Genomic DNA, 56,728 nt, shown 5'->3' with positions numbered 1-56,728 from the left:
CACGCACGATGGAGTCGGACTGGCGGGTGGTCGAGAGTGCCAGCGGCAGGTTGAATACGTTGTCCGAACCACCCAGCTGGATGCTCTTGTTCTGGTCTTCCACTCGGCTCACCGTGGGCCGTACGTGCAGCGTGACCTGGCCGCTCTCGTCGATCTGCGGCGTGACGTCAAGGGAGATGCCAGAGAAGAACGGCGTCAGGGTGATGTCCAGATCCGGGGCCGTAGTGCCGCCCACCAGGGATGTCGTGGTGGTCGAGACATCGGTCACGAAGAACTCGTCGGTACCGACCTTGATCACCGCCTTCTGGTTGTTCAGCGTCGAGACCCGCGGACTGGACAGCACCCGCACCTCGCCCTGGGTTTCCAGAAGCTGCAGCACACCGCTGAAATCGCCGACCTGCACGGCGGCGCTGAAGACACCCCCGACACTGTTTGGTCCGCTCAGGTTGTCACCCTGCACCCCAAGGCTGAAATCGGCGTTGCCCATGCTGCCCAGCTGCGCCCAGTTGATGCCGGATTGAAAGCCATCGGACAGATTCACTTCCAGAATCTTGGTCTCGAGGATCACTTGGCGCTGCAGGTTGCGCTGCGCCTGGACCAGAAAGCGCTCAACTGCCTGTTGATCCGCACTGGATGCGCGCACCACCAGCAACCCGCTCTGCGGATTCACCACGACCTGATTGCCCTCTTCGCCGCCGATCATCATCTCGATCACGGCGCGCACTTCGCTCCAGAAATCCACGTTGCTGGTGGTCAGCAACTGACTGGCATTGACTGTCGAGGAAGTGCTGCTGGTGGTGGTGCCGGCCGCGCCGACGCCCGTACTGTCGCTGCTGGTAACCTGGCCCGAGCTCACCCGCGTGTCGGTCATGCCCTGGCGCTGGACGTTCAGGTAGTCAAGGTCGTAGGTGCGGGTAATCGCCTCGTTCGGCTGGATCTGGTAGCCGTAGGCCGTGCGGCGGTAATCGTAGCCGTAGCTGTCGCGCACCGCCGCCAGGGTTTCCTCAAGGGTCACGTTGCGCAGACTGAAGGTCACGTTGCCCGTCACGCCGGGGTGCACCAGGAGGTTTTCACCGGCACTGTCCATCAGGCTCAGGAAGAATTCGCGTGCAGGCATGTCACTGACTGCGACATCGAAACGAGGGCCGGCGACCGCCGCGCCATCAGCCGATGCCAATGGCGGAATCAGCCCGGCCTGCACCGCCGCTGGCGGCACGACCTTCTGCTGGCTCTGCTGCAGGCTTTCCTCGAACAGACGGTTGCTCTGTTCGTACAGCCGCTTGTCACCGTCTTCGAAGGTCTGGCAGGCAGACAGCAGGCAGGAGAGGCTCAACACGCCGAGGCGAGACTTGAGGATCGGCTTCATGGCTGGGTACGGCTCGTTTGGATGATGGGGGTACTCAGGCGCAACTCTTGCTGCTGGCCCAGACGATCGATGACAACGGCATGCGGGCGGATTGCCAGGATCCGGACGTCCCCCAGACGGTCACCGACCATCAGGGTCTGGCCATTGATCACGGCGCTGACGCGGTCAGGGCCACGAACAATGGCCTGCAGGCGTAGCACGGTTTGCGCTGCGGATGGCGTATCGCTGAGGACCTGCCCACCGGGTGGCAGAGTCGGGTCCAGGGCGAAAACAGGCGTGGCAACGAAAACCGCAACCAGGCCGAACATGTTGACTGCCAGCTTAAACACCCACCCACCCCGCATCGCGACTCAAGGTATGCAGGTCAAGGATCACCCGCGCCCGATTGGCACCGCCCTCGCCTACCTCGTAATTCAGGCTGTCCCAGTGCAGGCGCCAGCCGCTGGCCTGGATCGCAGTGAGGTAGGCCAGCAGATCGAAATAGCCGCCTTCCAGGGTCAGACGAAGACCGTGGCGGTAGAACACCACCGGCGGTGCCTTCTGCTCTGCGGTCCCAGCGGTCGCCGCTGCCGGAACGGCCAGCGGACCACTGGAACTTTCCAGCGCGACCAGCTTGAGCCTGGCCTGGTTGCGCAGCAGGTCCTGCAGGAGACTTTTCATCTTTGCCGGGGACACCAATGCGCTGGTTTCCAGGTCGATGCGCTGGAGCAGCTGCTCCCGGCTCGCCTGTGCGCTCGCCAGAGCCTGCCGGTAGCTCAGATTGGGATCAGCAGCCAGCCGGGCCTGAATCTCCAGCAAGCTGTTCTGCGCCGAGAGTCGACGAGCATTGGCCTGTTGCTCACGGCTGGTCTCGGCAGCGATACGCAGCCCCAGCGGCTCGGCCACCAGCAGCACGTAGAGCATGCCCAGCAAGGCAAGTCCCACGCCGAAACCCAGCCACTGCTCGCGGGGCGCCAGGCCCCGCCACTGCTGCATGAGCCTATTCATCGGAGTCATCCGGACCTGCCCTCGAAGACAAACGGAACTGCAACAGATCCAAGTCGCTACGCTGGAGGTCGAAGCGGGCAAAGTCGCGTCCGCTGAACGCGCTGCTCTGCCCCAGGCTCTGCAGATAAAGCGGTAGAAGCTCCTGATCCTGCGTAAGCCCCTGCAGCAACAGATCATCGCCGCCGGCCTGCAGCCGGATCCGGGTCAGCCAGAGCCCGCGGGGCGGATGACGGTCGGCCAGGCCCTGCAACAACAGCGAAAAACCATTGCTGCGCTGCGCATCGAGTGCCTTGAGATGATCAGCCAGTCGCTGAAGCTCGCGGTTCTCAGCCTCGCGCTCGGCCAGTTGGCGAGGCAGTTGCGGATCGAGGACAGGTTCATGGAAGTCGGCCTTGACCAGCTCGAGCTGCGCCTCGGCCGCCGCGGCCTGCTGTTCGGCAAGCCTGGCCACCACACTGGCCGAATGCAGCAGCCAGCCCTGCCAGACACAGTGGATAGCCAGGACGCCGCCGAGCAGCGCCAGACCGAGCAGCATCTGGCGCGTATGCGGCCCGCCATGACGGCGGCGGTCAGGCTGGTAAAGGTTGATGTTCTGCATCAGCTCGGATCCTGCCGCAGAGCCGCGCCTACGGCACCAATGCAGAAGGCCTGGCTCGCCTCGGAAAGATCGGCTGCCGGCTGACTGGCAAACAGGTCACGAAGATCCAGCCGCTGCAGGTTGACCGCCAAACCACTGCTGAGGGCCTGGTAGGTGCGCTCGCCATCCTGCTTCATCGGCAACAGCAGCAGGCGGCTGATATAGCCCTTGCCCAGCTGGCTTTCGTAGTAATCGAGCGAGCGCTGGATCTCCAGCGTCAGGCTGGACAGGTCCTGCGCGGCCCGTGCCAGGCCGTGTTCGATACGGCGCGCCATGTACAGATCGGCGCCGTTCTGCACACTGATCAATCCTTCGCTGGTACGCAGGCGCAGCAGGGCCAGGTTGATGGCGTCAGCGCCCGCCTGCATGCCCAGATTGCGAAAGGCCATCTCGGTGACGTCGATGCTGGCCAGTTTCAGCCCGGCCTGCGCAACCAGCTCGCGGATCTCCTTCATGCGGGATTTTTTCAGAACGACGCAATACACCATGTGGGTGCGACCCCGGTAGGCATCGTCGGGCAAGCTGAAACAGTCGGTCACCAGCTCGTCGAGCGGCTCGCTCAGCAGATCCTTGACCCGCCAGCGCATGGCATCACGCAACTCTTCGGCAGGCACCTCTGGCGCCTCAAGGAGGAATATCTGATAGGCCGAAGGGTGCAACAGGTAGTTGACAGGCATGCCGCCCAAGCGATGGCTTGCCACCGCCTGCTTCAACAGCTCGGCCTGTGCTGCCGGCTCGCCTTCAAGATAGTCGCAACGCAGCAACCGCACAGCCTCGCCCTTGGCGCGTTCAACGTGCGCAACAGCGATCCCTAGCGGCCCGGACTCGATGCCCAGCAGACCGCCAGCGGTATTTGCACGACGCTTGAAAAACATCCCCATCGGACAAGGCACTCCTGCCACTACTCGGTGACTCGCACCGTTGAACACGAGCCACTGGACATCGCACGAAACTGATATCAGATCGCCATCTTCCGTCAGCCGCGACTCTAGCAAAATGCAACCGCGAGTCCAAATATTGTCATTGGCCTCGATTTGCGCCGGTTTCGCGTCAAAATCCTGCAACCCGTCTTATCGGCGGCTTTCCGGGTACCGTTAAGCCGCCTGTCCCCGCGGCGCGGACAGCGGCCAGCCGAATTTTCGGGCGGCGGAGAAATGACGCATCTACTCACGGCGATAGCCAGAGCAACTGGCATACCAGATGCGGCGAAAAGCGCGCCTGGGCGCTCGATCGAGCGACAGGCGGTAGCCGCTCAGAAGAGTTGCAGCTGCTCGAACCCGTTGCGCAGGTCGATCAGGCGCACCCCGACGCCAATCAGCCGCACCGGCCGCTTCCCTCGTGCAAAGGCCCCGGCCAGCAGATCGGCATAATCGTCGAGCTCCAGGCCAGCGCCTGCCTGCTCGAGGGTGGTTTGAGTGAAGTCATGAAACTTGAGCTTCACGAATGGCTTGCCGGGGCGGTAACCGGAGTCAAGCCGCGCCATTCTTCCGGCGAGTGCGTCCAACAGCTCGGGCAACCGCTCCAGGCAGGCGGCAAGGTCAGGCAAATCCTGGTCATAGGTGTTTTCCACGCTGACCGATTGCCGGCGGCTCTCTATCTGGACCTGGCGCTCATCGACCCCATGCGCCAGGCCCCACAAGCGCTCGCCAAAGGAGCCGAACTCGCGGACCAGCTCCAGGCGCTTCCAGGTCCGCAGGTCAGCGCAGGTCTGGATACCCATGCGTTTGAGTTTTTCCGCAGTCACCCGACCGACGCCATGGAGCTTGGTCACAGGTAGCGCCAGGACGAAATCGTCCACCTGGTCCGGCGTGATCACAAAAAGGCCGTCGGGCTTGCGCCAATCGCTGGCGATTTTCGCGAGGAACTTGTTCGGCGCCACACCGGCCGAGACGGTAATGCGCAGCTGCTGCCAGACCCGGCGACGAATGTCCTGGGCGATGCGTGTCGCACTGCCGGAAAAGTGCTCGCAGCCGCTCACGTCGAGATACGCCTCATCCAGCGACAAGGGTTCGATCAGGTCGGTGTAGGTGCGAAAGATGCCATGGATCTCCCGCGACGCTTCCCGATAGGCATCCATGCGCGGCCGAAGGATCAGCAGATCGGGGCAGAGCTTCAGGGCGTGACCGGACGCCATCGCCGAACGCACCCCATAGGCGCGGGCTTCATAGTTGCAGGTCGCGATGACACCGCGCCGATCAGCCAGCCCGCCTACCGCAATCGGCCGGTTGGCAAGGCTTGGATCGTCGCGCATCTCGATTGCGGCGTAAAAGCAGTCGCAATCGACATGGATGATTTTTCGTGGCGAATTAACGGTCGGAAACTCTTGGCAGAAGAACCTCCACCCCTGGCAACAGACACTGAAGACCGGAGCGGGACGCGCCACATTATGGACGATCCGCGGCGCACCGTGGATATGGTGAGGATGGATGGACAGACGAGGCCTGCACCGGGAAAACCAGGCGCCAGTCAGCTAACCGGGCCGCTACGCCTTCATGCCTGAACGTGACCCGACCAGAGGCAACCAGACGCAGACGCCGGCGCAGAGGCGCTCGTGACAAAGCGAGGATTGCTCATCAACGGAACCCAGAACAATCCCCCGGCCACCGGGTCGCAACTAGAGAGGTAGAGAAGCGAACCCTCGAACCAGCCGGAGGATCAACAATGAAAACTCTTATTGCAACTGCTCTATTGACCAGCTTTTTCGCCACCGGCGCGATAGCCAATCAGGAGTCCATGCAGGACGACAACCATGGCACCACAAGCTCGACCCAGGGCAGCGCCATGAGCGAGAACCATCAGCGCGCCAACACGGCAAACATCAACCAGAGCGACAAGTCGCTCGACCAGAAGATGGAGAACGAAGTACAGAACGACTGGCGCGAGGATGCCGAGGAACGCCGTGAGGCTGACGTCAGCAAGCCGGAACAGCGTTGAGCCAAATGCAGCTGTCAAAGCTCGAGGGGGTAAGGCTGAACCAGTGCCTTGCCGTACCCCCCGATGAATTCCGCGGGCATCCGCCTGGGCTTGCCGTCCGAGAGGCCAATACAGACGAACGTGGTCTGGGCACGCAGTAAGGTCGTCCCGTCGGCCGGCCTGACCAGCTGGAAGTTTCGTTTCATCTTCAATCGCTGATCGGAGTCGACGATCCAGGTGCCCAGCTGCAGCCGGTCTCCCAGGTACGCCGCGGCCAGGTAGTCGATCTCGTGCCGCAACACAGCCATTGCGCGATCGAGACGGCGGTAGTCGTCGAGCCCCAACCCCAGGCTCTGGGAATGTCGCCAGGCGCTGCTTTCCAGCCAGGTGACGTAAACCGCATTGTTGGCGTGCCCGAGCTCATCGATGTGCTCGGCCTGTACCTCGAAGTCGATGACGAACGCGTCGGTCCTGTCCCAGATCATGTAAAGCTCCGCTGTACTGCGTGCCGCCCCATTGCGGCGCTGCTTATTGGAGGCCAGACGCTTCGGGATGTCACGCAGGCGTTTGTCGTCTATGACGGACCATTCAGCGCCCAGGTCGTTTCAGGCTGATGACGACTCGGCATCATTCATCAGCGGATCGAATCGCGTGCAAAACAAAAAGGGCCATTTCGTGAGAAATGACCCCTCGGCGCCCAAAACGGGCAAAAAAATGGCGTCCCCTAGGGGACTCGAACCCCTGTTACCGCCGTGAAAGGGCGGTGTCCTAGGCCACTAGACGAAGGGGACGAAACCTTCGATGAACAGACCGCAGTACCTCTACGACCTGTCGTGGATTGGTGGAGCTAGACGGGATCGAACCGTCGACCTCTTGCATGCCATGCAAGCGCTCTCCCAGCTGAGCTATAGCCCCGGATTTAATGTCTCCCGACTCGCACCGCTTTCGCGTCACGACTTAATAATGGCGTCCCCTAGGGGACTCGAACCCCTGTTACCGCCGTGAAAGGGCGGTGTCCTAGGCCACTAGACGAAGGGGACGCAAAGCCCTTCAAAGGCAACCGGCCTGAACCGGTGTGGCAATCGAGATTGGTGGAGCTAGACGGGATCGAACCGTCGACCTCTTGCATGCCATGCAAGCGCTCTCCCAGCTGAGCTATAGCCCCATCTCGAGGACGGGGCGCATATTAGGTGCGGCCTCTCGGAGTGTCAACGATATTTTTGCCTGACCCAGAAGATTTTCGACATCAGAACAAATACTTACCGGCGACGAGTGGCAAGCGGCGGACAACTGCTGCGCAGCGCCGGCCGCAGTCCATGTAGCAAGCGCGGATCAGATCATCGCTGCGTACAGCTTTTCCCACTCCTTTACTTCCTTCTTCGACGCGCCACCCAGCAGCTCCAACGCCTGCCGCAGACGGAAGCGGGTCAGGTCAGGACCGATGATCTCCATCGCGTCGAGTACCGACACCGAACTGGCCTGGCCGGTGATCGAGGCGAACATTAGGGGCATGACGTCGCGCAGTTTCAATTCCAGATGAGCCGCGACGGCCTGGATACTGTCGGTGATGCGCTCCTTGTCCCACTGCCGCAAGGCTTCGAGCTTCCATAGGGTCAGCTGCAGCACCTGGCGCACCTGAGTGGCGTCGAGCTTTTTGTGCTCGAACAGCACCGGGTCAAGATTCAGTGCACCGGAGAAAAAGAAGCCGGCCAGGGGCGCGATCTGGCTGAAAGTCTCTACCCGCTGTTGCACGTGGGGCGCGATCTTCATCATGTATTCGGGGTTGAACGCCCACTTCTGCACCTGCTCGGCGAACTGCTCGACCGACAGCTCGCGCAACCACTGGCCATTGAGCCAGGACAGCTTCTCGACATCGAAGATCGGCCCCCCCAGCGACACGCGGCTGATGTCGAAGTGTTCGATCATTTCCGCCAGGGTGAATTTCTCCCGCTCGTCCGGCATCGACCAGCCCATGCGGCCCAGATAGTTGAGCATTGCCTCGGGCATGAAGCCCATGCGCTCGTAGAAGGTCACCGAGGTCGGATTCTTGCGCTTGGACAGCTTGCTCTTGTCGGGATTGCGCAGCAGCGGCATATAGCAGAGCTGCGGCTGCTCCCAGCCGAAGTATTCGTACAGCTTGATCAGTTTCGGCGCCGACGGCAGCCACTCCTCACCGCGCAGTACATGGGTGATGCCCATCAGGTGGTCGTCGACGACGTTCGCCAGGAAATACGTCGGCAGGCCATCAGCCTTCATCAGCACCTGCATGTCCATGCGATCCCAGCCGATCTCGACCGTACCGCGCAGCATGTCCTGCACCTGACACACGCCCTCAGTAGGCACCTTCATGCGGATCACGTGGGACTCACCCGCCGCGATGCGCTGCTGCGCGGTGTCGGCGGCGATGTGCATGCAATGCCCGTCGTAGCGCGGGGTTTCCTTGTTGGCCATCTGCTCGGCACGCACCTGATCCAGGCGCTCAGCAGAACAGAAGCACGGGAATGCATGACCCTTGGTGACGAGCTCGTCGGAATACTTCTTGTAGATCTCGCCACGTTCGCTCTGCCGATACGGACCATGCGGACCACCCACATCCGGACCCTCGTCCCACTCGATGCCCAGCCAGCGCAACGCGTCATAGATCTGTTGTTCCGACTCGCGCGTAGAGCGCAGCTGGTCGGTGTCCTCGATGCGCAGGATGAATTGGCCGCCGTGCTGGCGCGCAAAGCAGAGGTTGAACAGCGCGATATAGGCAGTGCCGACGTGCGGGTCGCCGGTGGGAGATGGTGCGATGCGGGTGCGAACGGTGGTCATGATGGTCTCGAATCAATGCACAGGAACACACGGCTGCTGGCGCAGTCGGCTGGGCTAGCGCGTGTAAAGGCGCGATGTTAGCAGGCGCGCCTCCACCGGCTCCACAAGGCGGCCATCGGCAACAGGTAATGACTGCACCAAGAAGTCGAGAAAGGCTTTGACTTTCATCGCTTGGAAACGCCGAGACGGATACACGGCATAGACCTCCCCGGTTGGCAGATCGACGTCCGGAAGAAGCTCGACCAGAAGACCGTCACTGATTTCCAGGTCGGTAATCATCGTCGGCAGCGCGGCAACTCCAGCGCCTGCCAATGCCGCTTCGCGGGCAAAGGTAATGTTGTTGCAGGTCAATACCCGGCGGCAGCTGATGTTCCGCTCCAGGATCGGCCAGTAACGAACCGGGTCGCGGGATAGGATGATCGCACGGTGGCCCGCAAGATCATCAACCGTCACCGGCATACCATGTTGCGCCAGGTACGCAGGGCTTGCGCAGAGTCGCCGCCGCGCTTCGAACAGCTTGCGGGCAACCAGCGTGGAATCCTGCGGCTGCCCGACCGAAATGGCGATATCAACACCCTCTTCCACGGGGTCGACCAGTCTGGACGCCAGCTCAACTTCGGCGTTGATGTCGGGGAACAGGCGCATGAAGTCCCCCAGTACCCGACCGAGAATCCATTGGCCGAACTCGATAGGGGCAGTAATCCGCAGCAGCCCCGCCGGCGCCTGCTGCAATTGCATGACGGCCTGCTCGGCCTCCGCAAAATCGAGCATGATCTGACGGCATCGCTCGTAATAGGCCTGACCCACTTCGGTCAACCGCAGCCGACGCGTGGTGCGGTGGATCAGGCGTACACCGAGCCGCTCTTCGAGCTGGACGATACGCCGGCTGACCGTGGATTTCTGCATGCCGAGGCTCGATGCCGCCTGGGTGAAGCTTTGGCATTCCACGACCCGGGTAAAGATCAGCGCGTCATCAAGCCCCATGTACTGTTCCTTATGCGCAACAAACTATAGCGATTGTAACGTCTTATTACTAAACCGGAACGCTGCTACATTGGCCGGCTATTTAACCGGTCCCGAGCGACGACATGTCCGCCACGCTGAAACGCCGCCTGTTCGTATTCATCGCCCTGGTGCTGCTCATCGCAGCCGCCTTCTTTGCCCGGTGGTACTTCGTGAGCCGTCACTACGAGCACACCGACAACGCCTACGTGCAGGGCGAAATCACCCGTGTATCCAGCCAGCTCGCCGCACGCATCGACATGGTCCATGTGCAGGACAACCAGCATGTGAAGCCCGGGGACCTGCTAGTCACCCTGGAGCCGGGCGACTTCCGTCTCGCTCTCGATCAGGCAAGGGCCAACCTCGCCATCCGCGAGGCCGAACTGGCCCAGGCGCGCAGCCGCCTGGCGCAACAAGCCAGCCTCATCGCCTCCAGCCAGGCATCCGTCAGCGCGGCGCAGGCGAATCTCGAGCGCAGCCAGGTTGACCTGTCCCGCGTGGAGGCCCTGCGCAAGCCCGGCTTCGTCTCCGAAGAGCGCGTCACCACCCTGTCCGCGGATGCCAGGGTGGCGCGCTCACAGCGGCAGAAAGCCGAAGCGGACCTCACCGCCCAGCGTCAGCAGATCGATGCTCTGAAGGCTGATGTGAAACGTCTGCAAGCCCAGATCGACAGCGCCAAGGCCGAAATCGAACATGCTGAACTGAACCTCTCTCGCACGGAGATCCGTTCGCCCATCAGCGGCGTTGTCGGTCAGCGCTCCGCGCGCAACGGTCAATATGTACCGGTCGGTGCCTACCTGATGTCGATCGTTCCGGATGAGGAAATCTGGGTCCAGGCCAATTTCAAGGAAACCCAGATCGGCCGCATGCAGGAAGGGCAGACGGCCGAACTGACCTTCGACACCTACCCCGACACGCCCATCGAGGCCCGCGTCCAGAGTCTGTTCCCGGCCTCCGGCGCCCAGTTCAGCCTGCTGCCGCCGGACAATGCCACCGGCAACTTCACCAAGGTGGTACAGCGCATACCGGTCAAGCTGACCTTCGCCAGTGACAACCCACTGAAAGGCCGCATCCACCCCGGCATGTCGGTCGATGTGAAGATCGACCTTCGTGGCCGCTGATGCGCTGATCCGACCGGTTGGCGAACCCAGCCGGCGCGACTGGATAGCGGTAATGAGCGCCATGCTCGGCGCCTTCATGGCGGTGCTGGATATCCAGATCACCAACTCGTCGCTCAAGGACATCCAGGGCGCGTTGTCCGCCACGCTGGAGGAAGGGTCCTGGATTTCCACCTCCTATCTGGTCGCGGAAATCATCATGATTCCGCTGACCGCGTGGCTGGTGCAGTTGCTTTCGGCACGCCGGCTGGCGGTCTGGGTGTCGATCGGTTTTCTGATCTCCTCCCTGCTCTGTTCCTTCGCCTGGAGCCTGGAGAGCATGATCGTCTTTCGCGCCATGCAGGGCTTTACTGGCGGCGCGCTGATTCCGCTGGCCTTCACCCTGACGCTGATCAAGCTGCCGGACCATCACCGCGCCAAGGGCATGGCGCTGTTCGCCATCACGGCGACCTTTGCACCTTCGATCGGGCCGACGCTGGGCGGCTGGCTGACCGAAGGCTGGGGCTGGGAATACATCTTCTACATCAACATTCCGCCCGGCCTGCTGATGATCGCCGGCCTGCTCTATGGCCTGGAGAAAAAGCCACCGCACTGGGAACTGCTGAAGAGCACCGACTATGCCGGAATCGTCACGCTGGCGATGGGGCTCGGCTGCCTGCAGGTCTTTCTCGAGGAAGGCCATCGGAAGGACTGGCTGGAATCCACCCTCATCGTGCAGCTCGGCTCAGTGGCGGCGGTCAGCCTGGTTCTTTTCGTGATCCTTCAGCTGTCGCGCCCGAACCCGCTGATCAACCTGGGCATCCTGCGCGAACGCAACTTCGGTTTGACCAGCATCGCCAGCCTGGGCATGGGTCTTGGGCTCTATGGATCGATCTACCTGCTGCCGCTGTATCTGGCGCAGATCCAGAACTACAACGCATTGCAGATTGGCCAGGTCATCATGTGGATGGGCATTCCGCAGCTGTTCCTGATCCCGCTGGTGCCCAAGCTGATGAAAATCATCCCGCCGAAGCTGCTTTGCGCCGCCGGCTTCGCCCTGTTCGGGCTATCCAGTTTTGCCTCCGGCGCACTCAACCCGGACTTTGCCGGGGACCAGTTCCACCCGATCCAGATCATCCGAGCGCTTGGCCAGCCTATGATCATGGTCACCATCTCGCTGATCGCCACCGCCTATATCCAGCCGCAGGACGCCGGCTCCGCCTCGAGCCTGTTCAATATCCTGCGCAATCTGGGTGGCGCCATCGGCATCGCCCTGCTCGCCACGTTGCTCGACAGCCGGGGCAAGGTCTATTTCGATTATCTGCGCGAGTCCGTGGTACCAGCCAATCCAGCGGTAGCCGAGCGCCTGGCCGTGCTGATTCAGCAACTGGGCAGCGAGCAGGCTGCACTGGGCCGCCTGAGTGAGATCACTCATCAGCAGGCGATGATCATGGCCTACAACGATGCCTTCCATTTCGTGGGCATCGCCCTGGCAGTCAGCATGGTGGCGGTGCTGCTCACCCGGCAGCTACCACAGAACGTGCAAGCAGGCGCGGGAGGCCACTGAGACACAGCGGCGCTCGCTATGCGGCCAGCTTTCAGCTGTTGCTACACTTGTCGCCGCGCCGCGCCTCGTCTTGCCTGCCTCGTCTTGGTTTTCAACGGCCTGCTAAACCTGCAGCAAACGCTCACGCAGCTTGTGGATCTCGTCACGCGTCTGCGCGGCCGCCTCGAACTCAAGATCACGCGCATAGGCGAGCATCTTTTCTTCCAGCTGGCGGATCCGCTTGGTGATTTCACTCGGCGAGCGCAGCTCGTTCTCGTAGCGCGCGGACTCCTCCGCTGCCTTCGCCTCGCCGCGACGTTTCTTGCTGCGCGAACCCGGCACCGTGGCGCCTTCGAGAATATCCTTCACATCCTTGAACACGCCCTGCGGCACGATACCGTTGGCCTCGTTGAAGGCGATCTGCTTGTTGCGCCTGCGTTCGGTCTCGCCGATGGCGCGCTCCATGGAGCCGGTCATGTTGTCCGCGTAGAGAATGGCGCGGCCATTGAGGTTGCGCGCCGCGCGGCCGATGGTCTGGATCAGCGAGCGCTCCGAACGCAGGAAGCCTTCCTTGTCCGCATCGAGGATCGCCACCAGCGAAACCTCTGGCATGTCCAGGCCCTCTCGCAGCAGGTTGATGCCCACCAATACATCGAATACACCCAGGCGCAGGTCGCGGATGATCTCGACGCGCTCGACGGTGTCGATGTCCGAATGGAGGTAACGCACCCGCACGCCGTGGTCGCCGAGGTAGTCGGTCAGATCCTCGGCCATCCGCTTGGTCAGCGTCGTGACCAATACCCGCTCCTCCTTGGCCACCGACTTGGTGATTTCCGAGAGCAGGTCATCGACCTGGGTCAGCGCCGGCCGCACCTCGATCTGCGGGTCGACCAGCCCGGTAGGCCGCACCACCTGCTCGATGACTCGCCCAGCGTGCTCGGCCTCATAGGGCCCCGGCGTCGCCGAGACGAAGATGGTCTGCGGGCTGACCGCCTCCCACTCGTCGAAACGCATGGGACGGTTGTCCAGCGCCGAGGGCAGGCGGAAACCATATTCGACCAGCGTCTCCTTGCGCGAGCGGTCGCCTTTGTACATGGCGCCGACCTGCGGCACGCTGACGTGGGATTCGTCGATCACCAGCAGCGCATCGGCCGGCAGATAGTCGTACAGCGTTGGCGGCGCCTCACCGGACGCGCGCCCCGAGAGGTAGCGCGAGTAGTTTTCGATGCCGTTGCAGTAGCCCAGCTCCATGATCATCTCCAAGTCGAACCGGGTTCTCTGCTCGAGCCGCTGCGCCTCCACCAGCTTGTTATTGGAACGCAGGTAGTCCAGACGATCCTTGAGCTCGATCTTTATCTTCTCGATGGCCTCCAGCAGGGTGTCGCGTGGCGTCACATAGTGGCTCTTGGGGTAGAAGGTGAAGCGCGGCAGCTTGCGAATCACCTCACCGGTCAGCGGATCGAAGGCCGACAGGCTTTCGACCTCGTCGTCGAACAGCTCGATGCGCACCGCTTCCAGATCGGATTCCGCCGGAAAGATGTCGATCACATCGCCGCGCACGCGGAAGGTTGCGCGCGCGAAATCCATGTCGTTGCGGGTGTACTGCAGGCCGGTGAGCCGCCGCAGCAGCTCCCGCTGGTCGAGGCGATCGCCGCGGTCGACGTGCAACACCATTTTCAGGTACGACTGCGGATCACCCAGGCCATAGATGCAGGAGACGGTCGTGACGATGATCGCGTCCGGCCGCTCCAGCAGCGCCTTGGTGGCCGACAGCCGCATCTGCTCGATGTGGTCGTTGATCGAGGCGTCCTTCTCGATGAAGGTGTCGGACGACGGCACGTAGGCTTCCGGCTGGTAGTAGTCGTAATAGGAAACGAAATACTCCACCGCATTGTTCGGAAAGAAGGCCTTGAATTCCCCGTACAGCTGCGCAGCCAGGGTCTTGTTGGGCGCCAGCACCAGCGTTGGCCGCTGCACATGGGCGATGACGTTGGCAATGCTGAACGTCTTGCCAGACCCCGTCACACCAAGCAGGGTCTGGTGCGACAAACCGGCCTCGATGCCCTCGATCATCTGCCTGATGGCTTCAGGCTGGTCTCCGGCAGGCTTGAAGCGCGTGACCAATTCGAACTGCGACATATCGACCTCTTCAGATGGCGAGACGACCCGAAAGCCGAACGGATGAGCCTCCCTGGCACTCTTTTCAAAGCTGCATCGAGCTGTTGCGGCATGGAGCAACGCCCAGCAGAACCCCTTTCAATGCGGCCTACCCCGGCATTATCAAGTGCAGGGTTGCAGCGACCAGACGACGTGAAGCTATCCTGGCGTCAAAACGGGCCGGTTCCGACAGAAAAACCGGCTCAGCATATCGCGACGGGGGGCCAGGGCCGCTATACTCTTGCCCCGTTTGCGCACCGCCCTCAGCGCGAAGCGAGGGTGATGCAATCCAGTCACCTCCTCTCTTCGAGCCTCCCCATCATGAGTTTGTTCTCCGCTGTCGAAATGGCGCCGCGCGATCCGATCCTCGGCCTCAATGAAGCCTTCAATGCCGACACGCGGCTGAACAAGGTGAACCTGGGGGTGGGCGTCTACTACAACGAAGAAGGTCGAATTCCCCTGCTGCGCGCCGTGGCCGCAGCCGAGATGGCGCGCCTGGAGCTGAACGCACCGCGCGGCTATCTGCCCATCGAAGGCATCGCCAGTTATGACATGGCGGTTCAGGGCTTGCTGTTCGGCAGCGACTCGGCACTCGTTGCTGATGGCCGCGTGGTCACTACCCAGGCACTGGGCGGCACAGGCGCCCTGAAAATCGGCGCGGACTTCCTCAAGCGCATGCTGCCCGACGCGGTCGTCGCCATCACCAACCCGAGCTGGGAGAACCACCGTGCCCTGTTCGAGTCCGCCGGCTTCCCGGTGCAGAACTACAGCTATTACGAGGCGACCAGCCACGGGATCGACCGTGCCGGCATGCTCGAGGATCTGAAAAACCTGCCGCCCCGCTCCATCGTCGTGCTGCACGCCTGCTGCCACAACCCGACCGGTGTAGACCTGCAGCCGGAGGACTGGAAGCAGATCCTTGAGGTATTGCGCGCCAACGATCACGTGCCGTTCATCGACATCGCCTATCAGGGCTTTGGCGATAACATCGAAGAAGACGCCGCGGCCGTGCGCCTGTTCGCCGAATCAGGCATGAGCTTCTTTGTCTCCAGCTCTTTCTCCAAGTCATTCTCACTGTATGGCGAGCGCGTCGGTGCGCTGTCCATGGTTACGCAGAGCCGCGACGAATCCGCGCGCGTACTTTCGCAGATCAAGCGAGTGATCCGCACAAACTATTCCAACCCACCGACCCATGGCGCCACTGTGGTCTCCGCCGTGCTCAACAGCCCGGAGCTGCGTGCTATGTGGGAAACCGAGCTGGGCGAGATGCGCACCCGCATTCAGGACATGCGCCTGACCATGGTTCGCCAGCTGGCCGAAAAAGGCGCCAGGCAGGACTTCAGCTTCGTTGCCAAGCAGCGCGGCATGTTCTCCTACTCGGGCCTCACACCAGCTCAGGTAGAGCGCCTGCGTGTCGAATTCGGCGTTTACGCCATCGGTACCGGACGCATCTGCGCAGCAGCACTGAACCATAAGAACCTGAACCACGTTACCGACGCCATCGTCCAGGTACTCTGACTGACCAGGGGTTGACTTCCCCTTAGTTATCATTAGGATACGCACCGCTGTTCCGCGATAGCTCAGTCGGTAGAGCAAATGACTGTTAATCATTGGGTCCCTGGTTCGAGTCCAGGTCGCGGAGCCAAATTTGAAGCCTCGGTTCGCATCGGGGCTTTTTTGTGCCCGATGGACTCTCACCAGGGACCTGTCCCAGGTGACTCGCTTCGCTCACCCCTTCGGGGCCGCGGTGAAGCGCGTTCTGCCAAGCAGTCGAGTCCAGGTCGCGGAGCCAAATTTGAAGCCTCGGTTCACACCGGGGCTTTTTTATGTCTTAAGGACTCTCACCAGGGACCTGTCCCAGGTGATTCGCTTCGCTCACCCCTTCGGGGCCGCGCTGAAGCGCGTTCTGCCAAGCCGTCGAGTCCAGGTCGCGGAGCCAAATTTGAAGCCTCGGTTCGCACCGGGGCTTTTTTGTGCCCGATGGACTCTCACCAGGGACCTGTCCCAGGTGATTCGCTTCGCTCACCCCTTCGGGGCCGCGCTGAAGCGCGTTCTGCTTCCCGGAAATGAAAACGCCCCGCATGAGCGGGGCGTTCGAATGTCACATAGCGCTTATTGTTCAGCAGCTTCTTCAGCAGTCTCAGGCGTGACTGCAGCAGCCGGCGGCGCTGGGTTTTCTTCGTCCTTGATGGCCAGCAACTCCAGGTCGAAGACCAGAACCGAGTTGGCCGGGATCAACGGACTTGGGCTCTGCTCGCCGTAGGCCAGCTCGCTTGGAATGTACAGCTTGTACTTCTCGCCGACATGCATCAGCTGCAAGCCTTCGACCCAACCTGGAATCACACCGCTGACCGGCAGATCGATCGGAGTGCCGCGCTTGATCGAGCTGTCGAAGACCGTTCCGTCCGCCAGCTTGCCTTCATAGTGGACAGTGACGACATCATCAGGACCGGGCTGGGCGCCGTCGGCCTCCTTGATCACTTCGTATTGCAGACCGGATTCAGTGGTCTTCACGCCCTCACGCTTGGCGTTGTCCTCAAGAAACTTCTTACCGGCTGCGACGGCCTCCTTGTTCATCTCGACCATGCGCTCTTCGGCACGGGTCTGGAGATACGAGAACGCTTCCATCAGCTCTTCGTCGGTCAGCTTCTGTTCCTTCTTGCCGATGGCATCATCGATACCTTGTGCCACGGCTGTCGAATCCAGATCAGCCAGACCTTCCTGAGCCAGGCTCTTGCCCATGTTCAGACCGATACCATACGAAGCTTTTTGCGCCGGCGTTTCCAGCTTGGCGCTGGTCTCCGAATCACAGCCCGCCAGGACCAGGCCAACCAGAGCTATGGCAGACGCCAAACGTTGATGTCTCATTCTGTTTCCTTATTACGCTTAATGACGTGAAGCAAAAATAATTGCCGGAGCTTAGCAGTGAGCTTGGGCAGTGGCTACCGAGCACACTGCGGTAATAGGTAAAGACAGTGCAAAGTCCAGAAGTGCCGCACGAAACGCAGAAACAGGCGAAAGTGAAAAACACGAGACGAAAAAAAAAGCGACCCTAAGGTCGCTTTCTTCGATGAACCAAGGCGTTCAGTGGTCCTTGATTTCAAATATGGCGCAGCGGACGGGACTCGAACCCGCGACCCCCGGCGTGACAGGCCGGTATTCTAACCGACTGAACTACCGCTGCGCTAAACCTCGAGTGGTGGGTGATGACGGGATCGAACCGCCGACCCTCTGCTTGTAAGGCAGATGCTCTCCCAGCTGAGCTAATCACCCGTTTGCTCTCGAAGTGGGGCGCATTCTAGAGATGGATCCGGACCTTGGCAACCCCCTTTTGAAAAAAAAATTGAAGAACTTACAAAGACTTAGCAAACCCTCAGTTTATGCCCGCTTTTTGCGGTTTCCTTCGGCATTGAGGATTTCAGGGTTGGCCTGCGTTACCGGGAGGGGAATAATGCGCGCTTTGCTTTTACCGGAGTTCCAATCGTCATGTGGTTTCGCAACCTGCTCGTCTACCGTCTCACTCAGAACGTCCCTTTCGATGTCGAGACACTTGAAACTGCATTGGCCGCCAAGCCCGCCCGCCCCTGCGCCAGCCAGGAGCTGAGCACCTATGGTTTCGTCGCCCCACTGGGCAAAGGTGAAGACGCACCACTGGTGCACGCCAGCCAGGGCTTCCTGCTGATTTCCACACGCAAGGAAGAACGCATCCTGCCCGGTAGCGTGGTCAAGGACGCGCTGAAGGAAAAGGTCGACGAGATCGAAAACGAGCAGATGCGCAAGGTCTACAAGAAGGAGCGCGAACAGCTCAAGGACGACATTATCCAGGCCTTCCTGCCACGTGCATTCATTCGCAAGTCCGGCACCTTCGCTGCCATTGCGCCTGAGCAGGGCCTGATTCTGGTCGATTCCTCCAGCCCCAAGCGCGCCGAAGACCTTCTCTCCACGCTGCGCGAAGCCATTGGTTCGCTACCGGTTCGCCCGCTGACCGTGAAAATTGCCCCTTCGGCCACCATGACCGACTGGGTCAAGACGCAGAAAGCGGCCGACGACTTCTTTGTCCTCGACGAATGCGAGCTGCGCGATACCCACGAAGACGGCGGGGTCGTACGCTGCAAGCGCCAGGACCTGACCAGCGATGAAATCCAGCAGCACCTGGAAGTCGGCAAGCAGGTGACTCAGCTGTCGCTGGGCTGGCAGGACAAGCTGTCCTTCGTGCTGGACGACAAGCTGGTGATCAAGCGCCTGCGTTTCGAAGAACTGTTACAGGACCAGGCCGAACAGGACGGAGGCGACGACGACCTCAGCCAGCAGGACGCCAGCTTCCTGCTGATGATGCTGACCTTCAAGGAATTCCTGCCCGCGCTGTTCGAAGCTCTGGGAGGTGAGGAGATTCCGCAGGGCATCTAAACTGCCCGTGCCGTCAGCCCTGGCTGACGGTTACTCCTTCATAACTACAAGGTAAGCCCGATGCGTGCCCTCGCCGCCTTCAGCCGTTTCGTCGGCAATACGTTCGCCCTCTGGGTGCTGCTGTTCGCCGTTCTTGCCTTTTTCCAGCCCAGCTGGTTCCTGCCTGCCACCGCCTGGATCGTCCCGCTGCTGGGGTTGATCATGTTCGGCATGGGTCTGACCCTGAAAACCGCTGATTTTGCCGAGGTCGCACGTCGCCCCTTATGGGTGGCGCTGGGTGTCGGGGCGCAATTTCTGATCATGCCTGCCCTGGCCTGGCTGCTCTGCCAGCTGCTGGGGCTGCCCGCGGAGATCGCGGTGGGCGTGATCCTGGTCGGCTGCTGCCCGGGCGGTACCGCCTCGAACGTGATCGCCTGGTTCTCCCGGGGTGACGTGGCGCTGTCGGTAGCGATCACCGCCGTCACGACGCTGCTCGCCCCGCTGGTGACACCTGCACTGATCTGGCTGCTGGCTTCGGCCTGGCTACCGGTCAATTTCGGCGCGCTGTTCATGTCGATCGTGCAGATTGTGCTGTTGCCGATCGCCCTCGGCCTGGTCGCCCGCCGTCTGCTGGGCAACCGGGTGCACCAGGTGGTCGATATTCTGCCGCTGGTTTCGGTCGTCAGCATCGTGGTCATCGTTGCCGCCGTGGTTGCCGCCAGCCAGGCGAAGATTGCCGAGTCCGGTCTGCTGATCATGGCAGTCGTGATACTTCACAACAGCCTCGGGCTCGGCATCGGCTATCTTGTCGGTCGCCTGTTCAAGCTGCCGCTGGCGCAGCGCAAGACCCTTTCCATCGAAGTGGGCATGCAGAACTCGGGGCTTGGCGCGGCATTGGCCAGCGCGCATTTTTCACCCCTGGCGGCGGTGCCGAGTGCGCTGTTCAGCGTCTGGCACAACCTTTCCGGTGCGCTGCTTGCGACTCTTTACCGGCGTATGAAGGACAAGGAGCCAGACGCTTTGTGATCGCCACTGGTCCGGGCCTGTTCTGCGGACCAGTCGCTCATGCAATAAAAGCAAAGCGCCGTCTGTGGACGACCTCAGACAAGGCATAACTTCCCGGGGACGGCCCCGCCCAGTCACCGTCCCGTCGAGGTCCACATGTCCTGGTTCGTTCTGTTGATTGCTGGTCTTTTCGAGGTTGGATGGGCCGTTGGCCTCAAATACACCGACGGCTTCAGCCGCCCGCTCCCTACCGTCCTGACCATCCTGGCGATGCTGAGCAGTCTCGGCCTGCTGGGCCTTGCCATGAAGGAGTTGCCGCTGGGGACGGCCTACGCCATCTGGACCGGCATCGGCGCAGTGGGGACGGTAATCGCCGGCATCCTGCTGTTCGGCGAAACGATGAGCCTGCTGCGCGTGGGCAGCGTCGTGCTGATCTGCGCCGGCCTGGTTGGCCTCAAGCTCAGCCACTGACCGCCCTCGAAGGCGTGGATACATGTCGCCCGGGCAAGCCGGGTGCGCGTCGTTCAAACCAAAAACGTTCCGGGACCCTGTGCCCGCCCACCGCGTTCGTGGCCTTTCCGGCACGAATTTTCAAGCGCCGGCTGTCAATCCGCCAGTAATCCGTCTATACACAAGCGGGTCGACATTTATCTGTCACGAGCGAGTTATAGGATCAAGCCAGTTCCAGGGCTGACGTTGCAGTAGCTGCAGCGCCGGGCAGACATCCCGCGCCGCCGTACCAGTCAGGAGCGACACGCATCCACCTTCCATGGAGAGACCTCATGTTCAAGTGCAAGCCCCTCGCAGCCGCCATCGTTGCGATCCTGGCCACCCAAGCCTACGCCGACGACAACAATGCAGAACAGCTTCAGTCCGGTAACGAGAACGTTGTCGAAGTCACTCAGAACGGCGGTCAGGACAACATTTCCTATCAGTCGCAGACTGGCGATATCAACGACGGCATGGTGACGCAGGATCAGGCCACACTGTCCGATGCAGTCCAGACCCAGACCGGCAATCAGAACCTTGCCAATATCGTTCAGAGCTCGACCGAACAGAGCGAAGCGATCCAGCTGCAGACCGGCGACAATCATGATGCGAGCATCGTCCAGGACGACTCCTTTGGCGCCACCGCCCGTCAGTACCAGGATGGCAGCTACAACACCGCGTTTATCGAGCAGACCAGGGCCGACCTGAGCACTGCCGTGACAGACCAAAACGGCAACGAAAACTTCGCCGAATCCATCCAGACCGACACTGAACTGAGCGTTTCGGAACAGCGCCAGGTCGGCGATGACAACCTCTCCCTGGTATGGCAGGAAAATGGCGCACGCAACGAGGGCCTGGTTAATCAGGAAGGCAACGGCAACGACGCCACTGTTTACCAGATGAACGTTTCTGACTCCTTCGCTGATATTGACCAGCGGGGTGATCTGCAGGTCGCGTCCGTCACCCAGGAAGGCGCGGAGCATAACGCTGAGATCCAGTCCAACGGACTGCAGAACGAAGCCTACATCGACCAGAGCGGCTCACTGCAAACCGCGTCGATCTACCAGGACGGCACCGCCAACAGCTCGGATATCTTCCAGGCTGGCGAAAGCAACACCGCCAGCACCGAGCAGACCGGCAACAACAACTACATCACCATCGACCAGCTGGATGGCAGCTTCCAGACTGCTTCGCTGCAGCAAGCCGGCGAGTACAACGAAGCCTATGTCACCCAGGAAGGCACCGATCATCTGATCGACTTCGCCCAGGACGGCTCCGGCAACCTGCTCACCGCCAGCCAGACCGGAAATGGCAACGAGCTGACCGGCTCCAGCTATGGCGACAACAACCGTGTGGACGTGGTGCAGAGCGGCGACCTCAACGTGGCCGACATTCAGCAGATCTACGGCTCGGACAACGAAGTCAGCCTGACGCAAGCCGGTCAGGACAACCTGGCGACCGTCATTCAGGGCGGCGTTGGCAACCAGGCCATGCTGATGCAGAGCGGCATGGGCGATACGGCAATGGTGTCGCAGATGGGCTCGGGCAACATGGCCACCGTGACTCAGCAGTAAGCAGTGCCGGCAGCCGGCCTCGGAGCCGGCTGCCATTCTTACGTCTATCAGCGACTACGGGCCGGATTGCCTACGACTGTCGTCCCCGCCGCCACATCCCGAGTCACCACACTGCCCGCTCCGATCACGGCGTCATCGCCGATGGTTACGCCCGGAAGGATGACCGCGCCACCGCCAATCCAGACGTTCTCCCCGATCACCACCGGACGGCCAAATTCCAGGCCGCTGCGGCGCTCTTCCGCGCTTCGTGGATGGTCCGCCGCGTAGATCTGCGTAGCTGGCCCGATCTGCGTCCCCGCACCGATGCGTACCTCGACCACGTCGAGGATCACGCAGTTGAAGTTGAAAAACACATCGTCGCCGAGGTGAATGTTGTAGCCGTAGTCACAATGAAAGGGTGGCCGTACCACCACGCCTTTGCCCACGCTCCCCAGCAGCTCTTCCAGCAAGGCCCGGCGCACCGCTGGCGCTTCGGCCAGCGCTGCGTTGTAGCGCACCATCCATGCTTTGGCCGCGGCCTGGTCGGCTTGCAGCTCGGGATCGCCCGGACGGTACAACTCGCCAATGAGCATCTTCTGTTTTTCTGTGATCGACATTTTCCTGCCCCCAGCGGCAATGGCTCGGCTCGTCAGAGCTTGGACCGGTCAGCTAGCAGATTGCTCGGGACGGCTGAAAGATAGGGGGCCCGCTTACAAAGGGCGCTCGGCTGTAGGCCCAGCCGCACCGCGTAGCCACAGGCGAAAGCGCGATACGAACTCGGGCACTGAATAGAAGATCCAGCTGGCCACCAGGACGTTGAGCACCGCCACCGCGAGGAAAAGTTGCGGAATGGAAAGGCCGGCAACCGTGAGAAACAGGATCGAAACGATTGCCGAGACAACCATGAACAACGCGTTCAGGATGTTGTTCGCCGCCACCACGCGGGAACGCTCCTGCGGCGGGGTACGCGACTGGATCAGTGCATACAGGGGCACTATATAGAGCCCGCCGAAGGTTCCGAGGCCGAGAATATCCATCAGTACCCACCAGGCATCTGGCTCAGCCAGCAACGCAGGCCAATCGCGTGTTTCGGCGGCACTCGGCACGCCACCGGCATGCCACCAGAGCAAGACACCGAACAGGGTCAGCCCAAGCGAGCCAAACGGCACCAGCCCCAGCTCAAGCCGATGCCGGGAGAGCCGCTCACAGAGCATGGAGCCCAGCGCAATGCCCACCGAGAACACCGCGAGAATCAGCGTCACCAAACCCTCGTCGCCCTGCAGCAGATCACGAGAGAACGCCGGGATCTGGGTCAGATAGACCGCGCCGAGAAACCAGAACCAGGAATTGCCGATCATGGCCCGCGACACGGCGCGCTGCTGGCCGAGCCCCAGGCGCAGGATGCCCAGCGACTGACGCAGCAGATTCCAGTCCAGCTTCAGATCGGGCAATGCCGCGGCCGAAAGCGGAATCGAGCGACTGGCAACGAAGCCGATCGCGGCAAGCAGCACCACGGCCAGCGACACCAGTACCGAATAGCTGGCATGGCCCATGAGCACCCCCGCTGCGATGGTACCGCCAAGAATCGCCAGAAAGGTGCCCATCTCCACCAGGGCGTTGCCGCCCACCAGTTCATCGCTGCGCAATTGTTGCGGCAGGATCGAATACTTGACCGGGCCGAACAATGCCGACTGGGTGCCCATGCAGAACAGCACAATCAGCAGCAACGGCAAGTTGCCGGCCAGCATCCCGAGGGCGCCCACCAGCATGATCAGGATTTCTGCGAACTTGACCCGACGAATCAGCCAGGCCTTCTCGTACTTCTCGCCGAACTGACCGCCCAGCGCAGAAAACAGGAAGAACGGCAGTATGAACAGCAGCGCGCACAGATTCACCAGCAGGCTAACGTCGCTCTCCGTCCCTAGCTTGTAGAGGATCGCCAGTACCAGCGCCTGCTTGAAGACGTTGTCATTGAATGCGCCCAGCAGCTGCGTCACGAAGAACGGCAGAAAGCGCCGCGTACCGAGCAGACGAAACTGGGAATGCTGACTCATCGTGAAGCTCCGCAGAAAGGCGCAAGCGCCCGGTTGCCGGCAATCGTCGCGGCGCTCACAGCGGCAACTGCCCGAGCGCCCAGCGCAGCAGGAAGAAGCACAACAGGCCACCGGCAATGGTCGCCAGCAGATTGCGTGTGACCGCCGCGATAAGGATGGCCAGGACGCCGGCTAGCAGGTAGCTGTTTTGCCAGGTCAGGGCCCACTCTCCGGCCGGCATCAGCATGCCGGGCACGACGATGGCCGTAAGGACCGCGACCGGAACGTAGTGCAAGCCCTGCTCCACCAGGCGTGGAAAACGCAGATCAGGCCAGGCAAAGAAGCTGTAGCGGATCACGAAGGTGATCGCCAGCATGCCGAGGATCAGCAACCAGGTCTGCATCAGCGCACCTCCGACAGCAGGCGGCGCTCGGCGCGCTGTTCGAGCCAGACGCCCACCACGATGCCGGCGAGCGCCGCAGCGATCAGCCCCAGCTTGTAGGGCAGCTCCCAGGTCAGCAACGCCACGACACCAGCGACCACAGCCGACGCCACCTGCGGGCAGGTGCGCATCATCGGTACCGCGATGCCGATAAAGGTGGCGATCATGGCGAAGTCCAGCCCCCAACTGGCTACATTCGGCACCGCCTGGCCAAAGGCGATGCCGGCGAGTGTCGCAAGCTGCCAGCTCAGGTACATCGTCAGTGCCGCGCCGAGAAAGTACCAATGCTTGTAGGCTGAGCCGTCGTCTCGGGCATAGCGGTGCTGGATGACGGCGAATGCCTCATCGGTCAGCCAGAACGCCAGCGGCACTCGCCAGCGGGTCGGCAGATGCCTGACGAATGGCTGCAGCGCGGCGCTGTAGAGCGCATGGCGCAAATTGACGACAAAGGTGGTCAGCAGCACCACGGCTGCACCAACCCCACCGGTGATCAGGGTGATCGCGATGAACTGCGCCGAGCCGGCGAATACAAGGGCCGACATACCCATGGTTTGCCAGGTCGAGAGTCCGGCGCCAATGGAGAGCGTCCCGAAAATGATGCCGAACGGAATAGCGCCGACGATCAACGGCAAAATATCGCGGCAACCATGCAAGAACTCTTGCGAGCGGGACATCCGGGGCTCCTTAGCTACAACGGCGAAAAACACTACGCACCGCCATCGTGGCCGGAGCATAGAGGAAGGTGAAGACGGGCTGATGAATGCAAGACAGGCTGCCTGCGAAACGCCGAACATTACCCCAAGTCGGACCCGAAGGGCGACGGCTCGTCCCTTGCGTGACGGCAGAGGATCTTGGATGCCATCTCGCGGAACGCTGGGCTACTGCACTCCCGCGTCCAGCAACCCCTTGATGGCCGGCCATTCGCGGTCGGTGATGCTGTAGAGCACCGTGTCGTCCAGGCGACCGTCGGCAAGGCGCCGATGATTGCGCAGCAAGCCTTCACGCTGGGCACCCAGCTTTTCGATGGCGCGCTGCGAGCGCAGGTTGCTTGCTGCCGTCTTCAGCTGCAAGCGCACCAGCTGCCACTCCTCGAAAGCGTGCTTGAGCAGCAGGTACTTGATCGAGGCATTCAGACCGCTGCCGTGTTCGGCCTTGTCCAGCCAGGTCCAGCCAAGCTCGGCGGCCGGCAACGCCGCGTTGAAATCGGCAAAGCGGGTGGTGCCGACGATACGATCGGCCATGCGCAGGGTGAAGGGCACGGCACGGCCTTCGCGCTGTTCGCTGACTGCCAGGCGATACCAGTCGGGACGCAAGGGTCCGTTCAGGTAGATCAGCTCGTCGCGGTTACGCTCGGCCAGCTCAACCAGACTCGGGATGTCACCTTCTGCAAGCGGCTCCAGTCGCAGGGCTCCTCGTTGCAAGGTCACCGGACGCGGCATGAACATCTGAATTCTCCCAGTTTGGTTGGAACGAGTCGCCTGTCCCATCGCAACAGCGATCGCCAGGATTCTACGTAGAGTAAACGAGCCTGGCCGCCCATTCATAACAGAGACACCAGCCCAGGCCTATCTGCGGAGACTGACTGTCCAACGGGCTGCCATTCGTCTAGCACAGGGCATTGCGCCCGCCCCGGCTGCGACTAACCCGCCCATGCGACCATGGTCGCAGCCGCAACACTCAACCCCTTTTTACTGCGAAACTGCAACCATTCGACGTTCAATGAGCGATCGCTTCGGTCATCCGTTTCCTGCCGGTTCAAGCTGCACCCGGGCACTGCCCCGGCGTGCCATCGCATCGATTTCGATCCAGGCTGCCGGACATGGATCAGCGCTGCCTGGCCGACCCGCTTTGGCGGATTCGCCACACCGAAGCACGCGGTTTATCAATCTGGAGTTCACATGTCATTGTCCGGTGGGCTGATTGCGCTAGTCGCCCTCACGTATATGGCCGTTCTGTTTGCCATCGCCTTTTATGGCGATCGTAACCGCAGCCAGCTGTCACCGCGCGTGCGGGCCTGGGTCTACAGCCTGTCCCTGGCGGTCTATTGCACCAGCTGGACCTTCTTTGGCGCCGTCGGCCAGGCGGCAGAGCAACTCTGGTCCTTCCTGCCTATCTATCTCGGCCCGATTCTGCTGATGCTGCTGGCGCCGCAGGTCATCCAGAAGATGATCATGATCAGCAAGCAGGAAAACATCACCTCGATCGCCGACTTCATCGCTGCGCGCTACGGCAAGTCGCAACTGCTGGCGGTGGTAGTGACGCTGATCTGCCTGGTCGGTGTCCTGCCCTACATTGCCCTGCAGCTCAAGGGCATCGTGCTGGGCGTGAACCTGCTCATCGGCAATCACAGCGAGGCCGCTGCCGGCTCGGGCGCGCAAGACACGGCGCTCATCGTGTCGATGGTGTTGGCGCTGTTCAGCGTGCTGTTCGGTACCCGCAATCTGGACGTGACCGAGCACCACCGCGGCATGGTGCTGGCGATCGCCTTCGAGTCGCTGGTCAAGCTGTTCGCCTTTCTTGCTGTCGGCGCCTTCGTCACCTTTGGTCTGTTCGATGGATTTGGCGACCTGTTCAACCGGGCGCACGACGCCCCTGAGCTGTCGACGTTCTGGGAAGAAACGGTGAACTGGCCAGCCATGATGGTGCAGACCACTGTCGCGCTGATGGCCATCGTCTGTCTGCCGCGCCAGTTCCATGTCACGGTGGTGGAGAACATCGAGCCACGTGATTTCCGCCTGGCGCGCTGGGTGTTTCCGCTGTACCTGATTCTTGCCGCCGTGTTTGTCATCCCGATCGCCCTTGCCGGTCAATTGCTGTTGCCGAGCGGCGTCAGCCCCGACTCCTTCGTGATCAGTCTGCCCCTGGCCGAATCGCATCCGGCCCTGGCGTTGCTGGCCTTCATCGGCGGTGCATCGGCGGCGACCGGCATGGTCATCGTTGCCAGCGTCGCGCTGTCGACAATGGTATCGAACGACATGCTGTTGCCCTGGCTGTTGCGCCGCAAGGAAGCCGAACAACCCTTCGAAGTGTTCCGCCACTGGATGCTGTCGGTGCGCAGGATCAGTATTGTCGCGATCCTTCTATTGGCCTACGTGAGCTATCGCCTGCTCGGCTCAAGCGCCAGCCTGGCGACTATCGGCCAGATCGCCTTTGCCGCCCTTACCCAGCTGGCACCGGCGATGGTCGGAGCGCTCTATTGGAAGCAGGCGAACCGACGTGGCGTCTTTGCCGGCCTCACCGCTGGCGCACTGATCTGGCTGTACACGCTGATTCTGCCGCTGCTCGGCTGGCCGCTGGAGATGTTTCCGGGGCTTGAGTGGATGTACACGGCCGATCTGCCGTTCAACACCAGCGCCCTCACCCTGGGCGTCACGCTGTCGCTGGTGGGCAATGCAACGCTGTTCTTCTGGGTCTCGATCCTGTCGCAAACGCGAGTGGCCGAGCATTGGCAGGCCAGTCGCTTCATCGGTCAGGAGATCTACTCGACGGCCAGCACCCGCCGGCTCCTGGCCGTGCAGGTCGAGGACCTGCTGTCGCTGGCGTCACGTTTCGTCGGTGCCGAACGGGCCGAGCTGAGCTTCCAGCGCTTCGCCCGTCGTCACGGCCACGACTATTCGCCCAAGCAGCAGGCCGATGGCCAGTGGATCGCCCATACCGAGCGCCTGCTCGCTGGCGTGCTCGGCGCTTCCTCCACACGGGCGGTGGTCAAGGCGGCGCTGGAAGGTCGCGACATGCAGGTAGACGATGTGGTGCGCATCGTCGGTGAAGCCTCCGAAGTGCTGCAGTTCAACCGCGCGCTGTTGCAAGGCGCCATCGAGAACATTACCCAGGGCATCAGCGTGGTTGACCAGTCGCTGCGGCTGGTGGCCTGGAATCACCGTTACCTGGAAATGTTCGATTACCCCGACGGACTGGTGTATATCGGCCGGCCGGTTGCCGACGTGATCCGCTACAACGCCGAGCGCGGACTGTGCGGGCCGGGCAATCCGGACACACACGTGGCCAAGCGCCTGTACTGGATGCGCCAGGGCCGCGCCCATACGTCGGAGCGGACTTTCCCCAATGGCCGGGTGGTCGAACTGATCGGCAACCCCATGCCCGGCGGTGGCTTCGTCATGAGTTTCAGCGACATTACCGCCTACCGCGAAGCCGAGCGCGCCCTGAAGGATGCCAATGAAGGCCTGGAACAGCGCGTCAGCGAACGGACCCAGGAACTGTCCGAGCTGAACAAGGCGCTTACCGCGGCGAAAAGCACCGCCGAAGCCGCCAACCAGTCGAAGACCCGCTTTCTCGCGGCGGTCAGCCACGACCTGATGCAGCCCTTGAACGCTGCGCGGCTGTTCTCCGCCGCGCTGTCGCACCAGCACGATGCCCTGCCACGCGAGGCCCAGGATCTGGTTCGCCATCTCGACAGTTCATTGCGCTCGGCCGAGGACCTGATCTCCGACCTGCTGGACATCTCGCGCCTGGAAAACGGCCGTATCACACCGGACCGCAACCCCTTCCCGCTTTCGAATCTGTTCGACACCCTGAGCACCGAGTTCACCGTACTGGCAGCCGAACAGGGCGTGGACTTCAAGGTGCACGGCAGCCGGCTGCGGGTCGACAGTGATATACGCCTGCTGCGGCGTGTGCTGCAGAACTTTCTCACCAACGCCTTCCGCTATGCCAAGGGCCGCGTCGTCCTGGGCGTGCGCCGCCAGGGAGCCTCGCTGCGCCTGGAAGTCTGGGATCGTGGACCGGGTATTGCCGAAGACAAGCTGCGTGTGATTTTCCAGGAGTTCAAACGCCTGGACAGCCATCAGACCCGAGCGGAGAAAGGCCTGGGATTGGGCCTGGCGATCGCCGACGGTTTCTGCCAGGTGCTCGACCACCCCCTCTCGGTCCGCTCCTGGCCTGGCAAGGGCAGCGTGTTCAGCGTGAGCGTGCCAATCGCCGGCAATCCCGCCAGGCAGATCAAGGCCAACGGTGATATCCAGCAGACCGCCCTGACCGGCATCCAGGTCCTGTGCATCGACAACGAGGACAGCATCCTGGTCGGCATGAACAGCCTGCTGTCGCGCTGGGGCTGCCAGGTATGGACGGCCAGCAACCGGGCCGAATGCGAGGCGCTGCTGCGCGAGGACGTGCGCCCGCAACTGGTGCTGGTCGATTACCACCTGGACAACGGCGAGACGGGATCGGAGCTGATGGCCTGGCTTCGCACCCGCCTCGGCGAGCCGATCCCCGGCGTGGTCATCAGCGCCGACGGCCGCCCCGAGCTGATCGCTGCGATCCACGCCACCGGCCTGGACTTTCTTGCCAAGCCAGTCAAGCCAGCGGCGCTGCGGGCACTGATGAGCCGTCACGTTCCGCTGCACTGAAGCGGGCTTGCCCTGGCGCAAGCCCGCCCCTTAGCCAGACGGCTAGAATCGGCTCATCAGCAACTACCGGTGGCCTGCGCCCATGACCCTCGAGACGCTACTGAACCTGGCCACTGCCCTCGGGGTAGGCCTGCTGATCGGCACCGAACGCAGCTGGAGCGAGCGCGGTAGCAGCCAGGAAGCCTTGGCCGGTATCCGTACGTTCGGCCTCGGCGGGTTGTTTGGCGGGCTGGCCACGCTGCTGGCCGGACAGCTCGGCGGTGCAGTGTGGATTGTCATCTTCATCATGCTGGCGCTGCTGGTGGTCGCCGGTTACCTGATCGAATCGCGCAACAACCCCGACCACGGCATGACCACCGAGGTCGCGCTGCTGCTGACCTTTGTCTTGGGCAGCCTCGCGGTCGATGACAATCGCTTGCTCGCGGCATCCGTCGCGGTTGTCGTGGCTCTGCTGTTGAGCCTCAAGGCGCGCCTGCATGGTGCCCTGCGCCAACTCAGCGAGGCCGAGCTCAGCGGTGCGCTGAAGCTGCTGTTCATTTCCGTGGTGCTACTACCGGCGTTGCCCAACGAAGGCTACGGCCCCTGGCAGGCCTTCAACCCTTACGCCACCTGGTGGATGGTGGTGCTGATCGCGGGGATCGGCTTTGCTGCTTATGTCGCCATCCGGCTGCTGGGCGCGCGCCATGGCCTGATGGTTACGGCGCTGCTCGGCGGCATCGTGTCCTCCACCGCGATGACCATCTCCCTTGCCCGCCTGGATGCACCCAGACTGCGCCCTGCCCTGGCCGCAGGGCTGCTGGCAACCTCGGCCCTGATGTTTCCCCGGGTGCTGCTGGAAGTTGGTCTGATCAACCGGGGCCTGTTGCCAGAGCTGGTCGCGCCGCTAGCCACCGCCGGGCTCATTTATGCCGGCGGCGCCCTGTTCCATTACATGCGTGCTGCCGGACAACCGGAAGGCTCAGCGCAACCGCCGCTGAGCAATCCCTTCGAGCTGGGCCCGGCGTTGCGTTTCGCCGCGCTGCTGGTGCTGATCCTGTTTCTCGTCGAAGGGGCACGGCGCCTGCTGGGCGAGACGGGCATCTACCTAGTCTCGCTGGTATCCGGACTGACCGACGTGGATGCGATCACCCTGTCGCTTGCCAACAGCGCCCGTACCGATCTGGACGAGCAGATCGCAGTCCGCGGGATCTTTCTCGCGGCGCTGAGCAACAGCCTGGTCAAGGCAGGCCTGATTCTGTTCATCGGTGGCAGATCCCTGGCGATGCTGACGCTGCCGTTCATGCTTGTCGGCCTGCTGGCCGGACTTGCCGTGTTGTGGCTGGTATGACGCAAACCGCGCTGCCTATTCCTCGGCTTCCTCCAGCGGCGTCTCGGCGCCGGCACGCTCGAGCCAATCGGCCGGCAGCCGCTTGCTAGCGCGCGCGCCCAACAGCTTGAGCTGTTCAGCCCGCCCCACGAGGTTGCCGCGCCCGTCGGTAAGCTTGTTGCGTGCACCGACGAAGGCCTTGTCCAGCTGCTGCAGGCGCGTGCCTATCTCGTCAAGGTCCTGAATGAAGGCAGCGAACTTGTCGTAGAGCGCCCCCGCCCGTTCGGCGATCTCGCGGGCATTCTGGCTCTGTCGTTCCTGCCGCCAGAGACTGTCGATCACCCGCAGTGTGGCGAGCAGGGTAGTCGGGCTGACGATCACGATGTGCTTGCTGTACGCCTCCTGAAACAGCTCGGGATCGCCCTGCAAGGCCGCTGCGAAGGCGCCTTCGATGGGTACGAAGAGCAGCACGAAATCCAGGCTCTGCAATCCTTCGAGACGCTGGTAATCCTTGAGCGACAAGCCCTTGAGATGGTTGCGCAACGACAGGACATGCTGCTTGAGCGCCAGCGCGCGACTGGGTTCGTCTTCGGCGCAGGTCAGCGCCTGGTAGGCAGTGAGACTGACCTTGGCATCCACCACCACCTGCTTGTCGCCGGGCAGCTGAATCAGGACGTCCGGCTGGAAGCGTTCGCCGTCCGGGCTCCTGAGACTGACCTGGGTGTGGTATTCGCGCCCTTTCTCCAGCCCGGCATGTTCCAGAACGCGCTCGAGAATCAGCTCACCCCAGTTGCCCTGGGTCTTCTGCCCCTGCAGGGCGCGGGTCAGGTTGGTCGCCTCGTCACCCAGGCGCTGATTGAGCTGCTGCAGCCGCTCCAGTTCCCTGGCCAGGGAAAACCGCTCTCGCGCTTCGCTCTGGTAGCTCTCCTCGACGCGCTTTTCGAACGACTGGATGCGCTCCTTCAGAGGATCGAGCAGCTGCCCAAGACGCTCATGGCTGGCGTCGGCAAATCGCTGCTCGCGTTCCTCGAAAATCTTTCCTGCCAGTTCGGCAAACTGCGACCGCAATTCGTCCCGTGCGCCCTGGAGGTCGGCCAGGCGCTGCTCGTGGGTCTTCTGCTGTTCATTCAGCTCGGCGGTGAGCGCAGCATGTGCGGCACTCAGGGTGCGCAGCTCGGCTTGCTGCGCATCGCGCTCGGCCTGCAGATCATCGAGGGCTTCGCGGGTTTCCAGGCGTTGGACCTGCAGCCATTCGGACTCACGGCGCAAGACGGCAGCCTCGGCCTGCAGCGTCGCCCGGGATTCCTGCAGGTCGGCCAGATCCTGCCGACTGGTTTCCAGCTGGGCGCTCAGGCCTTCCTGGGCCATGGTCGCCTGGGTCAGTCGCTCGTCCAGTAGCGAAACCTCAGCCTGCTGCCGGGATAAGCGCCTTTGCAGCCCCACCGCGACAACAGACAGCATCAGGCAGAGGGCGCCGAGCCCGGCGGACAGATAGAGGGGATCGAAAGGCATTGGCGGCTCCGGCTGAATTGCCGGGCAGTATAGCCAGCATGACCCCGGAGGTCAGGCCGACCCGCCTGCGCTGCCGCCTCTAGCGAGAGGCAGGCAGTCGTGAAAGGAGACGCGAGGCTTCGGCCGAGCCCTGTGCGGCAGCCTGTTCCAGCCAGTGGCGAGCCTTGGACAACTCACGATGTTGCCCTTGGAAATACAGCTGACCCAGCTCCAGCTGGGCCTGGCGGTCACCGGCTCGTGCAGCCTGACGCAGCAACTCGAAACCGATTCGGCGGTCGCGCTGGCTGTCGCAGTCATGGCAGAGCAACCGTCCCAGGCGGCTCTGGGCAACAACCACACCTTCGAGTGCCGGCTGCTTGAGCATCCGCCCGGCGATACGTTTGACGCTCTTGGTCTGTCCTAGACGCTGGCTGTCCAGCAGCCACAACGCCATGCGCATCGGCAGGCGTGGAGAAGATGAAGTGCTCTCGAGCGAGTTCGAGGCAAGAGGACGCGTTCTCATGGTCACCGAATGGTTCGGGGGGACAAGGGCGCGCACTCTACTCCTTTTTTTCGAGAGTTAAAGACTTGCAAAAAGATCTGAAACGCGATCCGGATCACATTGTTTTTTAATCCACAGAAGCTGTGGATAACTCTGTGGGCAAACAGGTTACAGTTTTCCGCAGGCCTGATGAACAGTGGCCTGCGGTTAGATTGATGTTTTTTTCGCCACACCAAAAAGTCCTTATTTTTCAGGTACTTAATAATCGATCTATGGCTTGGCCTGGTTTGCGACAGTTTGTCATAAGCGCTTGACAAGCCTGTTTGGTGAATGTGCACAAGTTTGGCGCGAAGGCCCTGAAACCGGTCAATCCAGCGTAATACCGGGCCTTCACGGCCTTGTCAGGGAACTTTTCCATTCCGAGCCAGTCGTCGGCTGCGCCGAAGCGGGGCGCGTCGCAACACGGAGGCAACCGGCTTATGCTGTGCCGCCGTCCATCACGAGAAGGGCCAATGACAAAGCCGCGCATCATCGGGCTCTCGGCTGTGCTCCTGCTGTCCATCATTCTCTCTGCCGGATTCTATGGCGCGTATCGCTGGCAGCAGTTCAAGGATCAGCAGGGTATCGAAACCTTTGAAATCGACGGCCTGCAGCTATCTCTGCGCTCGTTGACCCTGCGACAACTTGTCCTGCGCCGTCGGTCGGAAGACGGCGAACGACTCGGAGTACGCATCGAGAACCTGGTGTTGTCCTTCGATAGCTGGCGGAAACTGCTGCCGGTCCGGTCCATCCATGTGCAACAGCTTGATGTTGAATGGAACCCCGGCAAACAGCCGAATGAAGCCGCCCTACCTGATGCTCCGGAGCTGCCCGGCCGCGAGGACATCGAAGCATGGGCGAACTGGCTGCCACGCGAGGGCAGCATCGCAGCATTCAATCTGAGCGTCCCCTGCGCCAAGGGCAGCTGCCATGAGCAGGGCCAGGCGCACTGGCGTCATTCAGGTGGCCAGGTGCTCCCTGCTGAATCAAGCGTGACTCTGGAACGGCAATCCCATCGCCTGGCCTTGCTGGTAAACGCCTACGAGCAAGCCGCGGATTCCCACGTGAATCTGCAGCTCAAGCTGGACGGCGAACAACGCATGACCCTGCAGAATCAGTTCAGGCAGAGAGGAGACCACACGCTCTGGCGCGGCACGCTGGCGATGAATGAACTGCCGGAAGCGCCCTGGCTGCTGGAATGGCTGGGCGACTGGCTGACCTATACGCCACCGGCGCTGCCTGTGCCCGAACAGATGCGCATTGGCGCCGGCTGGGCGCTGGAGGTCGACACCGACACCCTGTTCGAAGACTGGAAGCCACTAGACGGCGAGCTGCGGGTATCGGCGAATCTGCCTGCACCCTGGCCGGTGGTGGGCATCGGCGGGCTCCAGGGTCAGCTGGACCTGGGCGCGCAGGTCGAGCGAGGCGTCTGGCTGCCTTCCGAGCTGGCGGCGGATATCACCGTACAACCGATGGCCGAGCTGTTCTCGCAGCTGCCGGAGAGCCTTCGCCCTAGCGCCCTGAGCCTCAAGATCACACCGGCATCAGCTGGCGCATCGGAAGAGACGCTGCCCTTGGATGTGCAGCTGGCAGCCAGCGGCCCCTCGCCGCTCACCCTCGATACGCGCCTCATCGTGCAGAGGTCCGCGCCCTTCGCATTGACCTTCGAAGACGGCCGGCTGAGGGTCCGCAGCCAGACCCTCACGGGGCCTGACGTGGTATTGAAGGGGGTTGAAGCGGACCTGCATCTGGCCGGACGGCTCTCGCCAGACGCAGCAGCCATCCGCTTCGACAAGCACTCGGCGATCACGTCCAGCAACCTGAGCACCCCAGTGGACCTGACGGCCAACCATCTGCGCCTGGATCTGGCCGGGGTTGGCATCGACCTGAGCTTACTCGACGGAAAGCTTCAGGGTTATTCGGTCAATGGCAATCCCTCGGTCACAGCGGGCAGATTGCTTCATCCCGCACTGCGCCCCCAGGGCTGGCGCTGGAGCGGCACGCTCAAGGTCGAAGACCCCCGGGTCTCGCTCAACGGCCGGTTGAGAAACGATGCCGGCCTGGACACGCCGCTGGCGCTGACCCATGACCTGACGACAGATGCGACTCGTCTGAAGGCTACCCTGCCCGAAGTGTTCCTGCGCGCCGGGAACCCCCTGGCCGCGACCCTCGCCGACTGGCCGCAGGTGCTGGATCTGAATAACGGCCGTCTCGGGGGACAGGCGCAGCTCGATCTGCCGGCCAGCGGGCCTCTCGCCGCAACAGCCACGCTCAGCGCAAGAGGCCTCGGAGGCATCTACGACCGCATCGAATTGGATGGGCTGGATGCCGAGCTATCAGCCACCATGCAGGGAAATGGCTTGAAGGTGAAGGTATCCGAGCTGACCGTGCGGGAGGCCAACCCAGGCTTCACCTTTGGCCCGCTGCAGTTCCAGGGGGCCTACGCCGGTCCACTCGACAACCTCGCCCAGGGCCGCCTGGAGTGGAGTGTCGCTGAAGTGCGGCTGTTGGGTGGGCGGCTCTGGCTTGATCCGGGCAGAGCCGATCTGGCTGCCGGCACGCAACAGCTGACGGCGCGATTGCGCGGCTTGCAGCTGCCGTTACTGCTCGAGGCCTACCCCGCCGAAGGCCTCTCCGGCACGGGGGTGATTGATGGTGAAATGCAGGTTCAGCGCAGCGAGGCAGGGATCAGCATCGAACAGGGCTCATTGAAGGCCCGCGAACCGGGCGGCGCGTTGCAGTTCCGCTCGGCCAAGCTCCAGGCGCTGGGCCAGGCCAACCCGGCCATGCGCCTGGTGACCGAAGCGCTGGATGACTTCCACTATGACCTGCTCGCCAGCGACGTGCGCTACGCCGCCGACGGCACCCTCGACCTGGGCCTGAAGCTGCATGGGCGCAATCCGGCACTGGAAGGCGGTCGTCCGATCAACTTCTCGATCAATCTGGAAGAGGACATCCCCGCTCTGCTGACAAGCCTGCAGCTGTCCGACAGGGTGAGCGAAACCATTCAAAGGCGCGTGCAGGAACGTCTCGGATCGGATCGTTGAGAACGGACTAGTCAGGAAAAGTGACGGCGCGGATAGCCGATGAAGCGGATCGGGAAATCGAGCGATTTACGAGTGAAACGAGCAGTCACAGGCGTTTTTAACGCAGCGTTGCCAACGCAGGTAGTTTTTTAATGGCCTATTGAGGCAAGGTATCGCCACCCCCGACCAGGAGAGAACCGTCATGCGGTTGTGCCAACCCTTCAGTATTCTGGCCCTGGCCTTGCTCGCCAGCGCCTGTACCCCGCGCGTGGAACTGGCCGTCCCCAATGAGCCAATCAACATCAACCTCAATGTGAAAATCGAGCACGAGATCTATATCAAGGTCGACAAGCAGCTCGACTCGATCATCAACGAAGACAGCGGTCTGTTCTGAGGAGCCTTATGAATACCTATCTGAAACTCGGAACCCTGCTCTTGACGCTCTGCCTGGCTCTGCCTGCGGCTGCCATGACCCTCAACGAAGCCATGTCGGCACTTGGCCAGGCCAAGGCCAGCGGCCAGCTCGGCGAGAGGCCGGACGGCTATCTCGGTGTGGTACAGAGTGGCGGCCAGGCCGAGGAAATCGCCAGCCAGATCAACCAGGCACGGCGGGCCGAATACCATCGGCTGGCGCAGAAGAACGGCATCAGCGTCAGCGACGTTGAAGCCATCGCCGGCAAGAAGGCCATCGAAAAGACCCCGTCCGGCCAGATCATTCAGCTCAACGGCAGCTGGGTGAAAAAGTAGGCCAAACCCGAGAGACGGCGCACGCGCCGTCTCTACGCGTCTATCAGGGCTTCATCTCCTCACGCAATGCCTTGACCTCGTCGGCAGATACCGCCGCAGCCGCGTTGCCCCAGCTGTTGCGCACGTAGGTCAACACATCGGCGATGTGCTCGTCGGACATGTTCCAGGCGAACGATGGCATGGCGGGTGCGGTCGGCGCTGCATCGGTCCCAACCGCACGGCTGCCCGCCAGAACCACCCGAATCAACGAGGTCGCATCGCGGCTGTTTACCAGTGGTGCCTGGGCAAGCCGTGGGAACAGATGGGTGATGCCCTCGCCGTCCGGCGTGTGGCAGGCCGAGCATTGGTCTTCGTAGATCAGCGCGCCGGTGCGCATGGTCGCCGTATCAGCCGATAGCGCCTCGGGCGGTGGCTGTTCCCGGTCACCCAGGCTCTTGAGGTAAAGCGCGACGGCGGAAAGGTCCTCGTCCTTCCAGTGCTGGGTGGAATGTTCAACCGCCTCGGCCATGGGTCCGGAGGCCATATCGAAGCGATTGGCGCCGGTTTTCAGATAGCGGACGATTTCCGCCTCGCTCCAGCCGCCGATACCGGTATGGCTGTTTGCGGTGATGTCTGGGGCCATCCAGCTCTGCAGGGCACTGCCGGTGAGAAACTCATCATCCTTGTCGCCACCGATCAGGTTTTTCGGTGTGTGGCAGCTGCCGCAGTGGCCCAGGCCCTGCACCAGATATGCGCCCCGGTTCCACGCGGCAGAACGGTCAGGGTCTGGCCGATATTCGCCCTCCTCGAAAACCAGCCAGTTCCAGGCGATCAGGCTGGCGCGGATGTTGAACGGGAACGGCAACTGGTTGGTGTCGACCTCGTGGCGGACCGGGTCCAGCGAGTTCAGGTAGGCCCAGATCGCGCGGTTGTCCTCGCGGGTCACCTTGGTATAGGCGGTGTACGGCATGGCCGCGTAGAGACGCTTGCCCCCGCGTGCGTGGCCGTTGGACATGGTGTTCTGGAAATCCTCGAACGACCAGCGGCCGATGCCGGTGTCGGCATCGGGCGTGATATTGGCGCCCAGCACCTCCCCAAAGGGCGTATCGATCGCGACACCGCCGGCAAACGGGGGCTGACCCGGCAGCGTGTGGCAAGCGGTGCAGTCGCCCAGCGTGGCCAGGTAGCGGCCACGGGCGACCAGGTCATAGGAGTCGCTGCCATCGCCGGCTTGCGCCATGCCTGCCATGAGCCCGAGCATTCCAGCGCAGAGAGAGGAGATCATTTTCATATGGCGATCATCTCCCCTGGGTTTTTCAAGTACAGACGGCGGATGGCGTCGGCCGCCTTGAAGGCCAGCGCACCAACCGTTCCGGTCGGGTTGTAGCCCGGGTTTTGCGGAAAGGCGCTGGCGCCGACGACGAACAGGTTCGGCACGTCCCAGACCTGCAAATGCTTGTTGACCGAACTGGTGGTCGGGTCGGCCCCCATCACGAAACCGCCGACGACGTGGGACGACTGATAGGGACCGCTGTTCCAGTGGCCATCCTGGTAGGTCTTGACGATCTCCCTCGGGTTCATCGGTGCCGCAATCTCGGCCAACCGGTCGATGGAGAAGCGCGACATCCTGCGATCGTTCTCGGAGAAATCAAAGGTGATGCGCAGCAGCGGCCTGCCGTGCGGGTCGGTGTAGGTCGGGTCGAGCGAGAGGTAATTGGTACGGGTGGTGTAGCTGCTCGCTTCGCAACCAATGGACATGGTGCTGAGGTAGTTGTCGACGGTCGCCTGTTTCCACTTCGAGCCCCAGCGCGGCGTACCGGGCGGGACCGGCCGCGTGCCGATCGGCGACGCACCCACCGGAGTCACACGGATGCTGCCTCCGCCAAGAAAGCCCAGCCCCGAGTGATCGAAGTTGTCGTTGTTGAAGTCGTCGATGCCCATCCCGACGGCGCCCGCACCGATGAAGGGGTTGAAATTCTTGTTATCGAAGAACAGCTGCACGCTGTTGGCCGTCTGGTAGGCGTAGTTGCGCCCCGTGGTGCCGGTGTTGCTGACCGGATCATAGGGCTGGCCGACGCCGGACAGCAGCATCAGGCGGACGTTCTCGAAAGTGAAGGCGCTGACCACCACTAGGTCCGCGGGCTGCTCGTACTGATTGCCCGAAGTGTCGACATAGACGACGCCGGTGGCGCGTTTGCCGCTGGAGTCGAGGGTCACGCGCAGCACCTCAGCGTGGGTGACAGCTGTGAAGTTGGGTTTGCGCATCAAGGCTGGCAGCACATTGACTATGGCGCTGGCCTTGGAATAGTTGGCGCAGCCGAAGTTGGTACAGAACCCGCAGAAGGTACAGGGCCCCATGGTCACGCCGAGCTGATTGGTATAGGCCTGGGATGCCAGCGAGGACGGCACCGGAAACGCCTGGTAGCCCAGCTCGCGCACGGTTTCGGCAAACAGCGTCGGCCCGTAGGGCTGCTCCAGTGGAGGCAGCGGGTATTCGATCGAACGGCTGCCTTCGAAGGGATTGCCGCCCTCGAGGATCTCGCCGTTGAGGTTGCCCGCCCTGCCTGACGTACCGGCCAGCCGCTCGAAAGCCGTGTAATGCGGTTCCATCTCGGACCAGTCGGTGCCCCAGTCCTGCAAAACCAGCTCATCGGGGATGGCGTCGGCGCCATAGCGCTCGGTCAGGTGGCTCTTGAGGCGAAACTCCTCGGGCTGAAAGCGAAAAGTAATGCCGGCCCAGTGGTTACCCGCCCCGCCCACACCGTTGCCAGGATGGAACGAGCCCCACTCGCGCATTGGCAGGGCCGTCTGCGACGGGTTGTTACGTACCGTCACGGCGTTCTGCATCGGCCGCAGCATCAGTTCCTGACGGCGCAGGTAGCGCAATTCATCGGTCACCGAGGCAATGTTGAAATCACGTGTGGTATCGCGCCAGGGTCCGCGCTCCAGCGCGATCACTTCAAGTCCCTCGTCGGCCAGTTCGTTGGCGATGATCGACCCGGCCCAGCCCAGCCCGATAACCACGACATCTGTTGCGGGAAGCTTCTTGATCATTTCGTGGCCCTCGCATTCCAGGAGTCCCCACCGATGATCGACAGCGGCACCAGATCCAGCTTCTGGTTGTGCAATGTGATGTAGCGGCGATAGTCGTAACGCGCGCCGGGAAAGCCGACCATCTTCCAGGACACCATGTCGCGATTGCCGCCATAGATGGGATCGCCAAAGAACCCCTCCATGGTGTTGCCCAGCACCTGCTCGAAGAACAGTTTCGAGTCCATGCCTTCCAGCGGAACACCGCCCTTTTCCAGCTCGGCGAGCAACCCGTCCTGTTGCTCAGCAGTCAGGCCGCTGAACGATTGCTGATGACGCGACTGGCATAGCTTTTCCAGACCGGCCAGTCCCAGACGCATGCGCTCGCGCGGTGTGAACCGGGACTGGTCGCCCTGCTCCGGCGTGCCTTCCTGAAAGGGCGCGGCCATGTAGAGGCGACTGGCATCGCCGTAATTGCTGGCCAGCTGGCGATCCATGAAGACCACACAACCGGCCTCGCTGCCGCTGACACTCAGCCCGTCCGCCGGGATCAGACGATCGACGACGGCGGTCACCTCCCTGACCTCGTCCCCGGTGAAGAACCGCCACCCGGGGGAGTCGTAGTGCATCGGGCCGTTGTGGTCGAAGGGTTGCCAGGGCGGGATACCGGTCAGGGTAGTGGCCTTGGCGGAGGCAGCAGCACCAACGGCAAGACCGCTGACAGAGGAGAAGATCAACTGACGGCGAGTCAGGCCACGGTTGGGGTTGTCGTTCATGCGAGGTCCCTTGAAGTGATGCGCAGACCGAACTGGCCATACGCTCAACAGGCTTGACGGAACGAACGGCTCAATCGGGGTCAGCTTCTACCGACACGTGATGCCCATTCCTTCCGTCTGGGTATTCAACGGACTGCACTGGAAACATATTGTTTCATCTAAATTCCTGTTGGTTTTGATCGACCACCCTGTCTGATACGCGGTTTTCAGCCTCATTTTCTGCAGCAGCCGCCATCAGAACATGCCTGAGCGGGCCCGCCGTGGCAGCAGAAAAAAGGATGCGCAAGCAAGCGATATGCACGCCGAAGACGCGCAAAAGCGATGCCTCGAACGGAGGCCGTCACAGGGCTGGAGAAGATCACTTCGCAGTAGCTGGCGACGCTAACCCGTACCCTCACCAGCTCTCTCAACGGAACTCGTCAGGTCCCGATGACGCCGCCGTCGTCTTTCGTGATGAGCACCGTCGAGGCCCGCGGGCGGGTCTTGCCGTCGCTGGCCGGAAAGCTCAGCTCGGGGTGCTGGACGTTGATCCACATGGCGCGGTAGTCCGGGCTCCAGGTGATGCCGGTGATTTCGCAGCCGCGCGGGCCGACCAGGAAGCGTCGTACCTCGCGGGTGCGCGGGTCGGCGCAGAGCAACTGATTGGTGCCCATGGCCTGCATCGCCGCTTCCTCGTCGCCAAAGTCGGTCTCGATCCATAGCCGGCCAGCATTGTCGAAGGCCAGCCCATCGGGCGAGGAAAAGATGTCGCCGTTGATGGTGCCGGTGAGGTTGGCCGGTACTGGCTGGCCGTCTGCGCTCCTGGCTCCGGGCTGTTCGCCTGCCAGCAGGAAGACTTCCCAGGCAAAGGTGGTCGCGGTCGGATCGGCGCCCTCCTCGCTCCAGCGCAGGATCTGGCCGTGCAGGTTCACGGGACGGGGGTTGGCCTTGTCGGTGGGCCATTTAACGCCGCGGTTGTCGTTGTTGGTCAGGGTCACATAGACCTCGCGACTGCGCGGGTGCACGGCCACCCACTCTGGCCGGTCCATGGGTGTGGCCCCCACATGGTCACCGGCGGCGCGGGCATTGAGCAATACTTCGGCCTGATCCGCAAAGCCGTTCTCGGCAGTGAGACCGTTCTGCCCGTGGACCAGCGCCAGCCACTCGCCGCTGCCATCAGCATTGAAACGCGCCACGTAGAGGATGCCACTGTCCAGCAGCCGTCGATTGGCCTGATCGTCTCTCGCCACATAGCGGCCGTTGGGGACGAATTTGTAAACGTACTCGCCCTTGGTGTCGTCGCCCGAATAGAAGGCCATTCGGCCGTCTTCACCCAGCGAAAGCACCGAACATTCGCGGCAGTAGCGACCAAAGGCGGTGCGCTTGATCGGCTTGCTCTGCGGATCGAACGGATCGACCTCGACTACCCAGCCGAAGCGGTTCGGCTCGTGTACATGGCCGCCGTGCGGTTGCGTCGGGTCCGGGGTCGCATTGAAGCGCGGGTCGGCGGTTTCCCAGCCGTAGAGTTTGCTCAGGCCCTTGCCCTCGATGCCATAACGCTTGTGCGACACTCGCTTGGCCATGTCCTCGGCGTCATGGTTGACGAAGTAGTTGTGCCAGTTCTCCTCGCACACCAGATAGGTGCCCCAGGGCGTGAAGCCGCTCGAGCAGTTGTTCAGCGTGCCGATGATCTCCCGTCCGCTGGGGTCGGAAGCCGTCTTCAGCGCGTCGTTGCCGGCCAGCGGGCCGCTCACCGCCATGGGCGTCATGGCCGAGATGCGCCGGTTGTAACGCGACGGCATGACCCGCTGCCATTGCCCCTGCGCATCCTTTTTCACTTCGATGACGCTGACGCCATGGGCCGCCTGCTCCTTGCGCACCTCATCCAGCGGCCGCTTGCCATCGGTGAAGGTCATGCCGTTGGGATGCAGCGGCGGGTTCACGTACTCGTGGTTCATCACCAGCAGGGCATGGCTATCCGGATCTTCCGGAAAGGGAAAGAAGTGCATGCCGTCATGGTTGTCGCCCGCCTGCTTGAGCTGGGCCTGCCAGTCATCGGTGGCGTCCGGGTTCCATTCGGGCGCATCGGCCATGACGGCATCGCCCCAGGAAAAGAACGCCCGAGCGCTGTAGCCCGGTGCAACCTGCACGCTGTCGAACGCTGGGTCTAGCTGCGTCGGGATGCCCTTGAATCCAATCAGCGACTCGGATTGCACGGCGCTGCTACAAGCACCCAGGCTGCCCCCGAGAAAGCCCAGTGCGGCAAGACCCATCCCGCCCTTGAGCAGGTTGCGCCGGCTGCGATCGACCAGCTGCTCCAGCGAGGCGTTGGTGCTCGGGTTGATCGCCTGGTCGTCCAGGGCGGAAAGGTTGGCGTGAAAGCTCTGAAAATCCTGTTTCATCAATGACTCGTCAAGCAAATGGGTCTGGTCCGCATCACTGGATGCGGTAGTGAAAGGTGTTCTTGACCTCGGGAACGGTCACGGCGCGACCGTCGACGATCCGAGGTTGGTACGGATGTGTTTAACGGTCCTGAGTGACGGCAGGATGAACGACATCCATTGCCAGATAGGTCCGCTGCTCGCAGCTCTGCATGACGCAGCGGTCTGCGCTCACCGCCTAATCCTAGCCGTCTGGCTTCGTCAGACAGCGCAGCGCAGCCGACAACAATGCCGGTCATGCATCCGCTATGCGATTAGGCGCAGCCCGCATCCCTCACGCCAGCTTGTCGGCGGTAACCCGGTGCAGCGTGCCGCTGCCGTTCTCGAAGGCGCTGACGTTGGCCAGCGTCGTCTCGGCGATGTTGGTCAGGGCTTCGGTGGTGAAAAAGGCCTGGTGCCCGGTGATCAGCACGTTGTGGAAGGTGGTCAGGCGCATGAACAGGTCGTCGCTTATGACCCGCTGGGACAGGTCCTGGAAGAACAGGTTTTCCTCCTCCTCGTAAACATCCAGCCCCAGCCGGCCAATCCTGCCGCTCTTCAGACCATCGATCACCGCCTTGGTGTCGATGACCCGGCCGCGCCCTGTATTGATCAGCATCACGCCGGGCTTCATCTGCCCGATCGCCGCTGCATCGATCAGGTGGTCGGTTTCCGGGGTCAGCGGGCAATGCAGGGAAATGATGTCCGAATCGCCCAGCAGCCTTTCCAGCGGCACGTAGCTGAGGAAATCCTTGGCATCGGGGCTGGGAAAGGGGTCGCTGGCCAGCACCTTGCAACCGAAGCCGTGCATGATGTCTGCGAAGATCAGTCCGATCTTGCCGGTGCCGATGACCCCTACCGTCTTGCCATAGAGGTCGAACCCCAACAGGCCGTCGAGCGAAAAGTTACCCTCGCGGACCCGGTTGTAGGCGCGGTACGTCATTCTATTCAGGCTCAGCACAAGCGCCACGGCATGCTCGGCAACCGCGTGAGGCGAGTATGCGGGCACACGCGCAACCGTCATGCCCAGTCGCTGCGCCTCCGCCAGGTCGACGTTGTTGAAACCTGCCGAGCGCAGCGCGATGAGTTCGGTGCCGTTCGCCTTCAGTAGCTGCAGCACTTCGCTGTCGAGCCTATCGTTGACGAATGCACAGACGCCTGCAAAACCCGTAGCCAGGGAAGCCGTTTCCGCTGTCAGTCGGGCATCAATATAGGTGAGTTGGTGCTGGTGGGCGCGGTTGGCCTGTTCAAGAAAGGTACGGTCGTAGGGCTTGGTGCTGAATACCGCGATGCGCATGGCGTACCTCCTCATGATGTCTATTGGGCGACCGCCGGCCCGAGTCCACGCCTTCACGCGGGAAGGCTATGGCTACGAGCCGAGCGGCCGACAGGTTCATCACAGGTGGCCGTAGGCAGATGACCTCAAGCCAGCCCGTCGAACCGGGCATAGGGATTGCTGCAGGGCAACCGATAACCAATGAAGGAAACCCTGGGGTTGGCCTGGCCTTGCTGTCGCAGGAAATCGGTCGACATCATGAAATCCGTCAGCAGACGACGCTCGAATTCGTCGACCTTGGGGTCCGTATAGGCTGAGCCCATCCCCGTGTCTTCACGGATCCTGTACAAGCCCATCAGTGCTGTGAGTTTCTTTTGACCATAGTGTTCATGCATTGCATCGACAAACATGCGCTGTTGTTCGTCTTCCATCTGAAAGTCGCCAACCAGACGATGCAGCAGGTGCGGGATGAACACCTGGCGATCCTCATAGATCCAGGCGCCCGCGCTCACCGCCACCAGACCCAGCGTGGCAGCTGATGAGATCAACAATGTGCGACGTTTCATCGGCGTTCCTTAGCTAAACAGCAGATCAGCAGCGCGGATCGACAGCGCAGCGGCCGTCAGGCTGGGGTTGGCTGGCGAGCAGCTTGGGTAGGTCGCGGTGCCGACGACCACCAGGTTGCGCATCTGGTGATGCAGCATCCGGCTATCTACGACCGAGCCATCATCGATCCCGCCCATGCGCAAGGTGCCTTGCACGTGGGATTCGGTCAGTCGCCACTCGCGGAAGTGGATCGATTCCACCGGCAGCGGCGAAAGCAGCTTCTCCAGATTGTCCAGGCCGAACTGCACACCCTTCAGGCCGTAGTCGGACTCACCCTGGTAGTCGATGACGGCGTTGCCACTGGTTGGATCCAGCGTGATTCGGCTGTCGCGATTTGGCAGGTCCTCGCTGACCACCATCAGCGGCAGGAGCTGGTTCCAGCGCCCGAATTCGGGACGCAGCCCGTAGGGCCAGCGATTTTCGAAATAGACCAGGCAAGCCGAGTGGTCCTTGCGGAAATCACCGTCATACAGGGCGTAGTTGAGGCCCGTGGTGATGGTGCTGCCGTCGAAGTTGCCCAGACCGTCGAGGTACACCTCGACGTTTGCCCCAACCTGCTCATGCAGGCCCCGGCCGGTATCGCCGAAGTCGATACCCGAGCGCAGCAGGATGGCCGGACTCTGGATCGCATTGGCGCCCAGCACGAACAAGTCGCCGAAAACCTTGATCTCGACTCCCTCGGAGCTGACCGTTGCGCCCTTGATCGCGCTGCCCTCGTACTCGAGGGTCCGCACTTCAGCCTTAAGGCAGACATCGACCTTGGGATGGTTGAACAGGTGGGGCAGGCCGTTCTGTGCGGTGAACTTGGCGTTCATCGGACACAGGTTGCAGGTGGCATTGGCGCAGCAGACGCCGCGGGTGCCGGTGGCCACGCGAGCCCGGCCGGTAGGCATGATGAAGTGGTGATCGGGCATCGCCTCCTTCATCAGCATGTCGATCGACGACCCCTTGTGTGGCGGCTGCGGGAATGGCTGACTGCGGGGCAGCACGCGCGCCATGTCCGGGTCGCCGGCAATCGACATCACCTGTTCAGCCTGGCAGTAATAGGGCTCGAGTTCGTCGTAGCTCAGCGGCCAGTCGTGGCCCACGCCGTAGCGTGTGCGGGTCGCAAAGTCGCTGGGATGCAGGCGCGGCGTCTGGGAATACCAGCAATTCATGCCGCCACCCAGGGCGATGGTGGTGTTCCAGGGCTTCTCGCCGCGGTTGGCGTAAGTGGCTTCGGGCTTGATGAGCGAACTGCTCTGGTTCTGGATCTGCCAGTCCCAGGGATGGAAGTCGCCCCATTCGATGATCAGGGCGCGTCCCTTGATGTGCTTCAAGGCTTCGTTCAGAAAGAAACTGGAACCGAAACCCGATCCAATGACCACCAGCTCGTAATGTGTCCTGTCGATGTCCCTTGCGCTTACGCGGTTGATTTGCACGACCTCTTCCCTTCCTTCTGCAGCCTTGACCAAAGCCGGCTGCCTGATCACTCGTTCACGTCAGCAGTTGCTCCGCTGCGCAGCGCATACCTGGCCAAGCCTGGCGCACCGCACTGGCACGGCCAAACGACCAGTTGTACGTGACCCCCTTGCGGCTGTGTAGTTCCGTACCGGGCTGTTCCGTGCATCACCTGGGCTTAATCATTCAAGCCCTCGGCCAGCCAGGCACGCACCTGCCGGCGCTCCCTGCGAGAGAGCAATTGCCGGGTAAAGGACTCCTCCGGCACCAGGCGGCACTCCGGATCGGTGAGATCGCCCAGACGAAACCGTCGCAAGACGCCCAGCGGATGACGCTCCGGCCCATAGAACGCCACGGCGCGGATTTCCATGGTGTGAAACTGCCAGTCACCTACCGGCACATGACCGTCAAGCTCAATGCCGTGTAGCTCCGCGACTCGCCGCAACATGCCCTGAAACGTTCCGATATGGATGAATTCACTGCTGCGTAAGGGGCCCTGGTGCGTCGTCTGGTGAATGGCCAGGTCGGGTGAAACGTCATCCTCCATGCTCTGGCGAATATCCGTCACATCGACCTGCAGCGGCCCACGCGACGTCTCGATCGACACCACCAGCTGATTGATGAACATCGGCTCGGCACTCATATTGGAAATCAGGCAAAGCGAGCCCAGCCCCTTGCCGGCACCACGGTTGATGAGCAGGCTCGGCTGCCGCTGGCGCCTGAAGTTTCTCAGCAGCAGGTGGGCATAGAACATCCAGACCAGCAGCGTGCTGGCAGACAGGGCCAGCGAAATCAGCTGGTGATTGTTTTTAAGCCATTCGATCATTGGAAGCCTCGCGGTGTGGTCCGCTGCTGAGACAGCACAAAGGAGATGACGTGCCAGCCTGCGAACACCATCAGCCGGATCGGAGGACCTCGCGGAATCAACGGGGACCGAACAATCGAACTGGCATCGGGTCCAGATCAGAGAGACCCGACCGCAGCAATCGAGGACATCCGATGAACATCTCCGCCACCACAATGACGCTCATTGCCGCCCTGATAACAGGCACGGCGGCCCATGCGGCCTCCAGCGACACTCAGGACAACCGTCCGGACGAGCAGAACCAGCAAACCCAGCAGAACCAGAACGGTGAGGCCTCGGCACACGGCTACCAGAACCCGACCGGCGAAGATCCGCAGCCGCGCCTCACCGAAGAAACCATCGAAAACGCCCACGGAGATGTGGATATGGAAGACGAACAGGAAACCGACGCGGAACAGCAATAGCAGAGCCGGAAGTTGCAGGACTGGCCCACGCTACGGCTTCCCGCCTATGCCGGCACGCGCTTTCAACGGCGTCTATTGCATGGCACGTCTGAGCGTAAAGGCGCCGCGCAGCTCGCCCTCGTTGAAGCCGCGAGCTTGATCGTGGGGATAACGCTGGTCGATAAGAGCGGCCAGCTCGGGCTTGATTGAACTGCCATGGCACGCCAGGCAGGCCTGCGCGGTGGGGATCGCTTTCATCAACCGGAACTCACCGGCCACCACCTCAGCATGCATCATCGAGTTCAATGGCTCGCCGTTGGCGGCACGCTTAGCGAATTGTTGCAGCACCGAGCGCTCCCAGGCGTCGGGAGCGTTCTCCGGGTTGCGGACTTTCAACGCCGTACGGCCTGCGTGCCAGGGCGCCTGACTGTGTTCCGAGCTGATCTGGGGCGCCAGCTCCTGGCAGGCAAGGACGGCCTGTTGCGGCCCGCCGGTCTTTACCGCTGTCTTTACCGTCGTCATCAACTGTTGCTGAAATGGCGGGATGAGCGCCAACCCCTCCTTGATCAAGGGGTCGACAGGTTCTGCCTGGCCGGCGAGGCTCACCAACAGCAGACTTGTGGAAACTAGGTAGCGCACGAAACCTCCTCAGGCGGCACCTGGCCGCGGCTAGCCATGTAAAAACCCATCGGAACCAGGAAACGCCCAGCTCCGTGGCGCCCCGTTGCCCCGATCGAAATACCTCGTGCCAACCCTTCTGCAACGCACAAGCTGCGAAGGCGGCACGTCCATATAGGATGATGCAGCGCCTAGCCAGCCAGCTCGCTGTGCAACCGGGTGCCGTGAAGCAGGTTGTCCGCCAATGGGCAGCGACGCTCTACCTCCTCGAGAAACTCACGCTTCTGTTCATGGCTCAGGTCCGCATCGATATCCACTCGCAGGCGCACCTCCTCGAAGCCAGGCCGCACGCTGGCGTCCCGCCCCAGCAGGCCTGCCGGATCGTAGTCCGCCTCGATTTCGAAGCGCATGCCGCGCAACTCGATCTTGCGCTGATGGGCTAGAAATCGACCAATCGTGCCGAAGCAGCCACCCAGAGCGGCTAGTACCAGTTCCAGCGGACTTGGCCCTGTGTCGGTACCGAATGCTGCCCGCGGCTGGTCGATCAGAACCTGATGGCCACTACAGGCCATCTCAATCGCAAAGCCGTTACCCATACTGCCTTGAACGCTGATGGTCTTCATATGCTGTCCGTAACTTACAAAAATGCGCCTCGGGCCCCCTGGACTGAGGTTTACAACGCATCAGGCCGGACCGACAGCATCCAGGCCCACACGACCAACTTCCTGTTTCGTCCAGCTCAGTTTCATTGAAGATATTATCTATTTAGATATTATGTTTTCAACGACAATGTTTCCCCGAACCTGCAACTTATCGTCGCAGCCCTTGAAGCCTGTAAGCGGACTGAGTGGGAGCTTCGCGGCTGAAGCCACTCCTACGAGAGCTGATCTGCGTTTCTGCCAGGATTGTGGATGCGGCATCAGCTGCGAAGGGGGAGCTCCAATGAATCATTGGTGAAATGCCGCGCTGCTCAAGGCGGACTAGCTAGCTGGCCGCGAGCAGGTCGCCGCCATCGCCGGGACGATTCGAATATCACCGACATAAACGAAGCGAAAACAAGAAGCCCCGCTGCACGCAACGCGTGGCGGGGCTTCATGTCTTTCAAAAAGTGGCGGAGAGATAGTCCGCCAATTCCACTTCCATCAAGCGTAACCAACATCCAGCAAACTTTCTTATAGCCTTTGTCTTACGGGCTTTTCAGCCTATCATCGTCCAGAGAGCGCCAGACGTTTACACCCAAAGCTATCGGCAAAGGTGTAGGTCAGGGTGTAGGTCGGAATTTGGAAGGTGTAGGTCAGGAGTTGCAGATGGGGAAGCTGACGGTTCGAACGGTGGACAGTCTGGTGAAAGCCGGAACGTCCGGCATGACCGGTGATGGCGAAGGGCTGTACTTTCAAATCAGTAAGACCGGGGACACAAGCTGGGTTTCCGCTACAAGATCGGTGGCCGGCCTCGCCTGATGGGCCTGGGGCGATACCCCGAGACAAGCCTTGCAGAAGCCCGTGAAAAAGCCACAGAGTGCCGCAAGCTGACCAAAGCCGGCATTGACCCTCTTGATGCGCGAGGCGCAAACCGTGAGCGTCAGCAACTGGAGGAGAAGAAAGAGCGCCAGCGCATCGAGCAAGAGCGCCTCGCCCTGGGGGGTTGCCAAGGCCCGTGCCGTAACCTTCAAGACCGTGGCCACCGACTACATCGCTGCGCACCGCGCCGGCTGGAAGAACATCAAACACGCCCAACAATGGGAAAATACGCTCGCCACTTACGCCGAGCCCATCATTGGGCATCTGCCGACATACGACGTGACCACAGCGCACCTCCTGGACATCTTGCACCCAATCTGGACAGAGAAGCCCGAGACCGCCAGCCGTGTGCGCAACCGCATTGAACTGGTACTGGATGCTGCGAAGGCGAGAGGGCTGCGCGAAGGCGAGAACCCGGCCCGCTGGCGTGGCCACCTGGACAAGCTGCTGCCAAAGCGGTCCAAGGTGCGCGCCGTGAAAAGCCATGCCGCCATGCCTTGGGCCGACCTGCCGGCATTTATGGTCCAATTGGCGACGGTCGAGGCCAGCAGCGCCCGCGCTCTTGAGCTGACGATTTTGACTGCCTGCCGCACCAGCGAAGTATTGAACGCCAAGTGGGACGAGATTGACCACGAGACGCGTACCTGGACAATCCCTGCGGAGCGGATGAAGGCCGGCAAGGCGCATCGCGTGCCGTTGGCCGACGCGGCGTTGGCCGTGCTGGACGCCCTGCCCCGCGAGCGCAGCGCTTTTCTCTTCCCTGGCATGAAACCGGGCAAGCCCCTCTCCAACCTGGCCATGACCATGACCATGCGACGTATGAACATGGGTCATCTGACCGTCCACGGTTTCCGCTCCACCTTCCGCGACTGGGCAGCCGAGCGCACCCACTATCCGCGCGAGGTCTGCGAAATGGCACTTGCTCACAAAATAGCCGCAGGAGCCGAAGCCGCTTACTGGCGTGGCGATATTTTTGAGAAACGACGTGCCCTGATGATTGATTGGGCGCAATACGCCTACGCCACACCAGCAGCCAATATCGTTAAGGACGAGTTCAACCGTGCTTGGCCTGGATCGGGCTAGCAGACGTCGGCATAGCCACTTATGCGAACGCTGTCGAGGTGACACTCAGGGCAGCGTGCCCGATCTGGGGTACGTAGCGCATTGTCGGCTGGACGTTCGCCGAGTCCCTCCGGATGCAAATATTCTTTGCTCAGAAGATAGCCTTCGACGCTCAATTCAATTGTGACAGTCCTGTGCGGCGTTTTACCAATCATCATCCGGCGTTCGTAACCGCAGCTTTCGCATGCGAAATATCTAAGTGCCCTAGTTGTTGGCCTATCGCGCTCCGACAATCCAGCCCGTATTTCGTAAGTTCCTTCGGTTTTCATGGCTATGCCCTATCATCAGAGAAACACTTGACCTGCCGCGGTAGTAATCAGCGGGACGCGTCCCAACCAGTTGCCCCCCGCAAATTATGAATTCGGATCTACGAACCCCTAAGCTGCTCGCCAAGGTTCGCAGCCAGGTCGTACACCCCGACCTTACGTGCTTGAAATGGTAAGTGAGGGTTCAGCATGCTGCAGCTATTAACTCACTTCTTTGTCCGCAGTATTTTTCTGGACTCCGCAGCGCTGACCAGCCAGCTCACGAGCAGCGGATAGTTGACCTCTTCTAGATCAGCAATTTGTTTTCGCGCCTCTTCGACGCTACTGGCGGTCAACTGTGCGGCATGCGCATCAAGTCCATGCGGGAGATTTGCCCGTGACATCAGCGCGAGAGATTCGAGCAAAGAGTCAAACGTGTCCTGTAGGATCAACAACCGGGACAGGCTACCAAGTTGGCGCTGCACGGGCTCGGGTGACTGAGCTGAATCGAGAAAGCCGGCCAGACTGATGATCCGCCGCCCTAACCTTTTGCTATTTGACGTTTCCTGCAGAAGATACTCAAGATTTTCCTTGATTAGGCGATCCACGATTGATACTCCACTCGTAAAGAGCGGACATACTTCCACCCGAAGACGACATCATGCGTCGCGCACGATTCGAGACTAGGTATAGTCGGCTTGCAGTAAAAGTACCGTTGAGCCGAACTGCTCAGCCCCGCTGACATGGCGTAATTGGGTCCGTCCCACGCCTCGCCTAATCGTCGATTAGGAAACCATGCAGCAGGAGAGCCCGTGACGTTTCTTGCAGAGGCAGCCGCAACGAGCTCCCTACCTTTTGATGCCTCGCGAAAGCCCATCCACAGCAATAGCCAGCTTTCGCTGGTCGCTTTTTTACCCGTCATACTGGTTCGTCTAATCAAAATACGCCATTGGTCCGGAGGCTCCTCGCTAGCAGTGCGGGCGAGCCTAATACGTACCGGCTTGGAATCTCCCCACGGGGTGCTCCACTTTTGTTCGCTCAGGTTAGCTACCTGTAGCTCCAATATTGGCGTCAACAGGACCCGAAGCTTATTAGATGTGACGACCTATCGTTTCCACCAGAAAACCTCGGGCCAACAGCGCGGCGGAAAGTGTCACTGGCTGGCTGAAGGGAAGCATCTCGGCTACGGTCACGTCGTTACCTCGGCAGCAGATGGGTTGACCATGTATGACGTGACATACTGACTAGCGGCTGCATTAAGCTTTTGCCCAATGGCGTCACGTAGCGACTCCGGACCCTGCACCAAAATGTCGTCTCCCATCGACAAGATCCACCAACGCAATTGCCAGGTATCACGGACTCCGACCCGGAGCTGGAATCCGTCTGCGGTGGGATTGAGGGTCATGTCTGGTCCCAGGGGTGTTTCTCGGATCAGTCGCGCTAGTCCCTCGGTGACGTGTGCCACCAACTGAATGCTTTCCAGTCGGCCGAAGGACAACGCATCGCTCTTCAAGTAATCATCCAGACTGAACGCATCAGCGCCGGAAGCAGGTACGGCAAGCAACTCAACGTCCTGGAAACGATGCACGGCGTATTGCCTTATGTCCCGATAGGGCTCGGCGGTTCCGATCAGATACGACACCGGACCACGCTGAACAACTGCCAAAGGGTTGAGGATCAATTCTCGAAGCTTGTCGTTGTGCGCAGAGTAGTAGCTACAGCGTACCTGCCTTTCGGTAAGCAGTGCTTCATGAAGGCGCTCAATTACGGCCTCAGGTATCTGTGGCGAGATTAGATTCATGTTCGGATGTACGCACGCCACTTTCTCCGGCCAGCGCGCTGCCTGTGTTTCGCTCGCAAGTCTTTCCAGCTTGCGCCTGGCATGCCCAAAGCGAGACTCCAGCGCTTTGAGCATGCTCGACGGGAGAAGCTTACGGATACTCTCCTCCACCAAGACCAGGCTTACCGCTTCGCTTAAGCTAATGCCGGGCAGGTCCACACTGGCGCCCGGTGCCCAGTGCCATCCATAAGGACTGCCCTTGTCATTGCATTGAAGAGGGAACTGGCGGGATAAATCGTTAAGGTCCCGTTCTACGGTGCGCTTGCTGGCTTTGAAACCAGCCGAATCAAGCTTGGTAACGAGCTCTGCGCAGGTGATGCCTGGCGCTTTTGAGGGTAGAAGCCGCAGCAGCTCCCATTGCCGGTTCAATGCACTGCGTGTCGAGGCGGAAGGCAAAGCGGACGACCTTTGGAAATTAGCTCGGTGGCGAAGCATGATGCTTTATCTGAATGATGGCAACTTGACACCATAAAGAGCCTTGCTTCTCAATGCACAAAGCCTATCGGCCGGCTGGGGCTGCTCTTTAGCCGGCACTCGGCCAACAGTGCCTTAGCAAGCTCCTGTGCTCGGCTAAAAGGCTTGAACCGTGATCGCCGCGCTACCAATGCGAAATCCCCGGCAGTGAGATTGTTAGCTGCCAGGAGCATTCGTAATGCCGAACCATCCGGGTCCTTGAGCTTTTGCAGATCCAGGTGTGATGCGAACAACGTTTCGATTTGCCGCGGTTTTAAATAGCCGAAATGGACTTTGAGATCGAAGCGACGCATCGAGGCCTCGTCTAGATCGTGCATGAGATTGGTAGAAGCGATAAACAGGCCACGGTAGCTCTCCATCTGCGTCAGCATCTCGTTAACCGCAGTGATCTCCCAGCTCTGCCGCGCCTTCTTGCGGTCTTGGAGGAAGCTGTCTACCTCATCGAACAGCAAGACGGCTTGTTCGGCATCGGCACTAGCAAACGCTTGGGCAAGGTTCTTTTCCGTCTCCCCTACATAGGGAGACACCAGATCAGATACGCGCTGAACCATCAGGGGCCGATCGAGCTGTCGAGCCAGCCACAAGCCGAAAGCGGACTTACCGGTGCCAGGCGGGCCATAAAAACACAGTCGGGCTGCGGCATTGCTGCCCAAGCCTTTGACCAGCTCGTCTAAATCGATATCAGTGTTTATCAGGCCTGTTGAGTAGAGCTGAGGGAGCGGGTTGGACTCGATACTATCGAGCCTGCGGAAACCTTGAGCCTTGAGCGTGGCGTCTGCGAGTAACCGCACGGTCTCTTCCAACGCCCTACCGCTGCGTGGGTACAGGGTCTGGCCGATGCGCAGCGCCCGTGCAACGACCGCTGGCGTCATGTCCTGGTGCGCAGCGAGGTTCTCAACCATTGCGCTGCTCAGTTTACCTGCGCTGACTTTTCTAATGATGCGCTCACGCTGGGCTCGGGGCGGGTTTGGCAGTTCGATGACCAAATCGAAGCGGCGAATGTATGCGATATCCAGAGCATCAATACTGTTGCTGAGCCAGAAGCAAGGCACGGGGTTTTCCTCCAGCGCTCGGTTGATCCAGCCCTTCTGACTCTTATTGGATTTGGCAAACGGGATAGGCTGAGCCTCGAAGATATCTTCGATTTCGTCCAGCACAACCATCGCGCGCTGGTTCCGCAGTACGCTCATGGCAGAGCGCAGCGCACTTAGGCGTTGCCGGGGCATGATAGGGTCACCATCGCTATCGCTGCATGCGACCTCATACAAGGTGGCACCCATCGCTTCAGCTAGCAGCCGGCTTAGCTGCGTCTTGCCAGTACCCGGCGGGCCGTAAAGCAAAATGTTCACCCCGCTGCGGCGGGACAGCAGAGCCTTGGTGAGGTACCGCGTGGCGACGGCCAGCGAAGTGTCGACATGTGGAAAGTCGTGTTTTTGGAGCTCGGCTGGCGGAGCGGGTCGAAAGGCATGTTTAAACAGCTCAGTGGCAGTGCCCGTGCTAAAGCGCAATGCACCCACAAATTCGGGACTGCTAATGGCAAGCCGATGCGACAGAGTGGCGTGAATAGCATTCTCAACGCTGATTTCCACCAAGCCCGAACGCATCAGGCGGCCATCCTTGGATAGATAAGGCTGCAGGCGCTTCTGCGGAACGTCGAGAAGCACAGACAGGCTTTTCAGCATGCGGTTGAAGCCGAGCGCGCCGACTAAGTCTGCGGCATCGCTTAAAACGGGGTCGCTATGCAGCATCACGCAAAAGCCAAGTAGACGCTGATCGATATCATCAAGCCCGATCAGGCTTGCGAGAGCTTTCAGGTTCCGTACCAGGCAATCGGGATAACTCACCACCGGATAGGCTTGATCGAATGCCTTGCGCTCCTTTCGAAGTCGGCGCAGTGCCATGCCAGTATCAAAGTCATCTTCGTCAATAAGATCCTGAAGACCTAGCTCTGCCGCTACGCTATCTTCGTTGAAACCATGCCGCTGTATGAAGTTTCGGTGCCCACCGAGATCTAACAGCATCATGTAGGCCCACTTAATGGACAGCTCGCACGTATCGTCGCTATGCGGACCATGAGACGAGATGCGTGATTCTGGCCGGCGTTTCAGCATGATGCGTTCCAATCCCCTTTTGAGGATTGCAGCATGCGCCCAAGGTGCGTCATCTTGTGTCGCTTGGTGGTAAGGCCGACCAAAAATTTCCTCGCACCGATGCTTAGGCATCAACAGCGACTGGCCCGGCGGGCATAACGAGCCAAGTCGCTCCGGTCTGGTGTGACCTACCCGGTCGCAGCGGTGACTAGCTTGCGGGTGAGACGCCCAGATATCGCTAGATCATTCCTAACCAGAATCGTCGTAGCGTTTCAGTGCTGACGTCAGTACATCAACCGTTTAGGTCCAACAAGGTGAACTGCCGAGGCAGTGGTCAGAAGATTTAAGCCACTCAGCATCACTGAAATCGCTTTTCCAGCGCCGGGATCTCCAAAGTCATGTCATCCGAGAACCCGTAGCGTTTCTCGCCATCCTCCTCCTGAGACAACTCGCTGCCATACGCCCTCAACCAGAGCTTCCGGCTTTCTGCAGAGAGCACGTAGCCTTTTTTATGTTCACTATTCAATAAGCGACTTGGAAAAGCCCAACCTTTTCTTTCCAGCCTCGTTATACCTATTACAAGATGTAACAAAGCCCCCTGCTCAGGAGTAACCGCAGCGTGAAACTCAGGCCAGAATTCTTTGTCGTCTTTAGACGCCTGCCATCCACGCACTTTAGTTATTTCCGACAGACTATCGTAAGGATGTGAGTGAAACGTACCGACCAGCTCCAAGTGGGGCCAATATCTGTCAAAGAACTCTTTCTTTGCTACGACAGATGCAAAGTTTGGCTGTACCCAATCCGCGTGCCGAATTGCAGAGGTTTCCGCCGTCGCCATCGTGACTACAATCCGGGCGGGCGAACCATTTTTTTTCGGGATAGAGTACCCCCAAAGCAATCCAAATGTTTCGAGCTTGTCATAACCTTTACTTCTGCTAGTCCCATGATGCATGAACTCATAGGCTTCTATTGCTGTTGTGAAAAGCTGAGGTACCGCATGATCATCAATAAAAGCGAAAGCTTGCATATATATTCCGCACTCAGTTGTTATTAACGTAGCGCTATCCTCCGGCAACTGGCATGTACCCGGCCAACGTTTAGCTCGGGTGGCTGACTCAATGGATAGACACCTTTTGCTTTTCGACCACCAAGCGAAAAACTTTA

The 56,728-nt window shown here is 61.2% G+C and carries 48 protein-coding genes, 7 tRNA genes and 1 pseudogene (1 of these 56 running past the window's edge); 18 read left to right on the top strand and 38 right to left on the bottom strand.

The annotated features are described in order from the left end of the window. The 6 genes from mshL to dinB all read right to left on the bottom strand — a co-directional run. A protein-coding gene (gene mshL / locus AC4LFW_RS04205) for a pilus (MSHA type) biogenesis protein MshL (protein ID WP_491817966.1) crosses the window boundary here: on the bottom strand, nt 1-1,366 show its 5' portion. It extends 236 nt beyond the left edge of the window; the window shows 1,366 of its 1,602 coding nt (coding positions 1-1,366); the start codon lies at nt 1,364-1,366; the stop codon falls past the left edge of the window. Next, the gene (locus tag AC4LFW_RS04200; RefSeq protein WP_491817965.1) at nt 1,363-1,695 is read right to left on the bottom strand and encodes a Type II secretory pathway component; all 333 of its coding nucleotides are present in this window, start codon (nt 1,693-1,695) and stop codon (nt 1,363-1,365) included. Before AC4LFW_RS04200 ends, mshL begins: the two co-directional genes overlap by 4 nt. After that, complete coding sequence (locus AC4LFW_RS04195; RefSeq protein ID WP_491817964.1) at nt 1,688-2,353, bottom strand: type II secretion system protein M; 666 nt, start codon at nt 2,351-2,353, stop codon at nt 1,688-1,690. The genes AC4LFW_RS04200 and AC4LFW_RS04195 overlap by 8 nt, the downstream gene beginning before the upstream one ends. Further along, nucleotides 2,346-2,951, bottom strand: a complete 606-nt coding sequence (locus AC4LFW_RS04190) for a PilN domain-containing protein (protein WP_491817963.1) — start codon at nt 2,949-2,951, stop codon at nt 2,346-2,348. The genes AC4LFW_RS04195 and AC4LFW_RS04190 overlap by 8 nt, the downstream gene beginning before the upstream one ends. Next, nucleotides 2,951-3,871: an MSHA biogenesis protein MshI gene (locus AC4LFW_RS04185; RefSeq protein ID WP_491817962.1), complete on the bottom strand. Its 921-nt coding sequence runs from the start codon at nt 3,869-3,871 to the stop codon at nt 2,951-2,953. The genes AC4LFW_RS04190 and AC4LFW_RS04185 overlap by 1 nt, the downstream gene beginning before the upstream one ends. 371 nt (nt 3,872-4,242) lie before the next feature. Then, nucleotides 4,243-5,283 carry a DNA polymerase IV gene (dinB, locus tag AC4LFW_RS04180; RefSeq protein ID WP_491820121.1) on the bottom strand — a complete coding sequence of 347 codons (1,041 nt, stop codon included), beginning with the start codon at nt 5,281-5,283 and terminating at the stop codon, nt 4,243-4,245. Between the two features lie 368 nt (nt 5,284-5,651). Between dinB and AC4LFW_RS04175 the strand changes: the two genes are divergently transcribed. Further along, a complete protein-coding gene (locus tag AC4LFW_RS04175) occupies nt 5,652-5,924 on the top strand; it encodes a hypothetical protein (protein ID WP_491817961.1) in 273 nt (90 codons plus the stop codon). Nucleotides 5,925-5,938: 14 nt separating this feature from the next. Here the strand turns inward: AC4LFW_RS04175 and AC4LFW_RS04170 are convergent, their stop codons facing one another. The 7 genes from AC4LFW_RS04170 to AC4LFW_RS04140 all read right to left on the bottom strand — a co-directional run bounded on the left by AC4LFW_RS04170 (nt 5,939) and on the right by AC4LFW_RS04140 (nt 9,701). Further along, nucleotides 5,939-6,388 carry an acyl-CoA thioesterase gene (locus tag AC4LFW_RS04170; RefSeq protein WP_491817960.1) on the bottom strand — a complete coding sequence of 150 codons (450 nt, stop codon included), beginning with the start codon at nt 6,386-6,388 and terminating at the stop codon, nt 5,939-5,941. Between the two features lie 230 nt (nt 6,389-6,618). Further along, nucleotides 6,619-6,694 (bottom strand) — tRNA-Glu (locus tag AC4LFW_RS04165). A gap of 48 nt (nt 6,695-6,742) precedes the next feature. Continuing rightward, a tRNA-Ala gene (locus AC4LFW_RS04160) sits at nt 6,743-6,818 on the bottom strand. A gap of 49 nt (nt 6,819-6,867) precedes the next feature. Next, nucleotides 6,868-6,943 (bottom strand) — tRNA-Glu (locus tag AC4LFW_RS04155). A gap of 49 nt (nt 6,944-6,992) precedes the next feature. Beyond that, a tRNA-Ala gene (locus tag AC4LFW_RS04150) sits at nt 6,993-7,068 on the bottom strand. Between the two features lie 167 nt (nt 7,069-7,235). Further along, complete coding sequence (gene gltX / locus AC4LFW_RS04145; RefSeq protein ID WP_491817959.1) at nt 7,236-8,717, bottom strand: glutamate--tRNA ligase; 1,482 nt, start codon at nt 8,715-8,717, stop codon at nt 7,236-7,238. A gap of 54 nt (nt 8,718-8,771) precedes the next feature. Further along, the gene (locus tag AC4LFW_RS04140; RefSeq protein WP_491817958.1) at nt 8,772-9,701 is read right to left on the bottom strand and encodes a LysR family transcriptional regulator; all 930 of its coding nucleotides are present in this window, start codon (nt 9,699-9,701) and stop codon (nt 8,772-8,774) included. Nucleotides 9,702-9,805: 104 nt separating this feature from the next. Between AC4LFW_RS04140 and AC4LFW_RS04135 the strand changes: the two genes are divergently transcribed. Both AC4LFW_RS04135 and AC4LFW_RS04130 read left to right on the top strand, forming a co-directional pair. After that, entirely contained in the window at nt 9,806-10,840 is a 1,035-nt protein-coding gene (locus AC4LFW_RS04135; protein WP_491817957.1) for an HlyD family secretion protein, read from the top strand. After that, nucleotides 10,830-12,383, top strand: coding sequence for an MDR family MFS transporter (locus tag AC4LFW_RS04130; RefSeq protein WP_491817956.1), 1,554 nt, complete (start codon nt 10,830-10,832; stop codon nt 12,381-12,383). The genes AC4LFW_RS04135 and AC4LFW_RS04130 overlap by 11 nt, the downstream gene beginning before the upstream one ends. A gap of 102 nt (nt 12,384-12,485) precedes the next feature. Here the strand turns inward: AC4LFW_RS04130 and uvrB are convergent, their stop codons facing one another. After that, nucleotides 12,486-14,501 (bottom strand): excinuclease ABC subunit UvrB, encoded by a 2,016-nt coding sequence (uvrB, locus tag AC4LFW_RS04125; RefSeq protein ID WP_491817955.1) that lies wholly within the window; start codon nt 14,499-14,501, stop codon nt 12,486-12,488. A gap of 339 nt (nt 14,502-14,840) precedes the next feature. Here uvrB and AC4LFW_RS04120 point away from each other — a divergent pair, with 339 nt between their 5' ends. Beyond that, nucleotides 14,841-16,037 (top strand): amino acid aminotransferase, encoded by a 1,197-nt coding sequence (locus tag AC4LFW_RS04120; protein WP_491817954.1) that lies wholly within the window; start codon nt 14,841-14,843, stop codon nt 16,035-16,037. Between the two features lie 51 nt (nt 16,038-16,088). Next, nucleotides 16,089-16,164, top strand: a tRNA-Asn gene (locus tag AC4LFW_RS04115). Between the two features lie 467 nt (nt 16,165-16,631). Here AC4LFW_RS04115 and bamJ read toward each other — a convergent pair. The 3 genes from bamJ to AC4LFW_RS04100 form a co-directional block, all read right to left on the bottom strand. After that, complete coding sequence (bamJ, locus tag AC4LFW_RS04110) at nt 16,632-17,387, bottom strand: BamJ family beta-barrel-assembly machinery protein (RefSeq protein WP_491817953.1); 756 nt, start codon at nt 17,385-17,387, stop codon at nt 16,632-16,634. Nucleotides 17,388-17,626: 239 nt separating this feature from the next. After that, a tRNA-Asp gene (locus AC4LFW_RS04105) sits at nt 17,627-17,703 on the bottom strand. A 13-nt stretch (nt 17,704-17,716) separates the two neighbouring features. Continuing rightward, a tRNA-Val gene (locus AC4LFW_RS04100) sits at nt 17,717-17,792 on the bottom strand. A 213-nt stretch (nt 17,793-18,005) separates the two neighbouring features. On the opposite strand from AC4LFW_RS04100, the gene rdgC reads away from it, so the two are divergent. From rdgC to AC4LFW_RS04080, 4 genes are all read left to right on the top strand, one after another. Next, nucleotides 18,006-18,926, top strand: coding sequence for a recombination-associated protein RdgC (gene rdgC, locus AC4LFW_RS04095; protein WP_491817952.1), 921 nt, complete (start codon nt 18,006-18,008; stop codon nt 18,924-18,926). A 60-nt stretch (nt 18,927-18,986) separates the two neighbouring features. Beyond that, nucleotides 18,987-19,931 (top strand): bile acid:sodium symporter family protein, encoded by a 945-nt coding sequence (locus AC4LFW_RS04090; RefSeq protein WP_491817951.1) that lies wholly within the window; start codon nt 18,987-18,989, stop codon nt 19,929-19,931. Between the two features lie 135 nt (nt 19,932-20,066). Continuing rightward, nucleotides 20,067-20,381, top strand: coding sequence for a quaternary ammonium compound efflux SMR transporter SugE (sugE, locus tag AC4LFW_RS04085; protein ID WP_491817950.1), 315 nt, complete (start codon nt 20,067-20,069; stop codon nt 20,379-20,381). Nucleotides 20,382-20,692: 311 nt separating this feature from the next. Continuing rightward, complete coding sequence (locus AC4LFW_RS04080) at nt 20,693-21,973, top strand: hypothetical protein (RefSeq protein ID WP_491817949.1); 1,281 nt, start codon at nt 20,693-20,695, stop codon at nt 21,971-21,973. 47 nt (nt 21,974-22,020) lie between these two features. Here the strand turns inward: AC4LFW_RS04080 and AC4LFW_RS04075 are convergent, their stop codons facing one another. The 5 genes from AC4LFW_RS04075 to AC4LFW_RS04055 all read right to left on the bottom strand — a co-directional run bounded on the left by AC4LFW_RS04075 (nt 22,021) and on the right by AC4LFW_RS04055 (nt 25,872). Further along, nucleotides 22,021-22,569: a sugar O-acetyltransferase gene (locus tag AC4LFW_RS04075; protein ID WP_491817948.1), complete on the bottom strand. Its 549-nt coding sequence runs from the start codon at nt 22,567-22,569 to the stop codon at nt 22,021-22,023. A gap of 93 nt (nt 22,570-22,662) precedes the next feature. After that, nucleotides 22,663-24,006 (bottom strand): MFS transporter, encoded by a 1,344-nt coding sequence (locus AC4LFW_RS04070; RefSeq protein ID WP_491817947.1) that lies wholly within the window; start codon nt 24,004-24,006, stop codon nt 22,663-22,665. Between the two features lie 55 nt (nt 24,007-24,061). Next, nucleotides 24,062-24,388, bottom strand: a complete 327-nt coding sequence (locus AC4LFW_RS04065) for an AzlD domain-containing protein (protein WP_491817946.1) — start codon at nt 24,386-24,388, stop codon at nt 24,062-24,064. Continuing rightward, the gene (locus tag AC4LFW_RS04060) at nt 24,388-25,101 is read right to left on the bottom strand and encodes an AzlC family ABC transporter permease (protein ID WP_491817945.1); all 714 of its coding nucleotides are present in this window, start codon (nt 25,099-25,101) and stop codon (nt 24,388-24,390) included. Before AC4LFW_RS04060 ends, AC4LFW_RS04065 begins: the two co-directional genes overlap by 1 nt. Before the next feature lie 204 nt (nt 25,102-25,305). Then, nucleotides 25,306-25,872, bottom strand: a complete 567-nt coding sequence (locus tag AC4LFW_RS04055; protein WP_491817944.1) for a GNAT family N-acetyltransferase — start codon at nt 25,870-25,872, stop codon at nt 25,306-25,308. Between the two features lie 453 nt (nt 25,873-26,325). Between AC4LFW_RS04055 and AC4LFW_RS04050 the strand changes: the two genes are divergently transcribed. Further along, entirely contained in the window at nt 26,326-29,790 is a 3,465-nt protein-coding gene (locus tag AC4LFW_RS04050; protein ID WP_491817943.1) for a hybrid sensor histidine kinase/response regulator, read from the top strand. Between the two features lie 82 nt (nt 29,791-29,872). Continuing rightward, nucleotides 29,873-31,117 (top strand): MgtC/SapB family protein, encoded by a 1,245-nt coding sequence (locus tag AC4LFW_RS04045; protein WP_491817942.1) that lies wholly within the window; start codon nt 29,873-29,875, stop codon nt 31,115-31,117. A 15-nt stretch (nt 31,118-31,132) separates the two neighbouring features. On the opposite strand, the gene AC4LFW_RS04040 is transcribed toward AC4LFW_RS04045, so the two are convergent. Together AC4LFW_RS04040 and AC4LFW_RS04035 are read right to left on the bottom strand one after the other, a co-directional pair. After that, nucleotides 31,133-32,608 carry a DNA recombination protein RmuC gene (locus AC4LFW_RS04040; RefSeq protein WP_491817941.1) on the bottom strand — a complete coding sequence of 492 codons (1,476 nt, stop codon included), beginning with the start codon at nt 32,606-32,608 and terminating at the stop codon, nt 31,133-31,135. Nucleotides 32,609-32,687: 79 nt separating this feature from the next. Further along, nucleotides 32,688-33,041 carry a tetratricopeptide repeat protein gene (locus tag AC4LFW_RS04035; protein WP_491820120.1) on the bottom strand — a complete coding sequence of 118 codons (354 nt, stop codon included), beginning with the start codon at nt 33,039-33,041 and terminating at the stop codon, nt 32,688-32,690. A 560-nt stretch (nt 33,042-33,601) separates the two neighbouring features. Here AC4LFW_RS04035 and AC4LFW_RS04030 point away from each other — a divergent pair. From AC4LFW_RS04030 to AC4LFW_RS04020, 3 genes are all read left to right on the top strand, one after another. Continuing rightward, on the top strand, nt 33,602-36,175 hold the full coding sequence (locus AC4LFW_RS04030; RefSeq protein WP_491817940.1) for an intermembrane phospholipid transport YdbH family protein: 2,574 nt from the start codon (nt 33,602-33,604) through the stop codon (nt 36,173-36,175). 181 nt (nt 36,176-36,356) lie between these two features. Then, the gene (locus tag AC4LFW_RS04025) at nt 36,357-36,548 is read left to right on the top strand and encodes a YnbE family lipoprotein (RefSeq protein WP_491817939.1); all 192 of its coding nucleotides are present in this window, start codon (nt 36,357-36,359) and stop codon (nt 36,546-36,548) included. Nucleotides 36,549-36,556: 8 nt separating this feature from the next. Then, a complete protein-coding gene (locus AC4LFW_RS04020; RefSeq protein ID WP_491817938.1) occupies nt 36,557-36,901 on the top strand; it encodes a YdbL family probable chaperone protein in 345 nt (114 codons plus the stop codon). Nucleotides 36,902-36,944: 43 nt separating this feature from the next. On the opposite strand, the gene AC4LFW_RS04015 is transcribed toward AC4LFW_RS04020, so the two are convergent. The 8 genes from AC4LFW_RS04015 to AC4LFW_RS03980 all read right to left on the bottom strand — a co-directional run bounded on the left by AC4LFW_RS04015 (nt 36,945) and on the right by AC4LFW_RS03980 (nt 47,233). Beyond that, nucleotides 36,945-38,171 carry a c-type cytochrome gene (locus AC4LFW_RS04015; protein WP_491817937.1) on the bottom strand — a complete coding sequence of 409 codons (1,227 nt, stop codon included), beginning with the start codon at nt 38,169-38,171 and terminating at the stop codon, nt 36,945-36,947. After that, nucleotides 38,168-39,934, bottom strand: coding sequence for a GMC family oxidoreductase (locus tag AC4LFW_RS04010; protein ID WP_491817936.1), 1,767 nt, complete (start codon nt 39,932-39,934; stop codon nt 38,168-38,170). The genes AC4LFW_RS04015 and AC4LFW_RS04010 overlap by 4 nt, the downstream gene beginning before the upstream one ends. Further along, nucleotides 39,931-40,686 (bottom strand): gluconate 2-dehydrogenase subunit 3 family protein, encoded by a 756-nt coding sequence (locus tag AC4LFW_RS04005; RefSeq protein ID WP_491817935.1) that lies wholly within the window; start codon nt 40,684-40,686, stop codon nt 39,931-39,933. The genes AC4LFW_RS04010 and AC4LFW_RS04005 overlap by 4 nt, the downstream gene beginning before the upstream one ends. Nucleotides 40,687-41,105: 419 nt before the next feature. Then, nucleotides 41,106-43,067 carry a PhoX family protein gene (locus tag AC4LFW_RS04000; protein ID WP_491817934.1) on the bottom strand — a complete coding sequence of 654 codons (1,962 nt, stop codon included), beginning with the start codon at nt 43,065-43,067 and terminating at the stop codon, nt 41,106-41,108. Nucleotides 43,068-43,380: 313 nt separating this feature from the next. Next, nucleotides 43,381-44,382, bottom strand: a complete 1,002-nt coding sequence (locus tag AC4LFW_RS03995) for a 2-hydroxyacid dehydrogenase (protein ID WP_491817933.1) — start codon at nt 44,380-44,382, stop codon at nt 43,381-43,383. Between the two features lie 125 nt (nt 44,383-44,507). Beyond that, nucleotides 44,508-44,927: a hypothetical protein gene (locus AC4LFW_RS03990; protein WP_491817932.1), complete on the bottom strand. Its 420-nt coding sequence runs from the start codon at nt 44,925-44,927 to the stop codon at nt 44,508-44,510. Nucleotides 44,928-44,936: 9 nt separating this feature from the next. Beyond that, nucleotides 44,937-46,388 (bottom strand): GMC oxidoreductase, encoded by a 1,452-nt coding sequence (locus AC4LFW_RS03985; RefSeq protein WP_491817931.1) that lies wholly within the window; start codon nt 46,386-46,388, stop codon nt 44,937-44,939. Nucleotides 46,389-46,585: 197 nt separating this feature from the next. Further along, a complete protein-coding gene (locus tag AC4LFW_RS03980) occupies nt 46,586-47,233 on the bottom strand; it encodes a hypothetical protein (protein ID WP_491817930.1) in 648 nt (215 codons plus the stop codon). A 173-nt stretch (nt 47,234-47,406) separates the two neighbouring features. Between AC4LFW_RS03980 and AC4LFW_RS03975 the strand changes: the two genes are divergently transcribed. After that, entirely contained in the window at nt 47,407-47,676 is a 270-nt protein-coding gene (locus AC4LFW_RS03975) for a hypothetical protein (RefSeq protein WP_491817929.1), read from the top strand. 72 nt (nt 47,677-47,748) lie between these two features. On the opposite strand, the gene AC4LFW_RS03970 is transcribed toward AC4LFW_RS03975, so the two are convergent. Continuing rightward, the gene (locus tag AC4LFW_RS03970; protein ID WP_491817928.1) at nt 47,749-48,294 is read right to left on the bottom strand and encodes a Tll0287-like domain-containing protein; all 546 of its coding nucleotides are present in this window, start codon (nt 48,292-48,294) and stop codon (nt 47,749-47,751) included. Between the two features lie 170 nt (nt 48,295-48,464). Next, the gene (locus AC4LFW_RS03965) at nt 48,465-48,896 is read right to left on the bottom strand and encodes an OsmC family protein (protein ID WP_491817927.1); all 432 of its coding nucleotides are present in this window, start codon (nt 48,894-48,896) and stop codon (nt 48,465-48,467) included. Between the two features lie 684 nt (nt 48,897-49,580). Between AC4LFW_RS03965 and AC4LFW_RS03960 the strand changes: the two genes are divergently transcribed. The 3 genes and pseudogenes from AC4LFW_RS03960 to AC4LFW_RS03950 all read left to right on the top strand — a co-directional run bounded on the left by AC4LFW_RS03960 (nt 49,581) and on the right by AC4LFW_RS03950 (nt 50,876). Continuing rightward, entirely contained in the window at nt 49,581-49,733 is a 153-nt protein-coding gene (locus tag AC4LFW_RS03960; RefSeq protein WP_491817926.1) for a hypothetical protein, read from the top strand. Then, nucleotides 49,733-49,777: pseudogene (locus tag AC4LFW_RS03955) on the top strand (hypothetical protein); the annotation flags it as partial. The gene AC4LFW_RS03960 and the pseudogene AC4LFW_RS03955, both read left to right, overlap by 1 nt. 70 nt (nt 49,778-49,847) lie before the next feature. Next, entirely contained in the window at nt 49,848-50,876 is a 1,029-nt protein-coding gene (locus tag AC4LFW_RS03950) for a tyrosine-type recombinase/integrase (RefSeq protein WP_491817925.1), read from the top strand. A 511-nt stretch (nt 50,877-51,387) separates the two neighbouring features. On the opposite strand, the gene AC4LFW_RS03945 is transcribed toward AC4LFW_RS03950, so the two are convergent. The 4 genes from AC4LFW_RS03945 to AC4LFW_RS03930 all read right to left on the bottom strand — a co-directional run bounded on the left by AC4LFW_RS03945 (nt 51,388) and on the right by AC4LFW_RS03930 (nt 56,591). Next, nucleotides 51,388-51,768, bottom strand: coding sequence for a hypothetical protein (locus AC4LFW_RS03945; protein WP_491817924.1), 381 nt, complete (start codon nt 51,766-51,768; stop codon nt 51,388-51,390). A 581-nt stretch (nt 51,769-52,349) separates the two neighbouring features. After that, the gene (locus AC4LFW_RS03940) at nt 52,350-53,435 is read right to left on the bottom strand and encodes a helix-turn-helix transcriptional regulator (protein ID WP_491817923.1); all 1,086 of its coding nucleotides are present in this window, start codon (nt 53,433-53,435) and stop codon (nt 52,350-52,352) included. 50 nt (nt 53,436-53,485) lie between these two features. Then, a complete protein-coding gene (locus tag AC4LFW_RS03935) occupies nt 53,486-55,585 on the bottom strand; it encodes an AAA family ATPase (protein WP_491817922.1) in 2,100 nt (699 codons plus the stop codon). Between the two features lie 337 nt (nt 55,586-55,922). Further along, nucleotides 55,923-56,591 (bottom strand): hypothetical protein, encoded by a 669-nt coding sequence (locus tag AC4LFW_RS03930; protein WP_491817921.1) that lies wholly within the window; start codon nt 56,589-56,591, stop codon nt 55,923-55,925. Between the last annotated feature and the right edge of the window lie 137 nt (nt 56,592-56,728).

Source organism: Stutzerimonas sp. C6.4V, assembly GCF_058536345.1.
Note: the sequence above shows the minus strand (reverse complement) of the source record. Positions and strands in the feature narration are given on the sequence as shown.

What these genes read in the sequence shown, in the direction of transcription:
- AC4LFW_RS04195 (WP_491817964.1), bottom strand. Translation starts at nt 2,353, where the DNA reads ATGAATAGGCTCATGCAGCAGTGGCGGGGCCTGGCGCCCCGCGAGCAG.
- AC4LFW_RS04190 (WP_491817963.1), bottom strand. Translation starts at nt 2,951, where the DNA reads ATGCAGAACATCAACCTTTACCAGCCTGACCGCCGCCGTCATGGCGGG.
- AC4LFW_RS04185 (WP_491817962.1), bottom strand. Translation starts at nt 3,871, where the DNA reads ATGGGGATGTTTTTCAAGCGTCGTGCAAATACCGCTGGCGGTCTGCTG.
- AC4LFW_RS04175 (WP_491817961.1), top strand. Translation starts at nt 5,652, where the DNA reads ATGAAAACTCTTATTGCAACTGCTCTATTGACCAGCTTTTTCGCCACC.
- AC4LFW_RS04170 (WP_491817960.1), bottom strand. Translation starts at nt 6,388, where the DNA reads ATGATCTGGGACAGGACCGACGCGTTCGTCATCGACTTCGAGGTACAG.
- gltX (WP_491817959.1), bottom strand. Translation starts at nt 8,717, where the DNA reads ATGACCACCGTTCGCACCCGCATCGCACCATCTCCCACCGGCGACCCG.
- AC4LFW_RS04140 (WP_491817958.1), bottom strand. Translation starts at nt 9,701, where the DNA reads ATGGGGCTTGATGACGCGCTGATCTTTACCCGGGTCGTGGAATGCCAA.
- AC4LFW_RS04135 (WP_491817957.1), top strand. Translation starts at nt 9,806, where the DNA reads ATGTCCGCCACGCTGAAACGCCGCCTGTTCGTATTCATCGCCCTGGTG.
- uvrB (WP_491817955.1), bottom strand. Translation starts at nt 14,501, where the DNA reads ATGTCGCAGTTCGAATTGGTCACGCGCTTCAAGCCTGCCGGAGACCAG.
- AC4LFW_RS04120 (WP_491817954.1), top strand. Translation starts at nt 14,841, where the DNA reads ATGAGTTTGTTCTCCGCTGTCGAAATGGCGCCGCGCGATCCGATCCTC.
- bamJ (WP_491817953.1), bottom strand. Translation starts at nt 17,387, where the DNA reads ATGAGACATCAACGTTTGGCGTCTGCCATAGCTCTGGTTGGCCTGGTC.
- rdgC (WP_491817952.1), top strand. Translation starts at nt 18,006, where the DNA reads ATGTGGTTTCGCAACCTGCTCGTCTACCGTCTCACTCAGAACGTCCCT.
- AC4LFW_RS04090 (WP_491817951.1), top strand. Translation starts at nt 18,987, where the DNA reads ATGCGTGCCCTCGCCGCCTTCAGCCGTTTCGTCGGCAATACGTTCGCC.
- sugE (WP_491817950.1), top strand. Translation starts at nt 20,067, where the DNA reads ATGTCCTGGTTCGTTCTGTTGATTGCTGGTCTTTTCGAGGTTGGATGG.
- AC4LFW_RS04080 (WP_491817949.1), top strand. Translation starts at nt 20,693, where the DNA reads ATGTTCAAGTGCAAGCCCCTCGCAGCCGCCATCGTTGCGATCCTGGCC.
- AC4LFW_RS04075 (WP_491817948.1), bottom strand. Translation starts at nt 22,569, where the DNA reads ATGTCGATCACAGAAAAACAGAAGATGCTCATTGGCGAGTTGTACCGT.
- AC4LFW_RS04070 (WP_491817947.1), bottom strand. Translation starts at nt 24,006, where the DNA reads ATGAGTCAGCATTCCCAGTTTCGTCTGCTCGGTACGCGGCGCTTTCTG.
- AC4LFW_RS04065 (WP_491817946.1), bottom strand. Translation starts at nt 24,388, where the DNA reads ATGCAGACCTGGTTGCTGATCCTCGGCATGCTGGCGATCACCTTCGTG.
- AC4LFW_RS04060 (WP_491817945.1), bottom strand. Translation starts at nt 25,101, where the DNA reads ATGTCCCGCTCGCAAGAGTTCTTGCATGGTTGCCGCGATATTTTGCCG.
- AC4LFW_RS04055 (WP_491817944.1), bottom strand. Translation starts at nt 25,872, where the DNA reads ATGTTCATGCCGCGTCCGGTGACCTTGCAACGAGGAGCCCTGCGACTG.
- AC4LFW_RS04050 (WP_491817943.1), top strand. Translation starts at nt 26,326, where the DNA reads ATGTCATTGTCCGGTGGGCTGATTGCGCTAGTCGCCCTCACGTATATG.
- AC4LFW_RS04045 (WP_491817942.1), top strand. Translation starts at nt 29,873, where the DNA reads ATGACCCTCGAGACGCTACTGAACCTGGCCACTGCCCTCGGGGTAGGC.
- AC4LFW_RS04040 (WP_491817941.1), bottom strand. Translation starts at nt 32,608, where the DNA reads ATGCCTTTCGATCCCCTCTATCTGTCCGCCGGGCTCGGCGCCCTCTGC.
- AC4LFW_RS04035 (WP_491820120.1), bottom strand. Translation starts at nt 33,041, where the DNA reads ATGGCGTTGTGGCTGCTGGACAGCCAGCGTCTAGGACAGACCAAGAGC.
- AC4LFW_RS04030 (WP_491817940.1), top strand. Translation starts at nt 33,602, where the DNA reads ATGACAAAGCCGCGCATCATCGGGCTCTCGGCTGTGCTCCTGCTGTCC.
- AC4LFW_RS04025 (WP_491817939.1), top strand. Translation starts at nt 36,357, where the DNA reads ATGCGGTTGTGCCAACCCTTCAGTATTCTGGCCCTGGCCTTGCTCGCC.
- AC4LFW_RS04020 (WP_491817938.1), top strand. Translation starts at nt 36,557, where the DNA reads ATGAATACCTATCTGAAACTCGGAACCCTGCTCTTGACGCTCTGCCTG.
- AC4LFW_RS04015 (WP_491817937.1), bottom strand. Translation starts at nt 38,171, where the DNA reads ATGAAAATGATCTCCTCTCTCTGCGCTGGAATGCTCGGGCTCATGGCA.
- AC4LFW_RS04010 (WP_491817936.1), bottom strand. Translation starts at nt 39,934, where the DNA reads ATGATCAAGAAGCTTCCCGCAACAGATGTCGTGGTTATCGGGCTGGGC.
- AC4LFW_RS04005 (WP_491817935.1), bottom strand. Translation starts at nt 40,686, where the DNA reads ATGAACGACAACCCCAACCGTGGCCTGACTCGCCGTCAGTTGATCTTC.
- AC4LFW_RS04000 (WP_491817934.1), bottom strand. Translation starts at nt 43,067, where the DNA reads ATGAAACAGGATTTTCAGAGCTTTCACGCCAACCTTTCCGCCCTGGAC.
- AC4LFW_RS03995 (WP_491817933.1), bottom strand. Translation starts at nt 44,382, where the DNA reads ATGCGCATCGCGGTATTCAGCACCAAGCCCTACGACCGTACCTTTCTT.
- AC4LFW_RS03990 (WP_491817932.1), bottom strand. Translation starts at nt 44,927, where the DNA reads ATGAAACGTCGCACATTGTTGATCTCATCAGCTGCCACGCTGGGTCTG.
- AC4LFW_RS03980 (WP_491817930.1), bottom strand. Translation starts at nt 47,233, where the DNA reads ATGATCGAATGGCTTAAAAACAATCACCAGCTGATTTCGCTGGCCCTG.
- AC4LFW_RS03975 (WP_491817929.1), top strand. Translation starts at nt 47,407, where the DNA reads ATGAACATCTCCGCCACCACAATGACGCTCATTGCCGCCCTGATAACA.
- AC4LFW_RS03965 (WP_491817927.1), bottom strand. Translation starts at nt 48,896, where the DNA reads ATGAAGACCATCAGCGTTCAAGGCAGTATGGGTAACGGCTTTGCGATT.
- AC4LFW_RS03960 (WP_491817926.1), top strand. Translation starts at nt 49,581, where the DNA reads ATGGGGAAGCTGACGGTTCGAACGGTGGACAGTCTGGTGAAAGCCGGA.
- AC4LFW_RS03940 (WP_491817923.1), bottom strand. Translation starts at nt 53,435, where the DNA reads ATGCTTCGCCACCGAGCTAATTTCCAAAGGTCGTCCGCTTTGCCTTCC.
- AC4LFW_RS03935 (WP_491817922.1), bottom strand. Translation starts at nt 55,585, where the DNA reads ATGCTGAAACGCCGGCCAGAATCACGCATCTCGTCTCATGGTCCGCAT.
- AC4LFW_RS03930 (WP_491817921.1), bottom strand. Translation starts at nt 56,591, where the DNA reads ATGCAAGCTTTCGCTTTTATTGATGATCATGCGGTACCTCAGCTTTTC.